Raw genomic sequence first — 46,264 nt, forward strand, 5'->3', positions numbered from 1 at the left:
GCAGATCGTCGGCGACAGCCACGGCAATCTGGTCTCGCTGTTCGAGCGCGAATGCACCCTGCAGCGCCGGCACCAGAAGGTGGTCGAGGAGGCGCCGTCGCCGACGTTGACGCCGGCGCAGCGGGACACGGTGTGCGCTGCGGCGCGTCGCGCGGCGGGCGCGGTGAACTATGTCGGCGCCGGCACCATCGAGTTCGTCTCCGACGGCCGCGACGTGTTCTTCATCGAGATGAACACGCGCCTGCAGGTCGAGCATCCCGTCACCGAGCTGATCACCGGCGTCGATCTCGTCGAATGGCAGTTGCGCGTCGCCTTCGGCGAAGAGCTGCCGCTGACGCAGGACCAGATCCGGTTGCATGGCCATGCCATCGAGGCGCGCGTCTACGCGGAGAATCCCGCCAAGAATTTCATGCCCTCAGTCGGCACGATCAAGACCTGGCGGCTTCCCGCTGAAACCGGCGGCCTGCGCATCGATGCCGGCTATCGCGAGAGCGATGTGGTCTCGCCCTATTACGACGCGATGCTCGCCAAGATGATCGCCTGGGCGCCGACCCGCGAGGTCGCGATCGAGCGGCTCAACCGCGGCCTTGAGGACACCGACGTCCGAGGCATCGTCAGCAACATCCCGTTCCTCTCGTCGCTGCTAACGCATCCCGACGTCGTGGCGAACGCGATCGACACCGGTTTCATCGAGCGCCATCTGACGCATCTGACCCAGTCGGGGACGGTGGCCGGCGACCTCGAGCTCTGTGCCGCCGTCGCGGCCATTCTCATCGGCGAGCAGACCGCGGCCAAGGAGCAAGGCTCGCCGTGGCGCGCATCCGGCTGGATGCCGGTGGGACTGCGGCAGCGCGTGTTCTCGTTCCGCCAAAGCGCGGCGAATGAACCGCGGACCGCCACGCTGGCCTATGGTCCCAGCGTGCAGCGCCTGTCGATCGAGGGCCGTGAGACCTCGTTCTCGGCACTTCCGACTGATGACGGCGGCTTCGACCTTGTGTGCGACGGCGTCAAATCCCATGTGGTGGCCGTCATCGAGGGCCATGAGCTGTACCTGCGGACCCGCAACGGCCGTTTCGATCTGCATTGGATCGATCCGTTCGGCGGTGACGACGAGGAGCAGGCCGGCGAGGACAAGATCGTGGCGCCGTTGCCGGGGACCGTCGTGGCGCTGCTTGCGCAGGAAGGCGCCGTCCTGGAGAAGGGTGCGGCGATCCTGACGCTCGAAGTCATGAAGATGGAGCAGACCCTGCGGGCGCCGTTCGCAGGCCGGCTCAAGGCGATCAAGTGCAAGGTCGGCGACATCGTGCAGGAAGGCGTCGAACTGGCGGACCTCGAACCGTCCGCCTGATCCTCGAACCGAAGAGGTCGGCATGAGCGAGAGCGTGCGCATCATCGAAATGGGCCCGCGGGACGGCCTGCAGAACGAGAAGATGTCGATCAGCGTCGCCGATCGAATCGCCTTCATCCGCGCGCTGGTCGCGGCGGGCCTGACCACGGTCGAGGTCGGCGCCTTCGTCTCGCCCAAGGCGATCCCGCAGATGGTGGGCTCGGACGAGGTCATGCGCAGCGTGGCTGCGCTGCCCGGCGAATTCCATGTGCTGGTGCCCAATGTGAAGGGCTATGAGGCCGCGCGCGCTGCGGGCGCCAGGGTAATTTCCGTGTTCACTGCGGCCTCTGAGAGCTTCTCCCGCGCCAACATCAACTGTTCGATCGCGGAGTCGCTGGAGCGCTTCAAGCCGGTGATCGCCCACGCCAGGACCGACGGCATCAAGGTGCGCGGCTACGTCTCCTGCGCGCTTGGCTGTCCCTATGAAGGTGAGATCAAGCCGCAGGCAGTAGCCGGCGTGGCCAAGGCGCTGCGGGATCTGGGCTGCTACGAGGTCTCGCTGGGTGACACGATCGGTGTCGGCACCCCGCTCAAGGCCAAGCAGATGCTGCGCGCTGTCTGCGACGACGTGCCGGTGACGCATCTGGCGATGCATTTCCACGATACCTACGGCCAGGCGCTGGCCAATCTCTATGCGGGCATGGAGGAGGGCGTCCGCGTCATCGATGCCGCGGCCGGGGGCCTCGGCGGCTGCCCGTTCGCGCCGGGCGCGACCGGCAACGTCGCGACCGAGGACGTCGTCTACATGCTCGAAGGCATGGGCATCCGCACCGGCGTCGACATGACGAAACTGCTGGCCGCCACCAACGAAATCAGCCGGCTGCTCGGCCGGCCCCCGGTCAGCCGCGTTGCCGGCGCGCTGAATGCGAAGAACAGGCGAGCAGCGAATGGCGAATAGCGAACGGGGGCTGAACCTATCGCCAATCCCTATTCGCTACGTCCTAGTCGCCATTCGTCGCTGCGTCAGCGGCTGAGATCCGGCCCCATCACGAGATCCGGCAGCGCCGTCGAGATCTGCGGCACGAAGCAGAGCAGCAGCACGGCGGCCATCATCAGCAGGACGAACGGCAGCGTGCCCCAGATCACCTCGCGCAGCGGGATGTCCGGCGCGACGTTCCTGATGACGAAGATGTTGAGACCCACCGGCGGGTGAATCAGGCCCATCTCCATCACGATCGTCATCACCACGCCGAACCAGATGATGTCGAAGTTTGCTGCCCGCAACGGCGGCAGGATGATCGGCGCCGTCATCAGGATGATCGATACCGGCGGCAGGAAGAAGCCGAGCACGACCACCATCAGCAGGATCGCGAACAACAGTTCCCAGCGCGGCAGGTGCATCGCCACGATGGACTCCGCCACCGACTGCGAGATGTGCAGGTAGCTCATCACGTAGGAGTACAGCAGCGACATGCCGATGATCAGCATCAGCATGGTCGATTCGCGCAGCGTCGCCTTCATGATGGGCGCGAGATCGGCCGGGCTCCAGACGCGGTAGATGATCGCGATCAGCACGAGCGCGAGGATGCCGCCGAGACCGGCTGTTTCCGATGGCGTGGCGAGGCCGCCATAGAGCGCGACCATGACGCCGGTCAGGAGCAGCACGAACGGAATCACGCGTGGCAGCACGGAGAAGCGCTGCGCCATCGTAAAATCGTCCTTGGTCAGGATGTCCGACCACGCGCCCGACTTCTCATAGACGGCTTTCGCGCGCGCATATTCCTGCCGGAAGCGCACCACCGAATAGACGCCGAACAGGGTCACCAGCAGCAGCCCGGGGCCGATACCGGCCAGGAACAGCCGTCCCAGCGATTTCTCCGCCGCGATCGCGAACAGGATCATCGTAATCGAGGGCGGAAGCAGAATGCCGAGCGTGCCGCCGGCGGCGATGATGCCTGCGGCGAAGCCGCCGGAATAGCCGCGCTTGCGCATCTCGGGAATTCCGGCCGAGCCGATCGCCGAGCAGGTCGCGGGGGACGATCCCGCCATCGCCGCGAACAGCGCGCAGGCGAACACGTTGGCGACGCCCAATCCGCCGGGCACGCGATGCAGCCACGCGTGCAGCGCCGAGTAGAGATCCTGGCCTGCGCGGGAGCGGCCGATCGCCGCGCCCTTGAGGATGAACAGCGGGATCGACAGCAGCGTGATCGACGCCATTTCCTCGTAGACGTTCTGCGTCACCGTATCGAGCGACGCGGTCGGCATGTAGATGGCCATGAACACGACGGCGACGGCGCCGAGCGCGAACGCGATCGGCATGCCCGCGAACATCGCAAACAGAGTCGAGAGTCCGTAGGCAACCCCAATTCCGAACACGCTCATCGACGCGCTCCGGTCAGCGGAGCCACGATCTGCAGCAGCATCTGCAGGCACAGCAGGGTCATTCCCGCGGCCATCAGGCCGTAGGGAATCGCCAGCGGCGGCGACCACATCGAATTCGAGACCTGACCATCGACCCAGGCCTCATGTGTCAGGGTCCAGGATTTCCAGGTGAAGAAGGCACAAAACAAAAAGCTCGCGACGTCGACCAGCCAGAGCCTGATCTTGTTGGCGAGCGGCGACATCAGCCCAACGAAGGCTTCGATGCTGACGTGGCCGCGATGCTCCTGCACATAGGCCGCAGTCATGAAGGTGGCGCCGACGAGCAGGAACACGGCGGCTTCGTCCTGCCAGTAGTTGGCGGCCTTGAACAGTGCACGGCCCGCCACGCTGTAGCTCAGGATGAGGCAGGCAGCGACCAGTGCGAACGCAGCCAGAACGACGATGATGCGATTGAGCAGCGAGACAACACGCTGGAGCGGCGCCAGCGGACCGCTGGCGCCGATGGCTGTCGTGGCCTCGGTATCGAGAACGGGCGCGTGCATCAATCAGGCCGCGACGTCGGAGGCGAGTTTGAGGAGCTTGGCGCAGTTCGCGGACCTGCCGCCATAGTCCTTCCAGGCCGTGTCACGGGCAATGTCGCGCCATTTGTTGACGGTCTCGACATCGAGCTCCGTAACCTTGGCGCCGGCCTTTTCGTAGACCTTGGCAACTTCGACGTCGTCGTCCTGCGCGCCCTTGCGCCCGAACGCCTCCATCTCCGCGCCGACCGCGAGGATGATGTCCTGTTGGTTCTTCGGCAGCTTGTCGAACGAGGCCTTGGACATCATCAGCGGCTCGAGCATGAACCAGTACGACGCCTTGGCTCCGGAGGTGAGGGCCTTCGACACCTCTTCCAGCCGGAACGAGATCAGGCTGGTCGACGAGGTAATGCCGGCATCGCAGGCACCGGTCTGCATCGCGGTGTAGATTTCATTCGACGGAACCGACAGCACCGAGGCGCCGGCGGTCTGCAGCACCATGTCCATCTCGCGCGAGCCGCCGCGCACCTTCATGCCCTTGGCATCCTCGGGCGCCACCAGCGGCCGTGATCGGCTGGCGACCCCGCCCGCCTGCCAGACCCAGGTGAGCAGGATGATGCCCTTGTCGGCCAGAAAATCGCTCAGCGTCTTGCCGACCGGCTCGTTCTTCCAGCGCATCCCCTGGTCGTAGGTCGTGACCAGACCCGGCATCAGCCCGATGTTGGTCTCGGGCACCTCGCCGCCGGCGTAAGGCATCGGATAAAGGCTGATGTCGAGCGCGCCCTTCCGCATGGCCGAGAATTGCGCGACGGTCTTGATGAGCGAGGAGTTCGGATAGATCTCGGTCGCGATCTCGCCGCCGGAGCGCTTCGCAACCTCCTCGGAGAACACCCGGCAGAGCCGGTCGCGGAAATCGCCCTTGTCGATGGTGCCGCCGGGAAACTGGTGAGAGATCTTCAGCGTCGTTGCTGCATGGGCCGTGCCGGTTCCAAAACGCAGAATGGCCGGCGCAGCGAGCGCGGATGCGATGACATGACGGCGTGTGAGCATGAGATTTCCCCTGGACAACTTCTGGTTGGGTTCCCGACCCGGGTTCGTTGGCGTGAGTTATACCAACCAATCTACCGGACTTACCTCTAGCCGAACTAGGCAGTTCGTTCGAGGCCAAATGCATGGGAAGCGACATATTGCTGCGGCGCACGTACCGGCCTGTGAATCCCTTGCCCGGGTTGTACTAACATGATCTTGCCGGGCAAAATTGTGTCCTCGATTCCGGAACGGGACGCATTCGAGTCAAATTTGATCGAACAAAAATTCTCGCCCGCGCTCGTAACAATCGCCTTCATCGGAACGTCGATATCCAGGAACGGCGCGTCCGTCGCCGTCGAACCCCGTCATACGAAGGAGCGATCATCATGACCAATCGTAGCCGCCTCATCCTCGGAATCTCCGCCGCCGCCCTCGCGTTCAACATGGCCGCCGCGCCGGCGGCCTTCGCGGAGGACAAGATGAGCAAGGACGATGGGATGAAGAAGGGCGCGATGTCCCACGACGGCATGAAGAAGGACTCGATGGCGAAGGACTCCATGAAGAAGGACGACGCCATGTCCAAGGACGGGATGAAGAAGGACGACGGCATGATGAAGAAATAAGTCGTCTCGCCCGGCATCGTGCGATGGGACGACCGTATCAGTCCCATCGCCGATGAAGTGAGGAGTCGCGCGATGCCGGCCGCGACGGCACGTAGGGCTCGTGGCGGCGTCGCTGCTTACTTCTTCTTTCCGCGGGCCTTGCGCGCGGCGTAGCGCGCATCGCGCTTCGCCTTCTGCTCGGCCTCCATCTCGGCCAGGCGAGCGGCTTCGTCTTCCGCCTCGCGCGCGAGCCGGGCAATCTCGGCAGCTTTGGCCTCTTCTTCGAGGCGCTTCTGCTCCGCCTTGGCGGCCTCGCGCTCCAATCGCTGCTGCTCGCGGCGGGCGGCGGCAGCTTCGCGCTCCTGCCGTCGCTTCACGACTTCGGGATCGTCCGGTCCCGGCTGCGATTTGAACTTCTGCACGATGCTCTGGCGGGCCTGCTGCGCGGCCTTCTGCCGATCGGCAAATCCAGGTTCCTTGAATCCTCTCATGGAGACGTCGTCACTTCGCTATTTGGGTGTTCGATCAGGGTGTGGTCGGTCAGGGGCTGCACGCGCCGCCAGGCAATTCTTCCACGAGATCGTGAACACGAGCGGAGGCCGACGCGAGCCCGTGTGTATAGGATCGCATGCGTCGATGACAAATGCTTTATCGCCGCTCCTCCACATCCGACCTGCCTGGCGCTTGCATGGCGCTCGCCGTAGGCTATGTAAGCACCCCCGTCGCTGACGCAGGTCGGCCGGCTGTGAGTCGCTTCACGCCTCGCGGGCACCAGCGCACCGCCTGGGTGCGACGTCCAACGGAGTTGACCGGCATGATCTCTGTTCGCCGCGGGCGCATGGCGCTCGGCCTCGCGCTCGTCGCTCTCGTGGTCAGCGCATGCGTGATGACCGCGGTCCTCGCCCGCCCGCGGCCCGTTTCGGCCGGTGTGCTGGGTTCCGAATGGGAATGCGGGCAGCTGTTCTGGGTGACGAGCTGCACCCGTATCGAATCGATCTCGCCGGCATCGCGCCAGCAGCAGCAACCGCACGGTGAGGCCGCTGGCCTGCGTGCCGCCTAGGCGCACCGGCGATGAGTACGCAGGGGCCGGATAGACGCGGTGCCATGGCGGCACTGGTGTTCGCGGCGCTCGTCGTGGCCTTCGGCGTGTGGCTGGCTCGCAGCCTGACCTCGGCAAGCCGGATGCAGGATTGCGTGATGTCGGGACGAACCAACTGCAATGTGATCGTGCCCGACCGGTGACCGCCGACCAGCTCGTACCGGATCAGCAAGACCGCGCCAGCAAGGTTGCATGATCGGAGCGGCGAATCAGCCGGCATCTCGGTTAACCTGACGGCAGCAGGTCGACCTGGCCGCAAAATAGTCGGGATTTTACCCGTTTGTCGCGCAAACTATGGTGCGCCCGGACCATACGCGCCAAAGCCGGCGATCCGGGATCATCAATCCGCATCACACCTCGCGTGCGCGGCAACCGGCGGGCGATCAAGGGTAGGAGAGAATGACGTTGTCCAACCAGAGCACACGGTGGCTGCCCGCGATCGCAATCCTGACCGCAGTCGTGATCCCCGCCCAAGCCTGGGCGCAAACCCAGGACCAGGCTGGTCCCGGCGCCGGGCATTCGCCCCAGGCCCGCCCGCCCGGTGTCATTCGCCAGGCGCCGGCCCAGGGTGGGCAGCCGGGCGGCCAGCCCCATGTCCAGATTCCGCGGCAAGCCGGTCCCATGGCCGGCCAGCCGCAGGGAGCACAGCCGGGCGCACCGCCGCGGGCTGCCATTGTCCCTCAGGGACGTCAGCCTGCGCCGGTGGCGCAGCAGGGACGTCCGCCGGGAGCCGGTCAGGGCTATGCAGCGGGCCACGGCCCGGGCCCTGGTCCGGCGATGGCCGGGCGGGGACCGGATGCGCGTTATGCGCACGGCCGGGTCGCGGTGCGCGACTATGGTGGGCAGTCTTATCGCGGCCGGGTCGGCTGGGAGGGCGGCCGATGGCGGCACGAGGTTCACAATGGCCGTCCGGGCTGGTGGTGGGACGTCGGTGGCGTCTGGTACTATTATCCCGAGCCCATGGAAGGACCGCCGACCTACGTGTCGGAGGACTATGCTGACGATGTGGTCTATGCGCCGTCGGCGGCCTACGAGGCGCCCCCGCCGGTCGCCTACGAGCCGGCGCCGCCTCCGGCCGAAGTCGATCCGGGTGCCAGCGCGCTCGGGGGCGCGATCATCGGCGGGGTGCTCGGCGGTATCCTCACCGGCAAGGCGGGCGGTGCCGCGGCGGGCGCCGTGCTTGGTGGTGCCACCGGGGCGATCGCCGGCGCTACGGCTGCGGCGCGACCGGGCTATTATCTGTCGCAGGGCAATTGCTACTATCGATATCCGTCGGGAGAGTATGTCGCGGTCGATCCGCGCTCCTGTTACTGAGCCGCCGCCGGCGGTCGGAGCGCTGCGCTGAGCTTGGTTGGCCGCTGCGGAGTTGTGGCCGAATCTCCGCAAAGCTCCGGAGCAGGAGTGGGAGCGAATCTTGATAGACTCCGCTTCATCGTTCGAGAGGTGAGAGCTCCTGGGCCATGACCAAGGCGTCCAAGCTGGTTGCCGCCAAGGGCGGAAGGGTTCTCCTGGTCCGGCGCCGGGCCGACGGGCGCTGGATGTTTCCGGGTGGCCGCAAACGCGCGCAGGAGACGGCGAAGGACTGCCTGAAGCGCGAGATCAAGGAGGAGCTTCCCAAGCTCAAGCTCGGCCGGCTGCGGCTATGGAAGGAAGTCACCGCCAAGAACAAGCGCTCGGGTCGCAAGATGAGCGATGCCATCTTCATCGCCAAGCATGCCAAAGGGCGCCTGGAGATCGGAGACAAGAAGGAGATCGACCGCGCGGTGTGGCAAAAGCCCTACGGACTCAGCCTGACGCCGACGTCGCGCTACATCCGCGACCAGTTGTTTCCACGAAAGCCGGACTGAACCGTCGCGGGCTGGGAACATCCCGGCCGCCTGGGCGTTATCTGCCCATGCCTTACGATAACACAGACAGACAGCCTCGCGTTCTCACGCCGGAAGAGCGTCGAGCGCGTGACGCCAGCCGCAGGGCTGATGCCGAACAAGCCATGCGCGAGCATGAGGCGGCCCAGCGCGCCTTTTACGCCAACCGCGAGCGGCTCCGGGCCGAGCGTCTGGCCCGGGAGGCCGCCGCCAAGTCGGGCTGACGGGAGTTCCTGTCAGCTCGCCTTGCGGCTCCGGAATGCGTTCGCCATCCGCAGAAACGCTTGATCCAGCAACGCATACATGTCGCCCGTGATGTCGCAATCGAACATCGCGCGGCGCATGCACGTCATCCATTCGTCGCGCTCGGCGTCGCCGATCGGATACGGACGGTGCGCGGACATGATGCAGCGATGTTCGGCCCGCTCGAAATAAAGCGCCGGCCCGCCCAACCAGCCACTGAGAAATTCGAACAGCAACTGCTTGATCGGACCAAGATCGGCGTCGTGCATCGCGCGGATGCGGCTGGCGCCGGGCTCCTGGTCCATGATGGTGTAAAAGCGCTCCGCCAGACGGCGCACGCCGGCCTCGCCGCCGACGAGCTCATAGGGCGTCGCCTCGTTCACAACTGCTTCTGCTTCGTTAGCCGAATTCGCTGCCGTCATCGCATCTCGTTTCCGCTCGCCCCTCTGCAGCCAACAAGCGGCAGAGGTATGGCGCCTTGATCTGGATCAAGCGGGAAAACGCGCGTGCGTTCGGGCTAGCGGATGCTGGCTTTGACGAGGCGCTGCCGGTCGGTGTCGGCGGCGATCTGGCGCAGCGTCTGTCGGAGCAGAGCGAGATCGACCGGCTTGGAGAACGGCGGATAGACGTTCAGGCCGAGGATCTTGCCGGCGCGGACCGTGACGTCGCGGGTCTGATCGTCGGAGCCGCTGATGATCAGCACCGGCGTGCGGGACTTGATGTCCGCCAACAGCTGCAACACCTCGGTGCCGGAGCGCTCACCGAGATTGAGGTCGAGCGTGATGCATTCGAAGTTGCGCCGGCGCAGCACGTTCATCGCGCCGTCGACCGAGTTCACGCCGGTCGTCGCAAAGCCCGCCTGCACGGCGATCTTGCGCAGGATCGACAGATGAACGTCGGCATCTTCGATCACGAGAAGTTCGTTCAGCATGGTCCCCGCGCGGCTGGTGTGTCGGCTACAGATGGACCTGCGGAACTTAAGAGGGGGTTTCTGATTTCCTCGTAAACATCGGGTCCCGTAGAACAACGGAAAATCTGCACGCTATCCGCCATTGCCGGCGCCCGCGCGGAACAGCTCAGAACGGCCGACGGCTCGGCATGGCTTTGGAGGAGCCCCGCAGATCGGTCATCTCTGCCGAATCGGCCGGAGGCAGGCGCCCGCCCGGCCGGCGCCAGTGCTCGACGTGCAGAAGGATGCCGGCCACCAGCAGCGGCGCGACGGCGGCCACCGCGAGCAGCGGCGACAGCGGCTTGGGCGTGATCATCTCCATCGTCATCTCGCAGACCATCCAGATGGCTGCGGACGCCAGCACGAAGTCGCGGGAGGGGATGCGGAGCCAGTACAGGAAGCCGGCGATGATCGCGGCCGGCGCAATGATCGGGCCGATCATGTAGAAGTTCAGCTCGGGCGGCGTCACGGCGTCGAGGACCATCGATGCCAGCAGCCACAGGCTGAGGAACATCACTACGCCGTCGACGTATCTCATGGCCAACCTCCGCCGCGACATTTTGGCGCAATCTTTGTCCGGTTTATGGCTGTTCCGTCAAGGGCCATGGTGTCCAGGGCCGATTTGCAGCCCGATCCGGCGGATTTTCGCCTATGGCCCGGATCCCGGCGAGTTCCTGGTTCCACGGCCATCCGCTGCTCAATCCGCCGAAAACCCGAACGGAACCGACGACGTCCTGAAATCGTCCGGCAGGATCTCGCGCCCGATCGGCGGCGCCGAGCGTGCGGCGCATTTCGGCCGGTGGCAGACCCGGCAGGCGACCCCGATCGGGGTCGGATCGTTGGCATCGGGCCCGTGGCCGTCGCGGGTGTAGATCAGCTGCCCCGCATGCTCGGCAGCGCAGCCGACCGCGATCGCCCGCTCGACGCGCACCGCGCCATAGGAGCCGCCACCGGCGGTGACCGTGCGGGCGATCGAGAAGAACCGGCGGCCGTCGGGCAGCTCCAGCCATTGCGTCACGATCTGGCGCGGCGTCTTGAAGATGCCGTGCACCGACCACAGCGGGCAGGCGCCGCCATGGCGCGCGAACGGGAAGCCGGCGCCGTCGAGCAGCTTTGACACGTTGCCGGCGGGATCGACCCGGATCAGGAAGAACGGGATCCGCTCCGCGCCCGGCTTCTGCAGGGTGGTGACGCGATGCGCGGTCTGCTCGAAGCTGGTGCCGAACTGGCGCGCCAGTGCCTCCAGATCATACGCCCGCGCATCGACCGCTTTCGCAAAGATCGAATAGGGCATGATGATCGCCGCCGCCGCGTAGGCCGCGAGCGCGCGGCGCGCCAGCAGCTCGGCGGTCTTGCTGGCGAACTTGCCGTCCTCCAAGGCCGCGCCGATCTCGGTGTCGAGCTCGAGATAGGCGAGCTGCCGGGCGAGCTCGAATTTCAGGCTCGCGCTGTCCAGTGAATCCTCGATCAGCAGCTGCCGGCGGTGCAGGTCGAGCCGCCTCAGCGAGCCGAGCATCACGTTCGGCGGCATGTAGCGGACCTGCAGATTGTGCCGCGCGCGGAACCGCTCGATAAAGCCGGCCGGTCCGGCGGAGACCTGCGGAGCCCCCGTCGGCGCCCCCTGGAAGATCGCCTGCGCCAGCCGCTCGGCGGCATCGTCGAGCTGGGCAAAGTTGTTGCGGCGGGCGGCGAGGAAGCGGCGGACGTCGGCGACGGGATCGTTGGCGTCGAAGCCGTCATTGCCGACGCGCGGCGCGCTGCCGGCCGGCGCTGGCGCGCGCTGCTCGGCCAGCGCGAGCTGCTCCTCACGATACGCCGTGTAGAGGCGCAGGAACGCCTCGGCCATGCCGGGATAGCTGACGGCGAGGTCGGAGATCTCCAGCGCGGGAATGTCGATGTCCGAGAACATCGGGTCCTTGAGCACCGACTGCATCCGCGCGGTATGGTCGGCGCCGCCGTCGCCGGCGAGATCGGCCAGGTCGATCTTGTAGGTCCGCGCCAGCCGCAGCAGCATGTCGGCGGTGACCGGCCTCTGGTTCCGCTCCAGGAGCGCGACGTAAGGCGCTGAGATTTCGAGGTCCGCGGCCATGTCGGCCTGGGTCAGGCCCAGCTCGCGCCGCAGGCGGCGCAGGCGCGGGCCCATGAAGATCGATCGTGCCGTGGCGGTGGTCATGGCCATATCCCGGTCTTGTAATCTCCTTACAGCTATACACGAGAAGTTTGTAAAGTGTGACAAGTTTTCCGCGCAATGTCTGGTCCGCCGCCCCAGGCTGCTTACAACAGGTCCCAGGTTGTCCTTAACCAAGGGATCACGGACATGAACTTCCAACCGCGTGGACTGAACGACCAGGCCCTCCAGGGCCCCGCGTCCTACCAGGCCGAGGTCGAGGCGGCGCGCGCGCTGCTCGAGACCCAGCCGACCTGGAACGGCGTCACCGCCGAGGCCGTGGCGCGCATGCGCCTGCAGAACCGCTTCAAGACCGGTCTCGACGTTGCCCGCTACACCGCGGCCGTGATGCGCGCCGACATGGCCGCCTATGACGAGGACAGCACCAAGTACACCCAGTCGCTCGGCTGCTGGCACGGCTTCATCGCGCAGCAGAAGCTGATCTCGATCAAGAAGCACTTCGGCAAGACCGACCGCCGCTACCTCTATCTCTCCGGCTGGATGATCGCGGCGCTGCGCTCGGAGTTCGGCCCGCTGCCTGACCAGTCGATGCACGAGAAGACCTCGGTGCCCGCGCTGATCGAGGAGCTCTACACCTTCCTGCGCCAGGCCGACTCGCGTGAGCTCAACGATCTCTTCCGCACGCTCGACGCGGCCCGCAAGGCCGGCGACAAGGCGAAGGAAGCTGAGATCATCGGCAAGATCGACGGCTTCCAGACCCACGTCGTCCCTGTGATCGCCGACATCGACGCCGGCTTCGGCAATGCCGAGGCGACCTATCTGCTCGCCAAGAAGATGATCGAGGCGGGCGCCTGCGCGCTGCAGATCGAAAACCAAGTCTCGGACGAGAAGCAGTGCGGCCATCAGGACGGCAAGGTCACCGTGCCGCATGACGTCTTCCTGGCCAAGATCCGCGCCTGCCGCCACGCCTTCCTGGAGCTCGGCGTCGAGGACGGCATCATCGTCACCCGCACCGACTCGCTCGGCGCCGGCCTGACGCAGCAGATCGCCTTCTCCAGCCAGCCCGGCGATCTCGGCGACCAGTACAACAGCTTCCTCGATTGCGAGGAAGTGACGCCCGCGACCGCGCGCAGCGGCGATGTCATCATCACCCAGAACGGCAAGATGATGCGGCCGAAGCGGCTGCCCTCGAACCTCTACCAGTTCCGTCCCGGCACCGGCGAGGACCGCTGCGTGCTCGACTGCATCACCTCGCTGCAGAACGGTGCTGATCTCCTCTGGATCGAGACCGAGAAGCCGCATATCGAGCAGATCGCCAAGATGGTCGACCGCATCCGCAAGGTGATCCCGAACGCCAAGCTCGCCTACAACAACTCGCCGTCGTTCAACTGGACCCTCAACTTCCGTTGGCAGGTCTATGATGCGATGAAGGAGGCGGGCCAGGACGTCAGCAAGTACAACCGCGCCGAGCTGATGAAGGCGGAGTACGACGACACCCCGCTGGCGAAGGAAGCCGACGAGCGCATCCGCACCTTCCAGGCGGATTCGGCCAAGCGCGCCGGCATCTTCCACCACCTGATCACCTTGCCGACCTACCACACGGCGGCGCTGTCGACCGACAATCTGGCCCGCGAGTACTTTGGCGAGCAGGGCATGCTGGGCTACGTCAAGAACGTCCAGCGCGCCGAGATCCGCCAGGGCATCGCCTGCGTCAAGCACCAGAACATGGCCGGCTCCGACATCGGCGACGACCACAAGGAGTACTTCGCCGGCGAGAAGGCGCTGAAGGCCGGCGGCGCGCACAACACGATGAACCAGTTCGGCTGATCTCTGCCGGGTGAATCGCTGGACTGACAGGACCCGTCTGGAGCTGACAGCTTCAGGCGGGTCTCGCTTTTTGGGGACGCGCCTTGTAGCTGTCGCCGATCGTGAGCCTGGAAGCTTGAGGTCGCCTCTCTCCACGCCGTCATGGCCGGGCTTGACCCACGGCTGTCCGGTTCAGCTTCCGCATATTGCGAGGCTCAACTGTTGTGGGTTTTTGGCAAGTTGGGGTGGCCCCGTGAGCAATTGATCGATGGGGCGGCGATGCATGAGGTTGGTGCGGACCAATCTGGCAAAGACCAAGGGGCTTTGGATTGCCTTCTGAAGGTCTTGCGCGAGGCGAAGCAAGAGGAAGGCGATCAGGGCAACGGCGATCTGGATACGAACGGCGTTCTCAGAAGTCCCGAGGAACCTGGTGATCTTGAGGGTCTGCTTGACCCAACGAAAGAACAACTCGATGGCCCAGCGGCGACGATAGAGGTCGGCGATCTCTTGAGCGCTGGCATCGAGGTCGTTCGACAGGATGCGCAGGATCTTTCCCGTTTCCAAGGTGACGCGCACTTCGCGCACCGCAGTCTGCATTGGATTGCGGCGGCTGTAGGCTTGGCGTTGTGGAAGGAAGCCGATGCGGTCGGAGAGGATGTTGCCATCCGCGATGACAGGCAACTCCTCCACGACCCGCAGCGGCGTATTGGATTTGAACCGGGTCACGATTCGACAACCGGCGGCGTCCAGTTGAGCCCACCAAGCATATTCATAATAGCCGAGATCGAAGACGTAGGTTGCTCCCGGCTCGATGGGCATCTGATGCGCTGCAGTATTGTCGTTGACGTTGGCTCCGCTGATTGCCGCATAAATCGGCCGGTCGGCGTCGGCATCATAGATCACATGCACCTTGGCACCGCAGACACCGGTAGAGAACCGTGCCCAGCCAGCGCTGGCTTCTGTCAGCCGTACGCTGGTCGAATCAATCAAATACGTCGTCTCGGCAAGCTTGCGGCGTAACCGGCGATGGGCCTGCTTCATCATGATGGCCAACAGGGCGGCAAACATCTCCGCAGGCCGATTCATATTGGCGTCCGCGAAAGTCGAGCGGCGGACAGGGCCCCCACCCAGGTGATAAAGCCGCGCGGTGTGGCTCGACAGCCCGGTGACAATCTCACGCAGACTGGAAGCCCCCGAAAGCTGACCGTACAGCAGCGCCACAAATTGGTCTTTGGTGGAAAGCCGTCGAATCCGCGCGTCCGTGCCATGCTCGTCCACAAGCGCCTCGAAGCGATGCCAGGGGACCAACTTCAGAATGTCTCGGAATACTGTATTCTGATGCGGCATGGCGGGACCTTCCTGGTGTGTCTCGAACATTTGGCGATGCTCAAGACCGCAGAAGAATCCACGCCATGCACCATGTCCAGTCTGTCTGAACCGGACAGCCGTGGGCTTGTCCCGGCCATCCACGTCGTTCGGCGGACGTGGATCGACGTGGATGCCCGGGCCTTCGCCGCGCCGAAGCGGCTTCGGCCGCGCAGGCGGGACAAGCCCGGGCATGACGAGCAACAAATTGGTGCCGGACCGCCTGGCTGAGGACGTCATTCTCCTACGCGACCCTCTCGCCCCGTCGCGCGGTGCCCTCAGCGCTCCGCCAGCGCCAGCCGCGCACCAAGCAACGCAAAGCCGCCGGCAAAGGCGCGGCGCAGCCAGGCCATGACGCGGGGGCGGCTGACGACGCGGTCGCGCACGGCGGCGGCGAACAGGCCGTAGAGCACGAACACCGCGAAAGTCATCGCCATGAACGCGGCCGACAGCTCCAGCATCAGCGCCAGCGGATGGGCGGCATCGCCGGCGATGAACTGCGGCAGGAAGGCGAGGAAGAAGATCGACAGCTTCGGATTGAGGATGTTGATCAGGAAGCCGGTCAGCACCACGCGCCCGGCCGAGCGCGCATCCGCATCGTCCTTCGTCTCCACCGCCAACGCGCCGCGTTCGCCGAGCGTCTGCCAGGCCATGTACAGCAGGTAGGCGACGCCGCAATATTTCAGCGCCGCAAATGCCAGCGCGCTGGTGTGCAGGACAGCCGCGAGCCCGACGATCGCGGCCAGCATCGCCGGCAGGATGCCGAGCGTACAGCCAAACGCCGCCGCGATGCTCATCCGCGATCCCTTGGTCAGCGCCACCGCCAGCGTATACAGCACGCCGGTGCCGGGCGAGACGACCACGATCAGCGAGGTCAGTAGGAAGGCGGTGGACATTGGCGGTCTCCCAGGTTCGCGGCCTTCCAGGCAAAAGGCGATCGGCGCGCTTCACGTCGGCTCCATCATTCCACGGCATAGCGGCGGACGATAGCCAAGCGCGGGACACGGCTCGGTGACGAAACGATCGGCGGGCAGGGGGCGTGCACATCCATCGTCGCGACGCGGTCCGCGTCCGAGCTTTGCGAGATCGTTCGCCCTCATCAAACAGAGGGTGCGGGGAATGCCGGGCTGCTGGCCGCAACCCATGGCCCGCCTGCAGAAGAAAAGCAGGCGGCAGTCACCACAGGTTCAGCCGGATCAACCCGGCATTCCCCGCGCGATGGTCTTCACGCTTATACGCGATCTCCCCGGTGTCCGGCTTGGTAGCCACCGTCGCCCGTGGGGGTCATCATCCCCCAGGACTTGGCGCCAGCGTCGGGGCGCCAGGACCACGCGATTTCACGTCCGCAAGGAGCCGTTCGTCCGCGCACCATCCAAGCACGCTGCGACCCGCCTGCGGCCACCGCATCCCGCGCCCAACGTCCGTGACGATCGCGATCCGCCCCTCTCGAGGAGCACGGGATGGGGACAGTCAATCATGGAATTCGGAAAAAGTGAAGTCGAAAATTTTTGGCGGAGGGACTGGACAGGGGTGATCGCCTTGAGGGACCTGATGAAATGAGTTTTTCCGCGCAGCCTCACGGCAACGCTGCTGGAAAGCGCAGCGCCGTCGCGCCATCATCCGGTGGCTGTCCCAAGAAGCTGCGCCATGAAGGCCCAACGATAACTGCAACTCATGCGAGCGTTGCGCGCCGGGACGACAGCGAATGTGGCCAGCCCGCAACGAAGTCGGCTTTTTGTTAGTTGTTTCTATTCCCCCTGAGGTTGCGGCTATTGTTCCCCAGGTCGGCCCCTGCTACCCCTGGGATCAACGACAGTAGGGGTGCTGTGGGGGCTCAAATGAACGGTTTGCGTCGGATGGCCGGCTGGCTGGCCATCGTCGGAGGGGCGTGTCTTGGCGGCTGTGCTGCGCCGCTTGCGGTCAACAATGTGACCGACATCAGGTCGACGACGGGCAGCCGGGGGATCGACGTCTACGAGCCGAAGCGCCGAACCGACGCCAGCGTGCCCGAGTTTGCGGGTGACCAGCTCGTGGAAGTGCGGACCTTTCACAATCCCGAGGGGGGAGGCGAGGTCGAGATGGCCGGGGCCACCTGCTCGCTGGAGGCCTCCGGCTTCACGGCAACCATGACGAGCCCCGCGAAGGTGCGCGTGCCGCTGTATCGCGGACAGTCGAGCACGCTCGCCGTGACCTGCCAGAAGCCCGGCTATCAGAAGCGGATGATCACGGTCGCGCCGATCGATGCAACGCGCCAGGCTCGCTTGGCCAGCGGCATGAACGGCGGGATCCTTGGTGCGGTGATCGTGGCAGGCATCGACGCCGCCGCCGACAATACGAAGAACGATTGGCGCTATCCCGTCGCGAAGGTCGTGCTGGAGGCCGATACCGCCGGGAGATGATGGACGGAGCTTTCGTTACTGGGCGGTCACGGTGCACACAGCTCGTTCGATCGCCTCCCGAAGCCGAGCAGATTAGGAGATTGTCTTCAAAACCTTGTCTGCCCCGTCAAGTAGATCTGTAACTTGTTCCTTAGTTGGCTCCACAGCTTTGCTGTGGTCGCACAGGTTACGAATGTCGCCGAGCAAAGTAATGTGCCGCCACTGAGGGACTGTAATAACGCCGCCGTCTTTCAAATATTGATTTAGGTCGTTTATGCCCGGGTGCTTTTTTGTCACTGTAATCTTGTGGTCGGAACACACCTGAGCCAAATGCTTTTCAAGAACTACACCCGCAATAGCCCCAGCTGCGCGTGAAAAGCCGTGCTTGAGGAGTTCGCGGGCGGAGTCGATTTCCGAGTCGAATAGGTCGGCTTGAACAAGCTGCTTCATCTCAAAAAGCGTGCTTTCAAACCGTGCAGAACAGGCTTTGAGTATCCCAAGCTGCCGGGAAAATTTTTGGCTGGCCGCGCTCGTAGTTACAGTCCCGTCGCCTCGCCGAAGGCCGTCCATATAATCTTGAATTGTGTAGTTATCGTATTGTAGAATTTTGCGGTTCTTCGGCCGCTCGTAAAGCCGTATAAAGTCGGCCAACCTGTCTGGAAGAAGTTGGCGGATCACTGATAAAGATTCTGAGTACCACAGCTCATAATTCGAATTAAAGGGAAGAAGTGACGAAATCCACTCGTCGATCTGCTCTTTGCTTGCGCCACTCTCCTTGAGTTGAGCTCTTACTTTCGCCGGCGCTATAGCAAAACTCATGGAATTTTGAAGCTCTTCCCCGAGCCTAACCAGCTTTCTAATATCAGCTTTGTATCGATCGAAGTTCGCTCCCAAATGAACGCCTCCAAAAAATCGACAAAAGAGATCGGGGTTGCGGGGATACGGTGAAAGCGCACAAAACAAGCTTATTCTGCGATTATGCCCCCCGCCGGTGCCTGCGACACCTCGACCACATGCCGGTCAGTCCCAACCGTGATCACGATCGTATACGTCTTCGCCGCCCCCGCCTGATCCGTCGGTGGAGCCAGGTGGAGTTGTCCACCGTACGATTCGCTCGGCATCAAGGTGCTGTCTTTGATCGCCGCCTGTTCCAGCATCGCCATGTTGCCCTCGCCGGTCTCGATGGTCGCAGAGATCATCGCCTCGTTCTGGATTGCGGCGTTGTTCTGCGCGATAACTGCTGCGGTCGGGCTGTAGAAGGTCCCGGTACGGCCGCTCGGCGTTGTGTAGGTGCCGCGCTCAGTCTGTGACGCGCTCATTGCGTTGGCGCTAGCAGCCAGGCCGATCAGCACGGCGGCGGCGACTTGCCGGTTGCGCTCCTCCTGGACCAGCATCTCTTGGGTCACGACCTCATCTCGAAGTCGGAGCCTGCGCCGTGCTGCACGGCCTCGATCTGGGCGACACGAAAATCGACCGGATGGCGGCTGAGATTGTTGATGGCGACGACGAATACGGGTCGACCATTGCGCTGGAGCTGGCGTGAGGCTGGCCGTACGAGCACTAGCGAGGTCTTTTGGCGCGACACGAGCGCAGGCTGGCCGTCGCGCATCAGCGACTGCTGCTGTGGGTTCGAGGCCCGAAACGAGATCGTCTCGCCAGAGCTGACACATCCCGCGAGCAGGCTGCACAGTAGCAGCAGAGATCCCCAATGTCGCATTTTGGCCCCCAAGTCAAAACATCCAATTGCAACTGATGCGGGAACTCAAGAGGCGTCCCTCTATTTTGGTGGCATATCCAACGGTTGTGCACATTGAGGGGGCGCATCTGCTCGGAAGAGAGGTGCAGCTGATTACCTCTGGTCGTCGGCGAGTTGCCGGTTCAGAATTAGTTCGTGGCGCGTCTGATTCAGTTCTCTCCCTTCGGACCGAATGACTATGCGCTACAGTTTCGACGTACGACGCTAGTGAGACCATCATTGGGGGACGGAAATGCCGATCTACGATCGTCCGACCAAAACACTTATGACCGAGTGGGCGAGCCAACATCTCAAGCCGGGCCAGGAGTTTTCGAAGTCCGACGTGCTGCCGTGGTTCGTGCAGCATTATCCCAAGATCAAGCGCAACACGGTTGTGATGCACATCGATGGCATGTCGATTAACAATCCCAATCGTAAGCACCATCAGAACATTAAGCCAGGGAGCGGGCATGATCTTTTCTACAAGCTTGGTCCTGATCGATATCGACTCTGGAATGCCGAGACGGACGGACGGCCCACGTATCTGAGCGACCCTAAACCGGACGCCCTCTCGACGCTCACGGAAGAAGTCGTCGATGAGCAGGACGAGGCCGGTGGATCAGAGTTCGCCTACGAGCGCGACCTGCAGAACTATCTGGCCAAGAATCTTCAGCGAATTGAGCCGGGTCTACGTCTCTACGAAGAGGAGGAGATAGACGGCTTGGAATTTGCGGCGGGAGGCCGATACATCGATATACTCGCTGTCGACGCAGAAGGCGGCTTTGTGGTCATCGAGCTGAAGGTGTCTCGTGGGTACGATCGTGTGATCGGTCAGCTCCTTCGCTACATCGCCTGGGTGGAAAAGAACATGGAGACGTCCCGCCCGGTCCGCGGGATCATCGTGGCCAAGGAGATAACTGAGGATCTAAAGCTCGCAGCATCTCGGATCGCGGGCGTCCGGCTCATCGAATACGAGATCGAGTTCAGATTGAGGCCGATCTAGGCGGGCCACTCGTGCCGGCCATATCTGCCGCCATGGCTCACTAGCTGAAGATTTGATCCGCTGATGATTCCTGGTGAGCGCGCCGGGACTCGAACCCGGGACCCCATGATTAAAAGTCACGTGCTCTACCGGCTGAGCTACGCGCTCGCTCCCAAGGAAGCGGTGTGACGGCTCGACCGTCACTGTCCGGATCGTCGGCAAGACACCATGAGAACGCGGGAGGCGTCGCCGTGGTTCACCGCGGCGCAGAACGAAGTTTGAGACCTCCGGTCATCGCCGCGCTGCTTGCGCCCGCGCTGTGTAGGGGTCTCGCCGGTATCGGTCAATAGCGCTCGCGCCAACCCACAGGGCGTCCGACGGGATTTGTTCGGCTTTGAAGGTGGTTAGCCGGCCGGCCCAGCATGCTCGCGCGCCCGGTCGGGACCCGCCTCCGGCGCGGGCGCGGCGCTCGCGGCCGTCGGCGGCGTGCCGCCACCGCGTCCGAGACCTCGCCATGTGGCCGGCGCGCTACAGCGGGGTCAAAACAGGGCCGGGCGCCGTGAAACGGTGGGATCGCCGATCATGCTACCGTTGGTGCATATGTTTCCAAAGGTTACTGTGTGTTGCCGCGGCCCGTGAACCGGCGCCAGTTGCGCCCGGCCGGCGGCAGAGGAAACGACATGAACGTGCCGCATCGCGGATTCTGGCCTGTGCTCGGGGTCCTGAGGTTCCTGCTGGCGATGTGGGTGCTGTTCGATCACACCTACAATTTCGGACCGGCCGAGCGCGCGATTCCCGTGCTGACGCGGAGCGGCCTGATGGCCGTGATGTGCTTCTTCGTCATCTCCGGCTTCAGCATCCATCATTCGATCGCGACCCGGCCCGCCGGCTACTTCCGCCGGCGCCTCCTGCGGATCTTTCCGCTGAACGCGCTGGCGGTGCTGATCGGGTGGTTCGGCTGGTCCGTGCTCGGCCTGTCCGGCGGCTATGGCACGCCGGCGGTGCCGCCGAGCGCGTGGCAGTTCATCGGCTGCATCTTCCTGCTCGAGGCGTTCTTTCCGATCATGATCGGGTTTCTCTATCCCGCCTGGTCGCTCTCGATCGAGGCGGTGTACTATCTGCTCGCGCCGCTGTTCCGGAAGCTCGAGGGGCGGCCGCACATTCCGGCCCTCATGATCGTGTCCGGCCTGCTGTTCGTGGCCTGGCCGCTGCTCCGCAACGAATATGTCGCGGGCCGCAACTCCTACTGGCTGACGGGCATCGTGATGCTCTGGTGCTGGCTGGCAGGCTGGGTCGCCTATGCCAACGCCGGCAACCGCCGCTATCTCGCCTGGCTCGGCATCGCCGGCCTGGCCTCGATCGCGACCCAGGCCCGGTTCTTCGACGTGACCAATGTCAGCTCCGCGGCTGTGAACGGCGTCGCCTGGATCGGGACCTTGATGCTGGTGTTCTACCGCATCGGCGACGTCGGCGGCCGCGTCGCCGCCGTGCTCGACTATCTCGGCGAGATCAGCTTCCCGCTGTACATCCTGCACTACCCCGTGCTGTTCGTGGTCAGCAGCTCGCTGTTCAAGGCGCATCCGAACCTGAACTACGGCATCACCCAGGTCGCCATCTCGCTGGTCGCGGCCATCCTGGCTTATCATCTGGTCGACCGGCCGCTGCGCCAGCCCAAGGCGACCCTGGCTCAGGCTGCGCGCGCGTGGCGCGGTCGGTTCGCCGGCCGCCGTGGCGAGCTCTCCGAGGCCGCGCCGCGGCTCGGAACGACGTCCTGATCCGTCGGCGCCGCCGTCGCGACGCCCGCGCGGTTCAGACCTTCTCCGCCACCTTCGTCGCCGCCGCGCTCAGCGGCGCCGGCTGCATCCCCGGGCCTGCCAGCTCCGGCACCCACACCGGGCGGAGGCCGATCAGCTCGGCGGTGCGGACGGTGGCGTGGCGCCAGAACTCGAAGGAGTTGATGCGGGACATCTCCAGGAGCGCGATCGCGACCGCGGACAGGAACGGCAGGCTCTCCAGGATCAGGACGGCGGCGAAGATGTAGAGCTCGGTGATCTGCAACGTGTTGGTCACGATCAGGATGGTGGCGCCGATCAGGAGCAGGGCGCCGATCACGGCCTCCCAGAACGCCTGAAACTCGATCGACATCCGCGACAGCCCGCCCTTGGAGGTGCGGGCGAACGCCAGGTGCTCGGTGATCAGGCCCTGCGCCACCGCGCGGCTGACGGTCCACTGCACCGACATCGCCGCGATCATCGCGCCCAGCATCTGCCAGGGCCTCACCGCGACGCGCAGCCGGTAGAGGATCAGGAAGTGGGCGAGCGAGACCACGAAGGCGGCGAGGATCGGGATGGTCAGGATCTTGTCGGGGATGGCGATGCCGGCGAAGGCCACGATCGGCGTCCAGATCAGGTTGAGGATCGCGACGACGACGCCGAGGCTCTCGGCGCCCAGCCAGTTGAGCCAGCCGAGCGAGAACTCGCGCTTCTGGTCCGCCGTCAGCCGGCTCCTGCCGGGCAGGAAGCGCTGCCAGTGCTTCTTGACGATCTGGAAGCCGCCATAGGCCCAGCGATGGCGCTGCTTCTTGAACGCCTCGTAGGTGTCGGGCAGGAGGCCCTGGCCGTAGCGGGTGTTGGTGTAGTGGGTCTGCCAGCCGAGCTCCTGGATCGCGAGGCCGAGATCGGTGTCCTCGCAGATCGTGTCGCTCGACCACCCCCCGGCCATGTCCATGGCGGCGCGGCGGATCAGGCACATCGTGCCGTGCACGATGATCGCGTTCTCCTCGTTGCGCTGGACCATGCCGATGTCGAAGAAGCCGGCATACTCGCCGTTCATGATGTAGTGCATCAGCGAGAGGTCCTCGTCGCGATGCTCCTGCGGCGCCTGCACCAGGCCGACGGTGGGGTCGGCGAAGGCCGGCACGAGGTCGGAGAGCCAGTCCGGCGTCACGACGTAGTCGGCGTCGATGATGCCGATGATCTCGGCATCGACGGCGGTGCGCTCCATCGCGATGCGCAAGGCGCCGGCCTTGAAGCCCTTGACCTTCTCGGCATTGATGAACTTGAAACGCTCGCCGAGCATGCGGCAGTGATCCTGGATCGGCTGCCAGAACGCCGGATCGGGCGTGTTGTTGATGATGCAGACGACCTCGTAGTTCGGGTAGTCGAGCCGCGCCAGCGCATCCAAGGTCTGCTTCATCATCTCGACCGGCTCGAAATAGGCCGGCACGTGGATCGAGACCTTCGGGCAATAGCCTTGGGGCATGGCGGCGCGGTCGCGCGCGACCTTGTCGCGGGTCAGGAGACGGCGCGGCTCGCGGCCGAAGGCGATCGCGGCGATCTCCTCGATGCGGGCCATCGCGATCAGGATCAGGGGAACCAGCAGGATCAGGCCCAAGGTCAGCGCGAAGGTCGAGCCCCAGACGAAATAGTGCACGTTCCAATAGGCGAAGACGGTGGAGACCCAGGCGCCGACGCCGTGCGCCGTGATCGCGAGCATCATCGCCTGCAGCATGGTCGGCTGGCGCAGCCGCACGATCGGCAAGGACAGGAGCACGCCGACCAGCAGCGCGATGGTCGCGAGCTTCCAATAGTCGGGATTCACGATCGGGCCGGTCCAGGCGAATTTCGCCTCGCGCGCGGCGTTGAGCACGCCCCAATACGGGCCGACGCCGCCTTCGAAATATTTCCAGGGCTGATCGATCGCCTCGACGATGTTGTATTCCATGCCGATCGAGGCGGCCTGGGCGAGGAAATTGCGCAACACCTTGGCCTGCCGGAGCGGGCCCGGCACGGCTGGGCCGCGGCCGTCGCCGCTGCGGCTGTAGCCCTGGCTCGGCCAGCCGAACTCGGCAATCATGATGCGCTTGCCGGTGAACTGCTTCTTCAGGAGCTGATAGCGATCCACCGCCTGATCGACGGCCTGGTCGTCGGTGAAGAACTCCCAATAGGGCAGCACGTGCGCGGCGATGAAGTCGACATTGGCCGCGAGCTCGGGGTTGTCGCGCCAGGTGTTCCAGACGTCGCCGGTGGTGACGGGCACGTTGACCGACTTCTTCACGCGCTTGATCTTCTCGATCAGCTCATCGACCTTCTGGGTCGCCGTGAGGATGGTCTCGTTGCCGACCACGATGCCGATGACGTTGCTGTTGCGGCGGGCGAGGGTGATGGCCGACTGGATCTCGCGCTCGTTGCGGTCCGGATCCTTGTCGATCCAGGCGCCGAGCATCACCTTCAACCCCGCCTCCGCCGCCAGCGGCGGTACGATCTCGAGGCCGCCGGTCGACGAGTAGAGCCGGATGGCCCGCGTCATGGTGGCGAGCTTCTTCATGTCAGCGCGGATGCGTTCCGGCGAGGCCACGGTGTTGGCGCCGGGGGCCCCGGTACCTTCATGCGGATCGTAGGAGACGCTCTGCAGCAGGCCGGTGAAACTGGGGGCCTCCTGCTTGTCCTGCAGCAGTCCCCAGAGGGCGGCGTGCACGGCGGTGACGAGGAGCAGGACGGCGACGACGGCACGCATGGGAGGGGCAACCATTCCTAGGATCAAGTCAGCGGTGAAGCGGAGCGGTCGATCGCCGTTCCATCTCGGGTATGCGATGCTACCGGGATCGTGTTCACGCGTGCGTTCGACGGCGAACGGCGAAGGCGATCAGTCTCACGCCGTCACAGCCGAAGGCCGCGACGTCATACGTCATCCCAACAGAGCCCAATCCTGCTGAACGCTGCCTGAACCGGGGCGAGGCTCAGGCGCGCGTCGACGGCCTCGATCGTATCACGGCCGTATCCTGCCACGTGATCGGAGCGCTGTCATGCCGCAGCCGCGCATGGCGCCCGGTCGTCGGGATCGTGCGTCCTGCCTGCCTTCAGGCGCCGGTCACTTCGCCGGAGGCTGCGCGGGCGAGGGCGAGGCCTGGGGAGCGGGCGGCTGCGTCGGTGCTGGCGAAGCCGGCGCGGCCGGGGTCGAGGCCGGGCCCGGCGCAGGCGCCGCAGCCACCTGCGGCTTGGCGTCCGGATTGATCCAGCAGCCATGGACGTGGTTGTTCAGCGAGTTCGGCACCTTCGGATCGATCTGCGGGATGAAGCGCGTCAGGCAGCGGAAGGCGGCCTGGACGTGGCCACCGGGGCAGCCGAAGCGGTCATAGAGATCGAGGTGGCGGAAGGCGGTATCGAGGTCGTCATTGTACATCAGCTGGACGACGCGGCGGCCGAGCCAGACGCATTCGGGATTGCCGGCCGGGCCGCCAGAGAGCGCCTGGGACGCTTCGGTGAATTCGTCGGCCTTGCGCTGGTTCTCCTTCGACACGTCGGCCGGATTGGCCGCCTGCGGCTTTTGGTCCTGGGGATGGTCGCTGCCGCTCTGGGCGAGCGCGCCGGGGGCGCCGATGAGGAGCACGAGGCCCAGAGCCGCCGACAGGCGCGAAACCGAAAACTTGGAGTGGAGCACGCGTCGACCCATAAATTCCCCGATTGTTGCCTTCGTGCCGTCCCCTGACGGACGCAGTGTTGATGCCGATCAAATCAGCCCCGATTGCGGCGGGAGATTGATTCCGACTGTCGCAGAGCGTTCCTAACGGGTGCTTGCGCAGGGGCCCAGAACCTGGGTTGCAACGGCCGGGGTCAACCGGGATTCCCAATGACCGGAATCTCGGATTTTGTCCAGCAACGTACCAACTTTCTCGCGTCATCGTAAAAGGGTGATTTGGAGCGGGTACGCCCGGTGCGCCGGCGGGCCCGATCGCCTACTTGGCAGATCGCCGCCGACCGGGTAATCGACACCACCCTGCCTGGAGAACGGAACTGAAATCCCTCCCTACGCCGCTGGCGCTTCTGCTCATATCCTTGGGTGTCATCGCCGCCGCGTGGTGGTGGCTGGCCAAGCCGATCACGCTCGCGCGCGCGCCGATCGAGCCGGCCTCGAAGCTGCAGTGCGTATCCTATGCGCCGTTCCGCGGCCAGCAGAGCCCGCTCGATCCGACCACGCATATCGACGCCGAGCAGATCGAGCAGGACCTGGTGCAGCTCGCCAAGATCTCCGAATGCGTGCGCACCTATTCGATCGAGAACGGCCTCGACCAGGTGCCGGGAATCGCCGCCCGGGTCGGCATCAAGGTGATCCAGGGCATCTGGCTCGGCTCAAACAAGCTGAAGAACCAGCAGCAGATCGGCATCGCGGTCGACCTGATCAAGCGCTATCCCGGCGTCATCACGGCGGTCGTGGTCGGCAACGAGGTGCTGCTGCGCGGCGAGATGACGACCGCCGACCTCGCCGCCACCATCCGCAGCGTCAAGGCGCAGGTCACGGTTCCCGTGACCTATGCCGACGTCTGGGAGTTCTGGCTGCGCAACCGCGAGCTCTACGACATCGTCGACTTCGTCACGGTTCATATCCTCCCGTATTGGGAGGACATCCCGGTGCGCGCGAAATTCGCCGCCTCCCATGTCGACGCCATCCGCCAGCAGGTCGGCGTCGCCTTTCCGGGCAAGGAGATCCTGATCGGCGAGACCGGCTGGCCGAGCGAGGGGCGCATGCGCGAGGGCGCGCTGCCGTCGCGCGCCAACCAGGCCCGCGTGGTGTCGGAGATCCTCTCGCTCGCCAAGCGCGAGAATTTCCGCGTCAACCTGATCGAGGCCTATGACCAGCCCTGGAAGCGCAAGCTCGAAGGCACCGTCGGCGGCTATTGGGGCCTGATCAGCGACGACACGCGCACGCTGAAATATCCGCCGGGCCAGCCCGTCAGCAACTATCCGCTGTGGAAGCTGCAGATGGGCGGCGGCATGATCCTGTCCTTCGCGGTGTTCCTCGCCGGCTGGCTGACGGTGCGGCGCCGGCCCTGGCCGCCGCACATCTCGGCCTGGATCGGCGTCGGCATTTCCGCGACCACGGCCGGCGTGCTGTTCGGCATGGCCGCCGACAAGATGTTCTACGAGAGCCTCGGTGTCGGCGGCTGGCTGCAATGGGGCGCGCTGCTCGCCGCCGGCGTGCTGGCGCCGATCCTGGCCGCCAATGCGGCGATGGCCGGGCGGCCACTGCCGACCTTCCTCGACCTGCTCGGACCGAATGACGGCCGCAAGCAGCTGAAGATCACCTACCTGCTGGCCCTGGTCCTGGTCGTGACCGTGCTGATCGCGGCCGAGACGGCGCTCGGCTTCGTGTTCGACCCGCGCTACCGCGATTTCCCGTTCGCCAGCCTGACCATGGCGGTGGTGCCATTCGCGATGCTGCTCGGCAACCGTCCGACGCAGGGCCCGCGGCCGATCGCCGAGGCATGCTTCGCCGGACTGCTGGCGATCTCCTCGGTCTACGTGATCTACAACGAGGGCCGCGACAACTGGCAGGCGATGTGGACCTGCGCGATGTATCTGCTGCTGGCGTTCACGCTGTGGCGGGCGCGGGCCGCGCAAAGCCGAGGATGAGCAGGCCGATCGCCAGCCCCGACAGCACGATGTTGTAGAGCACGATGCCGAGGCCGGCGGCGATCAGCCCGCCGGTCAAGAGCACGATCGACGGCCGCATCACGTGCAGCACCGCGATCACCAGCGCGGTGGCGCCGAACACAGAATTCTTGAACAGCGGGGTCGCCACCGCCCGGCTCTTGCAGGCCAGCGTCTGCAGGCCGGCGTCGCAGGCGAGCGCGACGCTCGACAGCTCGATCGCCAGATAGCGCAGATAGAGGGCATAGCCGACGGTGACGAAGCCGACGATCAGGAGCCATTGCACCTGATAGGGCGAGAGGCGGAACGGGGTCTTTTTCATGCGCCGGACTATGCTGCGGAAAGGACGTGCGGACAAGCCGCAAAGCCGGTTCGCGGACTGCTTTCACAATCCGTCCCAACCGGCTTTGACCGCTCGCTGATTTGAGACTCAGGAGCGGCGGAAGAACGACGACAGCGCCGACGGCTGCTCGGGCTTGGGCGCCTCGGCCGGCGGCGGCGACGGCGCGGCTGCCGTGGGCGGCGGCTCCTCGCGCTTGCCGTGGCGCTGCTGCTGGGCCTGCGGCTGATAGGTGCGCCGGCGCTGCACCGGCTTCGGGGCGGCGGCCGCGGGAGCGCCCGGCTTGGCCGCCTCCGGCTCCTCGCGGACCGCGAGGCGCTGGCCGTCATAGACGGTGGTCTCGCAGGCGCGCTGGCTCTCGGCGAGCACCGCGCAGATCTTCGCCGCCGTCGCCGCGTCACTCAACGGACCGGCGCCGAGCCGCAGCTGCATGCCCGGACCGCCTCGGCCTTCCTTGAGAATGACGATCGGCCTGAGCGAGGCGAGGTCGGCATGGGTTCTTACGAGGTCCCGCCACAGCGCCCGCAAGCCGCCGAGCGAGTTGGCCGCGCCGAGATCGACGGCAAATTCGGTCTTCTGGACCGCCGTGACCGCGGCGTCGGTGCTGTCACTGCCCTTGGCGCCGGCGGCCTCGGCGGGTTCAGCTCTTGCGAGCTTGTCGGTCTCGGCCGGCTTGCCGGCCGGGTCCGGTGCGCCAGCGGGCAGCGGCTTGGAACCAGCTGCTGCGACCGCAGGGGCGGGCGAGGCAGATGGTGTCGGGGACGGGGCCGCAGACACAGGCGATGACGAAGCTCCCGAGGCCGGCTCCTGCTTCGTCTTGTCGGCGCTCGCGGCAGCCGACGGAGCCACCGGCTGAGCCGGATTGGGTCCGGCCGCTCCGCTGGGAATCGGCATGAACGGGGACGCGTTCGCGAATGCCGGCAGGGGGCTGGGCGCCACGGAACTCGACGGAACCGCAGCCGGGGCGAGGGATTCCACGGCTGCGATCTGCGGCGCGGGCCCGGCCCTGCTGGCGGGATTCGGGGACGCCTGGGCGCTCTGCTTGGCCAGCGCGCCGGTCACCGAGTCCAATCCCTGCTCGAGCACGGTCACGCGCGCGTACAGCCGGTCCCGGTCGGTGTTGAGCGTCTCGATGGCCGCGCCGAGCTGGCGCGCCTCGCCCTGGGTCTCACGGGCCAGCGACTGCAGCAGTTGCGCCTGGCGCGACAGGTCGGCCGCAGAAACACGGTCCTGCCGCCATCCCTGTGCGGCCTGATTGGTGAAAACGGCCAGGCCGACGGCGCCGACGGCGCCAGCCCCCCACCAGCCGAGCCGCCACAGCGCGCGGCGATCGAACTCGTTCTCGTCGGCAAACAGTCCAGACAGAGTCGTGCCCGTCTTCTCAGCTGCATTTGCGCCGGCGGATTTGCGGGAGTCCTTAGCCATGAACCTGCCTTAATCGAATCACGAAGCGAACATTAACAGGAAAACCACCAGGGGCTTCAGCCGGTGCGGTTTGCCCCGCGCAGAAAACGCATTATGACAGCGCGACCTATGCGCTCCCTTCATCCCAGGTGTTTCATGACCGCTCGATCCAGTCTGACCATCGTGCTTGCGGCAGGCGAGGGCACCCGGATGCGCACGAGCGTGCCCAAGGTGTTGCATCCCGTCGCCGGCGAATCACTGCTGGCGCACGTCCTGGCGGCGGCGCCGCATGGGGATGGCGCCCGCGTCGCGGTGGTGGTGGGGCCGGGGCACGAGGCGGTCGAGAAGGAAGCCCGGCGCCTGCGCCCGGATGCGGATATCTTCGTCCAGCGCGACCGGCTGGGGACGGCGCATGCGGTGCTGGCGGCGCGGCAGGCGATCGCGCGCGGCGCCGACGATCTGCTGGTCGCGTTCGGCGACACGCCGCTGATCACGGCCGAGACGTTCGCGCGGCTGCGGGCGGCGCTCGCCGAAGGCGCGGCACTCGCCGTGCTCGGCTTCCGCGCCGCCGATCCGACCGGCTATGGACGCCTGCTGCTCGACGGATCGAAGCTGGTCGCGATCCGCGAGCAGGCCGATGCGAGCGAAGCGGAGCGGGCGATCACGCTGTGCAATGCCGGGGTGATGGCGATGGACGGCCGTCGCGCGCTGGGGATCCTCGACAGGATCGGCAATGCCAACAGCAAGGGCGAGTACTATCTGGTCGATGCGGTGGCGATCGCGCGCGAGCAGGGGCTCGATGCGGTCGTGATCGAAACCTCCGAGGACGAGGTGCGCGGCATCAACACCAAGGCGCAACTCGCCGAGGCCGAGGCGGTGATGCAGACCCGGCTGCGCCGCGCGGCGATGGATGCGGGCGTGACGCTGATCGCGCCGGAGACCGTCTATCTCGCCGCGGATACGACGTTCGGCAAGGACGTGACCATCGAGCCGTTCGTCGTGATCGGCCCCGGCGTGTCGATCGGCGACGGCGCGGTGGTGCATTCATTTTCGCACATCGTGCAGTCCAAGCTCGGCCGCAACAGCCTGCTCGGGCCGTTCGCGCGGCTGCGGCCCGGAACGTCGCTCGGCGACGGCGCCAAGATCGGCAATTTCGTCGAGGCCAAGGCTGCGGTGCTGGAGCCGGGCGTGAAGGTCAATCACCTGTCCTATATTGGCGACGCCCACGTCGGCGCCAATACCAACATCGGCGCCGGCACCATCACCTGCAATTATGACGGCTTCAACAAGCACAAGACGAACATCGGCGAGGGCGCCTTCATCGGCACCAACACCTCGCTGGTGGCGCCGATCAACATCGGCGCGCGCGCCTATATCGGCTCGGGCTCGGTGATCACGCGCGACGTGCCCGACGATGCGCTGGCGCTGGAGCGCAGTCCGCAGACGACGCGCGAAGGCGCCGCGGCGCGATTCCGGAATGCCAAGCAACGCCACAAAAAATAGGCGCGAGCCGGGGCAGGGCAGCTTGGATTTCGGTCAACTGCTGTTCGATCTCGTCGGTGCGATTCTGACTGCGATCGTACGGCTAGCCATGTTTTCTGGCCGCGTCGTTTACGCCACGCTTGGTACAACTCCCCCTTTGGAGATCATGTTGCTGACCGGGCTCGGCATATGGGCCCTGATCGGTGCGATCGCCGCTTGGGTCTTTCTATAGGCGCCACGCGCTTGTTCACTCTTCGTCGTCCTGGAACTCGGCGAACATCGCGCGCGTCAGGCGCCAGCCGCGGCGGGTGGCGTGCTTGACCGGCTCGTTCTTGCTCTGATGCTTGATCGGCATCGGCTTCAGCTCGTGACTCAGCGTCGGCGGCGGCCAGTGCGCCAGATGGCTCCCGGACGCCGGATGTGACAGGCTGAGCGAGCTGGTTCCCTTTGGATCAGTTGGGCGGCGGTAAAAGGCCATGGGTCATCTCCGACGCGATAGTCTTGTGCGAAAGCGTTGACCGCACGTTAAGCCCGCTCCGAACCGACCTCCGTGTCGAACCGGAGCTGCCGGCCTGCCGCGTGGTTAAGCCTTGCGTGAAGTCTTGCACTTAACCCTGTCGCAATCCGCAATAATTATTGAATCCTGAAAGCGCGCGGTTTTCGTTAAGACAATGCCACGCTTTTGAATCTCTCTCGACGATTTGGGGACTAGCGCTGATGTGCGGAATCATCGGGATCCTGGGACGCGGGCCGGTTGCCGAGCATCTCGTCGATTCCCTGAAACGTCTCGAATATCGTGGCTACGATTCCGCGGGTGTCGCCACGCTCGAGGGCGATCATCTGGACCGGCGGCGCGCCGAGGGCAAGCTGAAGAACCTCGAGAAGCGGCTCGAGCAGCAGCCGCTGAAGGGGCACGCCGGCATCGGTCATACCCGCTGGGCCACCCACGGCAAGCCGACCGAGAGCAACGCGCATCCGCACGCAACTGACAATGTTGCCGTGGTGCATAACGGCATCATCGAGAATTTTCGCGAACTACGCGCCGAGCTCGAAAAGCAGGGCGCCAGGTTCGCATCCGAGACCGACACCGAGACCGTCGTCCATCTGGTCAATTCCTATCTGCTGAAGGGCCACACGCCGCAGCAGGCGGTCGCTGCGTCGCTGCCGCAGTTGAAGGGCGCCTTCGCGCTGGCCTTCCTGTTCAAGGGCCACGGCAATCTCCTGATCGGCGCCCGCAAGGGCTCGCCGCTGGCGCTCGGCTATGGCGACGGCGAGATGTTCCTGGGCTCGGACGCGATCGCGCTGGCGCCGTTCACCGACACGATCAGCTATCTCGACGACGGCGACTGGGTCGAGATCACCCGCGATTCCGGCATCATTCACGACGCCTCGGGCGCGGTGGTGAAGCGCGAGGTGCTGAAATCCGGCGCGTCGTCGTTCCTGGTCGACAAGGCCAATTATCGCCACTTCATGGCCAAGGAGATCCACGAGCAGCCGGAGGTCGTCGGCCACACCCTGGCGCGCTACGTCGACATGGGCACCGAGCGCGTGATGCTGCCGGCGCGGCTGCCGTTCGACTTCAAGGACATCCAGCGCATCTCGATCACCGCCTGCGGCACCGCGAGCTACGCCGGATTCGTCGCCAAATACTGGTTCGAGCGCTTCGCGCGGGTGCCGGTCGAGCTCGACGTCGCCTCCGAGTTCCGCTACCGCGAGGCGCCGCTTCGCAAGGGCGATCTCGCCATCTTCATCTCGCAGTCCGGCGAGACCGCCGACACCCTGGCCGCGCTGCGCTACGCCAAATCGCAGGGCGTGCATACGCTCTCCGTCGTCAACGTGCCGACCTCGACGATCGCGCGCGAGAGCGAGATCGTGATGCCGACGCTGGCCGGTCCCGAGATCGGCGTCGCCTCGACCAAGGCCTTCACCTGCCAGTTGATGGTGCTGGCGGCGCTCGCCATCGCCGCCGGCCGCGGCCGCGGCGAGCTGTCCGAGGCCGACGAGACCAAGCTGGTCCACGGCCTGGTCGAGGTGCCGCGTCTGATCGCGGCGGCGCTGACCACCGAGCCGCAGATCGAGAAGCTCGCCCGCGAGATCGCCAAGTCAAAGGACGTGCTCTATCTCGGCCGCGGCACCTCCTATCCGCTGGCGCTGGAAGGCGCGCTGAAGCTGAAGGAGATCTCCTACATCCATGCCGAGGGCTACGCCGCCGGCGAGCTCAAGCATGGGCCGATCGCGCTGATCGACGAGACCATGCCGGTCGTCGTCATCGCGCCGTATGACCGCGTGTTCGAAAAGACCGTGTCGAACATGCAGGAGGTCGCCGCGCGCGGTGGCAACATCATCCTGATGACCGATGCCAAGGGCGCCGAGGAGGCGACGGTGGACTCGCTGGTCACGATCACCATGCCGGACATGGCCGCGACCTTCACGCCGATCGTCTACGCCATCCCGGTCCAGCTGCTGGCCTATCACACCGCCGTGGTGATGGGCACCGACGTCGACCAGCCGCGCAACTTGGCGAAGTCGGTCACGGTGGAGTAGATACGCCGCCGCTTGCCGCGTCCAAGCGATGCTCTCGCGTCGCCTTGAGAACCAGTTGGGCGTGAGTTGCGACGCGGCCTCTGCACATTCGCTGTCATCCCGGCGAACGCCGGGATCCATAACCACCTCACTTCGTGGCTGGCAGCTCCAGCGAGGCCCAAACTACCTCCCGGGACGACGGCCGAGTTTGCCTGTGCTGTGGCGCAACTGATTGACAGGGATTCCGATGGCACTCGACACTTGGCTGCTGTTCCTGCTCACGAGCATCGGAATCTCCCTGACGCCCGGACCCAACGGCCTGCTTGCCCTGACGCACGGCGCGCTGCATGGCGGTCGCAGGACATTGTTCACGATCGCCGGCGGCCTGATCGGCTTCATCCTCGTCATCGCGCTGTGCATGTTCGGCATCGGCGCGCTGGTGCAAGCGTCGATCACCTGGCTCGTGGTCCTGAAGTGGGTCGGCGGACTCTATCTCGCCTGGCTCGGGATCAAGCTCTGGTTCGCGCCGCCGGTCGGCGTCGATCTGGCCGGCCAGACCGTGGCGGCCCGCCCGCACGCGCTGTTCCGCCAGGGCTTCCTGACCGCGGCCACCAACCCGAAATGCCTGCTGTTCTTCAGCGCCCTGCTGCCACAGTTCATCGACCCCGATCGCAGCCTGGCGGTGCAGTTCGCCGTCGTGGCCGTCACCTATACGGTGACCGAGTTCGTCACCGAATACGCCATTGCCAGCGCGGCGGCCCAGGTTCGTCCGTGGCTCGCCCGGGTCGGGCGGCGCTTCAACCAGGTCTGCGGCGGCATCTTCGTGGCGGTCGGCCTGGCCCTGCCGCTGCGAAGCGCCTAGGGCGGCGCGTTTGCCCTTTTGAGTGGCTCCCCGCCGCCGCAGGGATTGAAATCGACGCCTTGCACGCTGACTTGGTGCCCGGCTGCCGGGCCACAGGTCAGCGGCAAAGCGCGCCTGTGTCGGAAAGAGGGCCTTTGCCCTTCAAAAATCTGCTAAGACCCTTAGCTGAGATTTGATCCGACCCGGAAGTTCGCATGAGTTCCCGCGACGACCTGCCGCCTGAGACCGATCCCTTGGCCGATGTTCCGGCCGAGACGCCCCACCATGGGCTGATGTTCCGGTTTCGCAATTATTTCCTGACCGGCCTCGTCGTCGCCGGACCCGTTGCCATCACGCTCTACATCACCTGGTGGTTCGTGACCTGGGTGGACGGGCTGGTTCGGCCGTTCGTGCCGCTGGTCTATCGTCCGGAAACCTATCTGCCGTTCGGCGTGCCCGGCTCCGGCCTGATCGTGGCCGTGATCGGACTGACGCTGCTCGGCTTCCTGACGGCCAACCTCATCGGCCGCACCCTGGTCGACCTCGGCGAGCGGCTGCTCGGCCGCATCCCGGCGGTGCGGGCGATCTATCGCGGCCTCAAGCAGGTTTTCGAGACGCTGTTCTCGGGCAAGGGTTCGAGCCTGCGCCGTGTCGGCCTGGTCGAGTTTCCGTCGCCCGGCATGTGGTCGATCGTGCTGATCTCGCAGCCGCCGAGCGCGGAGATTTCGAGCCGGCTGCCCGGTGACGACGAGCAGATCTCGGTGTTCTTGCCGTGCGCGCCGAACCCCACCACCGGCTTTTTCTTCTATCTGCCGCGGAGCAAGATCATCGAGGTGGACATGAGCGCCGAGGACGCGGCGACGCTGATCATGTCCTGCGGCGTGGTGCAGCCGGGATCGGACCAGCAGAAAAAAGTCGCGGCGCTGGCCAACATGGCCAACGCCGCGCGCCTCGCCAACGCACCCGCGCAGCCATCGCCGCACCGCGAGCCCGAGCCGGCCAAGGCCGACTAGGCTGAAGGGCCGACTGGCGCGAAAGGCCAGCCACTGCGGAAGAGCTAGGCCGCATCCTGCGGAACGAACACGCGCAGGCGATGTCCATCCGGATCGAGCGCGACGAACGTCGTTCCGAAATCCATCCGCGTCGGCGCCTGCGCGATCGAAAGTCCGCGCGCCTTCCAGTCGTCGTGCAGCCTTTGGACCTCGCCGGCATCGCCGACCGCGAACGCGACCTCGCCGAAGCCTGCTGCGCCGGCCGCTGGCGGCTCGACCGTGTGCCGCGACCACAGGCCCAGCATGACGCCCTCGCGCAGCGGCAGCATGGCGAACGTCGGCGATTGTTCGATCACGGGCCGGCCAAGCAGATCCGCATAGAAGGCCGCGCTGCTCGGCGGGTTGTCGACGTAGAGGATCAGGAAATTGAACTCGGGCATCGTCTTTTCTCCGGTGGCGGCGCCGGCTGCGGCGCGTCAGCCACACGACTAGCCGAGCTCCCTGCCAGATTCTGTCAGCAGCCTTCGCGAGCACGTTCGGCGGCAGTCCGGTCCGCCCAGCGGGCAAACGTGCGCATCGCGGCACTTTGCACTGCATGATGATGCGAGGAAGGCACAGCCACGGATGTCGTCGTTCCTACAACCAGCGGGCGGTGGTGTTTCGAATGGTCACCATGGAAACATCGGGCAAACAAAAGTATGACGTTGGGGAAGCGCGTATGAGGCCTGTGAGTAGAACGACGTTGTTGTGCGTGGTCGCGCTGTCCGTAGCGTCGCTGCAACTGACCGGGCCGGCGGCAGCCCAGACCACCTATACGCGCATTCAGGCCTTTGGCGACAGCTACGCCGATACGGGCAATCTCTGGACCTTCACCGGCGGGGCCGGCAAGCTGCCGCTCTATCCCACCGGCCGCTTCAGCGGCGGCACCAATTTCGTCGACACGACCTCGGCGCTGCTCGGCATTCCCCAGCTCAACTACGCGATCGGCGGCGCCATGGCCGGCAACACCAACGTAGTGGCGCCCGGCATTCCCGGCTTCTTCCAGGAGTGGAGCGGACTGACCGGCTTCTCCGGCAGGGTCTCATCGACCGACCTCGTCGAAATTTCCGTCGGCGGCAATGACGCACGAGCCTACTACCGCGCCGGCGGCTCGCTCGCTGGAGCGCCGACGGCCGCGGCCGTCACGGCTCAGCAGGCCATGGCCGGCATCAACGCGCTGGTCGGGGACGGCGCGCGCAGCATCGTGTTCACGGCCGGCGATGTCAGCACCTTGCCGGAGGCCGTCGGCAACGCCAATGCTCCAGCCGGCAAGGCCTACAGCACGACCTACAACAGCCTGATGCAGCAGTCGCTCGCCGGCGTCGCGCGTTCGGGCGTACGTGTCGAGTATGTCGACACCGGACTGGTGGGGACGCTGATCCAGGCCAATCCGTCGCGCTATGGCTTCACCAATGTCGGCGCCTGTCCGATCGCCTGCATCGGCAATCCTGCGCTGCAGAACCAATACCTGTTCTATGTCGATGGCGTGCACCTGACGTCACACGGCTTCGAGGTGCTGGGCCAATATATCGTCAACCGCCTCAACGCGCCGCTGACCTTCGCGCCGCAAGGCGAGGTGGGGTCGATCACGGCGATGGGCTTCGCCTCGACCCTGTTCGGCAAGCTCGACATGTTCCGCGAGACCGCGGGCTTTGCTCCATCGACGATGAACGCCTATGGGGCAATGGGCCGCCCGCCCCACACCAAGGCGCCGCCGCTCGCGTCGGTCAGTCCATGGTCGTTCTACATGCAGGGCAATGGCGGCGTCAGCGACCGCCAGGGCAGCGCCGCCTCGAACGGCTTCAATCTCGACAGCATCGGCGGCACGATTGGCGTCGAGTACCGGCTGTCGGCGAACGCCATGATCGGCACCGCCTTCGACTACTCCAACCCGAAGGCGAGGCTGTTCAACAGCGCCGGCACCACGGATGCCAACTCCTATCAGTTCGGCCTCTACGGCGCCTGGGCCAGCAGCAACCTGTTTGCGGAAGCGCTCGCGACGATCGGCCATCAGGACTATCGCAACACGCGGCCGGGCGTCGTCGACACCATCACCTCCAATCCCGGCGGCACGACCTTCGTCGCGGCCGGCAAGGCCGGTTACCTGTTCGATGCCGGCACGGCAAAGCTCGGCCCGATCGGCGGGCTGACCTATGCCCGCGCCCGTGTCGACGGCTTCACCGAGACCGGCGATCCTGCGCTCACGCTCGCGGTCGGCTCGCAGACCGCCGAGACCCTGATCGGCAGCGTCGGCGTGCAGCTGCGCAACCCGTTCCAGGTGCAGGGCAACGTCATCAATCCGTACCTGAACCTGACGCTCGATGACGACCTCATCGGCAACGGCCGCCTGATTCAGTACAGCGCGACGTCGGCGCCCGTCATCGTCAACAACTGGACCGTTCCGAACGGCACCTCGCACGACGTCTACGGCCGGGTGAGCGCCGGCGTCGTGGCGCCGTTCTGGAGCAATGTGGCGCTGACGGCGACCGTGTCGCGCACCATCGGACGCACGGGTGGCGACGATTTCTTCGGCAGCGGAGGATTGAAGATCGCGTTCTGAGGTCTGCCGCGGCGGCCAGCGTTCTCGGGGGCTCTGAGGGGAGCGTTGAAGTTGCGGCCAAGGCGAGGGCAGCCCGGAAGGGCTGCCCTTCGTTTTCGTGCCTTCAATTTTGTCACGGGGTGCGCATAGTCTTCGAGACCATCGTTGGAACCGGAGCCGTCCTCATGCCCCCCAGCATTGCCGTCATCGCACCGGGCGCAATGGGCGGCGCGATCGCTGCCCGTCTCGTGGAGCACGGCTGCAACGTCCTGACGTCGCTCGAGGGGCGCAGCGCGGCGACGCGGGCGAGAGCGGCCGCATCCGGCATGATCGGCGCCAGCGATGCCGAGATCGCCAATGCGGACATCATCCTGTCGATCGTGCCGCCGGGCGAGGCCGTGGCGCTGGCGGAGCAGCTCGCGACGGTCATCAACCGGAATTCGAGGAAGCCCATCATCGTCGACTGCAATGCCGTCAACGTCGAGACCATCCGGACGATCGAGGACATCGTGCTGTCGTCGGGCGCGCGCCTGGTGGATGCCGCCATCATCGGCCTGCCGCCGAAGCCCGGCACGAAGGGACCGGCCTTCTATGTGAGCGGCGAGGCGTCCGCCGATGTCTCCGTGCTGGGCCAACTCGGGCTCGATCTGCGACGGATCGAAGGACCCATCGGCGCGGCTTCGGCGCTGAAGATGTCCTATGCCGGCATCAACAAGGGGCTGACCGGGCTCGGCGCCGCGATGGTGCTGGCCGCCACCCGCGCCGGCGCAGCGGACGCGCTGCGCGATGAGCTGGCTCTGAGCCAGCCGCACGTGCAGGCGCGGCTCGGCAATGCGCTGCCGGACATGCTGCCGAAGGCCTATCGCTGGGTTGCCGAAATGCGCGAGATCGCGGGCTTCCTCGGAGAGGATCATCCGGCGGCGCTGATCTACGAAGGTTTCGCGCGGCTGTTCGAGCACATCGCTGCGGACGTGCAGGGGGAGGGGGCAGAGGCGGCGCAACTGGTGGCCTTCGCCGAGAGCTGCAAGGCGAAGACGTAGCCGGAACCTCTCCCCGCGTCATTGCGAGCGCAGCGAAGCAATCAAGAATCCCGCGACGACTCTGGATTGCTTCGCTGCGCTCGCAATCACGGCGTTGGTCTATCCCGCGGTCAACAGCGGGATCGCTTCATCCCGTTCGTACAGATACAACAAACAGCGCAGCGCGTCGCTGCGCGGACCCTTCAGCTTCGGATCCTCTTTCAGGATGCGCAGCGCCTCGTCGCGCGCCTGGGTGATCAACTGGGCGTGCACCTCGGGCCGCGCGATGCGATAGCCGGGCAGGCCGCTCTGGCGGATGCCGAGCACGTCGCCTTCGCCGCGCAGCTTGAGATCCTCCTCGGCGATGCGGAAGCCGTCGGTGGTCTCGCGGATCACCGCGAGCCGCGCCTTCGACATCGGCCCGAGCGGCTCGTGATAGAGCAGGATGCAGGTCGAGGCCTCGGAGCCGCGGCCGATGCGGCCGCGCAGCTGGTGCAATTGTGCGAGGCCGAAGCGCTCGGCATTCTCGATCACCATGATGCTGGCGGCCGGCACGTCGACGCCGACCTCGACCACCGTGGTCGCGACCAGCAGGCGCAGCTCATGCGCCGCAAACCGCCCCATGACGTCGTCCTTCTCGCTGCCCTTCATCTTGCCGTGGACGAGGCCGACCTTGTCGCCGAAGCGCTCGCGCAGGCTCTCGTAGCGATCCGTCGCGTTGGTGAGATGGTCGATGCCCTCGGCCTCGGATTCCTCGACCAGCGGGCAGATCCAGTACACCAGCTTGCCGGCATCGAGCGCGCGGCCGACGGCGTCGATGACCTCGCCGAGCCTGGTATCGGCGACCGCGCGGGTGTCGATCGGCTGCCGGCCGGCCGGCTTCTCGCGCAGCTCGGAAATGTCCATGTCGCCGAAATAGGTCAGCACCAGCGTGCGCGGGATCGGCGTCGCCGACAGCACGAGCACGTCGACGGCCTCGCCCTTCGAGGTCAGCGCCAGCCGCTCGCGCACGCCGAAGCGGTGCTGCTCGTCGACGATGGCGAGCGCCAGCGACTTGAAGACCACGTCGTCCTGGATCAGCGCGTGGGTGCCGATCAGGATGTCGATCTCGCCGGCTTCGAGCCGGGCGAGGATGTCGCGGCGCTCCTTGCCCTTCTCGCGTCCGGTGAGGATGACCACGTTCATGCCGGCGCGCGCGGCGAGCGGGGCGATGGTCTTGGCATGCTGGCGCGCCAGGATCTCGGTCGGCGCCATCAGCGCCGCCTGCTTGCCGGCCTCGGCGACGGCGGCTGCGGCCAGCAGCGCCACCACCGTCTTGCCGGAGCCGACGTCTCCCTGCAGCAGCCGCAGCATCCGCACCGGTTTTTCGAGATCGGCGGCAATCGCGGCCATCGCCTCGGCCTGCGAGTTCGTCAGCGCATAAGGCAGGGCGTCGATGATCCTGCGGCGCAGGCGGCCGTCGCCGGCGTGGCGGTTGCCGGCGGGCCGGCGCAGCTGCGCCCGCACCAGCGCCAGCGCCAATTGCCCGGCGAGCAGCTCGTCGAAGGCGAGGCGCGACCAGAACGGGTTCTCCGGCAGGATGTCGGTCAATTCCTGCGGGACGTGCACCCGCGTCAGCGCCTCCCTCAAGGACGGGAAGTTGCAGCGGCGGAGCACCTCCGGGCTGATCCACTCCGGCAGGTCCGGCAGTTTGGTCAGCGCGGCGGCGATCGCCCGCCGCAGCGAGCCCAGCGCGAGGCCCTCGGTCAGCGGATAGACCGGGTCGATTCCTGACAGTTTTGCAAACCCCGCCTCATCGAGGATGCGGTCGGGATGCACGATCTGCGGCACGCCGTCGTACATCTGCACCGTGCCGGAGACGTAGCGCTTGGCGCCGACCGGCAGGATCTTCTCGATGTAGTCGCCCTTGGGGCGGAAGAACGTCAGCACGACGTCGCCGGTCTCGTCGCTGGCGTAAACGAGGTATGGCGCGCGCGCGTTGCGCGAGGGACGGTGGCGGTCGACCGTGACCTCCAGCGTCACGACCGTGCCGACCTCGACGTCGCGGACCTTCGGCCGGTTACGGCGGTCGATCACGCTGGCCGGCAGATGCAGCAGCAGGTCGACCAGCCGCGGCGTCTCGCTGCAGCCGAGCAGGTAGCGCAGCAGCTTGTCCTGCTTCGGCCCGACCCCTGAGAGGGCGGTGACCGGCGCAAACAGGGGATTGAGGATGCTGGGGCGCATGGAGCGAACACTTAAAGCGGTTTGGGAGCCGGGATAGCCGCGAATGCCGAGACATCCACGTCTTTTTCTCAGTTTTCAGGTGCCGGGCATGCCGGTTCTGCAGTCCCGAGGGCTGACAGGGACGCCGCGCACCGCTATATCAACCGCGCCCGGCACCGTCCGGGCTTTTGGCGTTGTACTGCAGGATGTCGCGATGACTGGAACGACCCGATCGAGCCAAGGCCTTGACGACCGCCGCAAGCGGCTCCTGTTCCGCTGCTGGCATCGCGGCACCCGCGAGATGGATCTGATCCTCGGCCGCTTTGCCGACGCCGAGATCGGCAGCCTCAGCGAGAGCGAGCTGGCCGAGCTCGAGCAACTGCTCGAAGTCCCCGACCCGGACTTTTATGCCGCGGTCACCGGCGCCCGGCCGCTGCCGCCGGAGCAGACCCCGGCGCTGTTCGCTCGCATCAAGGCGTTCCGCGCGGTGGACGCCGACTGATGAAGAGCCCGGTCAAGTCGCCTGCCGAGCATCTCGCGCCGGGGCGCGCGCTGACGCTCGCCAACGTCGCCGAGGGCGCCGAAGGCCTCGTCGTCTCCGACCTCGCGCGTGCCATCGCCGCCAGGCCGAAGCCGCCGGCGGTGAGCCTTGCCGTGGTCTGCCGCGACGGCGCACGCATGCAGCAGCTGGCGCGGGCGCTCGACTTCTTCGCGCCCGATCTTCCTGTCATGCAGTTCCCGGCCTGGGACTGCCAGCCCTATGACCGCGTCTCGCCGCATGGCGGCATCCTGGCGCAGCGCGTCACGACGCTGGCGCGGCTGTCGCGCCTGGCCGGCAGCGACAAGCCGCTGATCGTGCTGACCACGGTCAACGCCATCGTCCAGCGCGTCCCGGCGCGCGACACCATGGCCGGGCAGGCGCTGTCGGTGGCGCCTGGCCATGTCGTGCCGATGGACTCGGTCGTCGCTTGGCTCGAGCACAACGGCTACAACCGCTCGTCCACCGTGCGCGAGAGCGGCGAATATGCGGTGCGCGGCGGCATCCTCGACCTGTTTCCCGCCGGCCTCGACCAGCCGGTGCGCTTCGACTTTTTTGGCGACAGCCTGGAATCGATCCGCACCTTTGACGCAGAGACCCAGCGCACCCTGCTCGACATGCGCTCGCTCGATCTGGTGCCCGTCTCCGAATTCCAACTGGTCACCGACACCATCCGCCGCTTCCGCATGGGCTATGTCGCCGAGTTCGGCGCGCCCGAGCGCGACGATGCGCTGTACGAGGCCGTCAGCGAGGGCCGGCGCTATCCCGGCATGGAGCACTGGCTGCCGCTGTTCCACGACAAGATGGAGACGCTGTTCGACTACCTGCCGAACACGCCGGTCGTGATCGAGCCGCAGGGCGAGGACGCCGCGCGCGAGCGCTTCAAGCAGATCATCGATTATTACGACGCGCGTCGCGAGGCCATGGAGCATCCCGGCGGCGGCGCGATCTACAAGCCGCTGACGGTCGACCGCCTGTATCTGACGTCGTCCGAATGGGCTGAGCGGCTCGCAGCCGTTCCGCTGGCGCGGATCACGCCCTTCGCCGTGCCCGAAGCGGCAAACGTCGTCGACATCGGGGCACGGCAGGGCCGCAACTTCGCGCCGGAGCGCAACGACGCCGCGGTCAACGTGTTCGAGGCCGTGGTGGCGCATGTGCAGGCGCTGCAGTCGGTGCGCAAGAAGGTCGTCATCGCGCTGTGGAGCGAAGGCTCGCGCGACCGCATGGCCAGCATGTTGAAGGACCACAAACTGATCCACGTCACCAGCGTCAATACCTGGCGCGTGGTGCAGGCGACGCCACGCAACGAGACCATGCTGGCGCTGCTCGGGCTGGAGTCCGGCTTCGAGACCGATCAGATCGCGGTCATCTCCGAGCAGGACATTCTCGGCGATCGCCTGGTGCGGCCGCGCCGGGCGAGCCGCAAGCTCGACAATTTCATCTCCGAGGTCACGAGCCTCGGCGTTGGCGACATCGTTGTGCACGTCGATCACGGCATCGGCCGCTTCGTCGGTCTGCAGACGCTCGAAGTCGCCGGCGCGCCGCATGACTGTCTCGAGCTGCGCTACGCCGGCGAGACCAAGCTGTACCTGCCGGTCGAGAACATCGAGCTGTTGTCGCGCTACGGCTCCGACCAGACCAATGTCGAGCTCGACAAGCTCGGCGGTTCCGGCTGGCAGACCCGCAAAGCCAAGCTCAAGAATCGCATCCGCGAGATGGCGGGCGAGCTGATCAAGATCGCCGCCGAGCGTATGCTGCACGAGGCGCCGAAGCTGCCGGTGCAGGCGGGCCTCTACGACGAGTTCTGCGCGCGCTTCCCCTATGACGAAACCGAGGACCAGCTCGCCGCGATCCAGGCGACGCTCGCCGATCTCGAAGCAGGACGTCCTATGGACCGCTTGGTCTGCGGCGACGTCGGCTTCGGCAAGACCGAGGTGGCGTTGCGCGCGGCGTTCGCGGTCGCGCTGGATGGCAAGCAGGTCGCCGTCGTCGTGCCGACCACGCTGCTGGCGCGCCAGCACGCGAAAACCTTCACCGAGCGCTTCAAGGGTTTCCCGGTCAACGTCGCGCAGGCCTCGCGCCTCGTCTCGACCAAGGAGCTCAACCAGGTCAAGAAGGGGCTCGCCGACGGCTCGGTCGACATCGTCGTCGGCACCCACGCGCTGCTCGGCAAGTCGATCAAGTTCCGCGACCTCGGCCTCGTCATCGTGGACGAGGAACAGCATTTCGGCGTCAGCCACAAGGAACGGCTGAAGCAGTTGCGCGCGGAAGTCCACGTGCTGACCCTCTCGGCCACGCCGATTCCGCGCACCTTGCAGCTTGCTTTGACCGGCGTGCGCGAGCTGTCGATCATCGCCTCGCCACCGGTCGATCGCCTTGCCGTGCGCACCTTCGTCGCGCCGCATGATCCCGTGATGATCCGCGAGGCGCTGCTGCGCGAGCGTTATCGCGGCGGCCAGGCGTTCTACGTGGTGCCGCGCATCGACGACCTCGCCGAGGTCAAGGAGTTCCTCGACAAGACCGTGCCGGAGATGAAGGTCGCGGTCGCCCATGGCCAGATGGCGCCGACCGTCATCGAGGACATCATGTCGGCGTTCTACGACGGCAAGTTCGACATCCTCTTGTCGACCACGATCGTCGAATCCGGCCTCGACATTCCCCGCGCCAACACACTGATCGTGCACCGCGCCGACATGTTCGGCCTCGCCCAGCTCTATCAGCTGCGCGGCCGCGTCGGCCGCTCCAAGCTGCGCGCCTATGCGCTGTTCACCCTGCCGTCGACGCACAAGATCAGCCCGCAGGCCGAGAAGCGCCTGGGTGTGCTGCAGTCGCTGGAGACGCTCGGCGCCGGCTTCCAGCTCGCCAGCCACGACCTCGACATCCGCGGCGCCGGCAATCTCCTCGGCGACGAGCAGTCCGGCCACATCAGGGAGGTCGGCTTCGAGCTCTATCAGTCGATGCTGGAGGAGGCGATCGAGAACCTCAAGGCGGGCATCACCGAGCCGACCGTCGACCGCTGGTCGCCGCAGATCACCATCGGCATGCCCGTGCTGATCCCGGAGGACTACGTCTCCGACCTCTCGGTGCGGCTGTCGCTGTACCGAAGGCTCGCCGATCTCGAGACCGACGAGGAGATCGAGAATTTTGCCGCCGAGCTGCGCGACCGCTTCGGCAAGCTGCCGGACGAGACGCGCTATCTGTTCAAGGTCGCGGCGATCAAGAACTACTGCCGCCGGGCCAATGTCGAGAAGGTCGATGCCGGTCCGAAGGGCGCCGTCGTCGCCTTCCGCGACAACAGTTTTGCCTATCCCGAGCGCCTGGTCGCCTTCATCAAGCGCCACGGCCAGGCCGCCAAGGTACGTCCCGACATGAAGGTCGTGTTCCTGCAGATATGGGAGACCCCGGAGGAGCGGCTGGCGGGGACGACGGATATCCTCAAGGAGCTGGCCGAGCTCGCGGAGAAGAAGAAGGCGGCGTAGGAGTGGAGCGCCACGTATCAGATTCAGATGACACGATATCCAAACCAAATCGACTGTGTGTGGACTGCCTCTGATGGAGACGGTCATGTCGGCGCCTTCATGACCGCAGGCGCAGGACCAATCCCCGCGACCGCACTCAATGTGAATCATACCCCCATCGAGGATATCGAACAGCATTTGTTGCGGTTGCCGATTGTGTCATCGGCTCGTTTGCTTGTCAGAGTGCCGCGGCCGGACAGCTTCATCGATTTGGCCGAAAGAGGGCTTTTCGTCTACGATTGGACCGACGTCCATCGCTCAATCGCTAACGCAAAACGAATGTACGAGCTGGTCGCCGTACCGGCGTCAGCGCTTCTCCCCGATCGGCTCTCCGGTGAATTGCACATCCTTGCCGACCCGGTGCAACTACCAGATATACGATTCGGCAACGCCGCGTGGTTGGACATTCAATCGATGATGACCTGCGTCGTAGCGGACTGATCACCGAAGCTGCCAGCCGAAATGCAGGGCCAAGCTGGCGATCAGGAACACCGAGACGATCGCCACGACGCTGACCCAATCGGTCTCCTCGCGAGATTGCCGATTTTGCATGATCCATGCTCCGCTTCGTTGGATGGCCCCGATTCCATCAGGGTGATTGCACCAAACGAGTAAGGCGGATGCGCGATCTCAACATGCACGTATTGGGCTGAGATTGTGATCAGGAAGCATGGACCGTAGGGTGGGCAAAGCGGCCGCCGCCAGGCGGCTGCGTGCCCACCGTCGCGCGGCGCGCTGTGCCGGAAGATGGTGGGCACGGCGCATCTGCACCGCCCCTGTGGCGAGACCTGCATGCGCCTTTGCCCACCCTACGGTCCGGCGCTCTTTGATTGGACACGAGCTGTTAGTTCATTGCATCATTGGAGTGCAGCGAAGCAATCCAGAGTCCCATTGACGCCCTGGATTGCTTCGCTGCTGTTCAGCCCGGGGACATGGCTGACAGGTGTTCGGAGACATGGTTGACACCTCAAAATTGGCTCGATTCGTCAAGC

At 65.6% G+C, this 46,264-nt stretch carries 42 protein-coding genes and 1 tRNA gene (1 of these 43 cut by a window edge); 23 read left to right on the plus strand and 20 right to left on the minus strand.

The window, feature by feature from the left end; genetic code table 11:
* Positions 1–1,348, plus strand: partial view of an acetyl/propionyl/methylcrotonyl-CoA carboxylase subunit alpha gene (locus ACQR2C_RS09150; protein WP_434880941.1) — the 3' portion only. It extends 656 nt beyond the left edge of the window; only the last 1,348 of its 2,004 coding nucleotides appear in the window; the start codon falls outside the window, past its left edge; the stop codon is at positions 1,346–1,348.
* Positions 1,349–1,370: 22 nt separating this feature from the next.
* Entirely contained in the window at positions 1,371–2,285 is a 915-nt protein-coding gene (locus tag ACQR2C_RS09155; protein WP_434880942.1) for a hydroxymethylglutaryl-CoA lyase, read from the plus strand.
* Between the two features lie 65 nt (positions 2,286–2,350).
* On the opposite strand, the gene ACQR2C_RS09160 is transcribed toward ACQR2C_RS09155, so the two are convergent.
* From ACQR2C_RS09160 to ACQR2C_RS09170, 3 genes are read right to left on the minus strand one after another with little or no spacing between them, the layout of a single operon-like run.
* The gene (locus ACQR2C_RS09160; protein WP_315800061.1) at positions 2,351–3,709 is read right to left on the minus strand and encodes a TRAP transporter large permease; all 1,359 of its coding nucleotides are present in this window, start codon (positions 3,707–3,709) and stop codon (positions 2,351–2,353) included.
* Positions 3,706–4,251 carry a TRAP transporter small permease gene (locus ACQR2C_RS09165; RefSeq protein WP_315800060.1) on the minus strand — a complete coding sequence of 182 codons (546 nt, stop codon included), beginning with the start codon at positions 4,249–4,251 and terminating at the stop codon, positions 3,706–3,708. Before ACQR2C_RS09165 ends, ACQR2C_RS09160 begins: the two co-directional genes overlap by 4 nt.
* 3 nt (positions 4,252–4,254) lie before the next feature.
* A complete protein-coding gene (locus ACQR2C_RS09170) occupies positions 4,255–5,277 on the minus strand; it encodes a TRAP transporter substrate-binding protein (protein WP_434880943.1) in 1,023 nt (340 codons plus the stop codon).
* Between the two features lie 365 nt (positions 5,278–5,642).
* On the opposite strand from ACQR2C_RS09170, the gene ACQR2C_RS09175 reads away from it, so the two are divergent.
* The gene (locus tag ACQR2C_RS09175) at positions 5,643–5,879 is read left to right on the plus strand and encodes a pentapeptide MXKDX repeat protein (protein WP_315800058.1); all 237 of its coding nucleotides are present in this window, start codon (positions 5,643–5,645) and stop codon (positions 5,877–5,879) included.
* A 116-nt stretch (positions 5,880–5,995) separates the two neighbouring features.
* Here ACQR2C_RS09175 and ACQR2C_RS09180 read toward each other — a convergent pair whose 3' ends face one another.
* On the minus strand, positions 5,996–6,349 hold the full coding sequence (locus tag ACQR2C_RS09180; RefSeq protein WP_315800057.1) for a DUF6481 family protein: 354 nt from the start codon (positions 6,347–6,349) through the stop codon (positions 5,996–5,998).
* A gap of 323 nt (positions 6,350–6,672) precedes the next feature.
* On the opposite strand from ACQR2C_RS09180, the gene ACQR2C_RS09185 reads away from it, so the two are divergent.
* The 5 genes from ACQR2C_RS09185 to ACQR2C_RS09205 all read left to right on the plus strand — a co-directional run bounded on the left by ACQR2C_RS09185 (position 6,673) and on the right by ACQR2C_RS09205 (position 9,046).
* Positions 6,673–6,918, plus strand: coding sequence for a hypothetical protein (locus ACQR2C_RS09185; RefSeq protein WP_315800056.1), 246 nt, complete (start codon positions 6,673–6,675; stop codon positions 6,916–6,918).
* A 44-nt stretch (positions 6,919–6,962) separates the two neighbouring features.
* Positions 6,963–7,100, plus strand: a complete 138-nt coding sequence (locus tag ACQR2C_RS09190) for a hypothetical protein (RefSeq protein WP_434880944.1) — start codon at positions 6,963–6,965, stop codon at positions 7,098–7,100.
* Between the two features lie 256 nt (positions 7,101–7,356).
* On the plus strand, positions 7,357–8,271 hold the full coding sequence (locus ACQR2C_RS09195) for a hypothetical protein (protein ID WP_315800054.1): 915 nt from the start codon (positions 7,357–7,359) through the stop codon (positions 8,269–8,271).
* Positions 8,272–8,417: 146 nt separating this feature from the next.
* Complete coding sequence (locus ACQR2C_RS09200; RefSeq protein ID WP_315800053.1) at positions 8,418–8,804, plus strand: NUDIX hydrolase; 387 nt, start codon at positions 8,418–8,420, stop codon at positions 8,802–8,804.
* 47 nt (positions 8,805–8,851) lie between these two features.
* Entirely contained in the window at positions 8,852–9,046 is a 195-nt protein-coding gene (locus ACQR2C_RS09205; RefSeq protein ID WP_315800052.1) for a hypothetical protein, read from the plus strand.
* A 12-nt stretch (positions 9,047–9,058) separates the two neighbouring features.
* Here the strand turns inward: ACQR2C_RS09205 and ACQR2C_RS09210 are convergent, their stop codons facing one another.
* The 4 genes from ACQR2C_RS09210 to ACQR2C_RS09225 form a co-directional block, all read right to left on the minus strand.
* Entirely contained in the window at positions 9,059–9,487 is a 429-nt protein-coding gene (locus ACQR2C_RS09210; RefSeq protein ID WP_316164804.1) for a group II truncated hemoglobin, read from the minus strand.
* Between the two features lie 95 nt (positions 9,488–9,582).
* Positions 9,583–9,996: a response regulator gene (locus ACQR2C_RS09215; protein WP_315800050.1), complete on the minus strand. Its 414-nt coding sequence runs from the start codon at positions 9,994–9,996 to the stop codon at positions 9,583–9,585.
* Between the two features lie 145 nt (positions 9,997–10,141).
* Complete coding sequence (locus tag ACQR2C_RS09220; RefSeq protein WP_316236532.1) at positions 10,142–10,552, minus strand: hypothetical protein; 411 nt, start codon at positions 10,550–10,552, stop codon at positions 10,142–10,144.
* A gap of 159 nt (positions 10,553–10,711) precedes the next feature.
* Complete coding sequence (locus ACQR2C_RS09225) at positions 10,712–12,187, minus strand: helix-turn-helix domain-containing protein (protein WP_434839521.1); 1,476 nt, start codon at positions 12,185–12,187, stop codon at positions 10,712–10,714.
* Positions 12,188–12,331: 144 nt separating this feature from the next.
* On the opposite strand from ACQR2C_RS09225, the gene ACQR2C_RS09230 reads away from it, so the two are divergent.
* Entirely contained in the window at positions 12,332–13,969 is a 1,638-nt protein-coding gene (locus tag ACQR2C_RS09230) for an isocitrate lyase (protein ID WP_315800047.1), read from the plus strand.
* Positions 13,970–14,140: 171 nt separating this feature from the next.
* Here the strand turns inward: ACQR2C_RS09230 and ACQR2C_RS09235 are convergent, their stop codons facing one another.
* Both ACQR2C_RS09235 and ACQR2C_RS09240 read right to left on the minus strand, forming a co-directional pair.
* Complete coding sequence (locus ACQR2C_RS09235; RefSeq protein ID WP_315800429.1) at positions 14,141–15,295, minus strand: IS4 family transposase; 1,155 nt, start codon at positions 15,293–15,295, stop codon at positions 14,141–14,143.
* Between the two features lie 296 nt (positions 15,296–15,591).
* Positions 15,592–16,209, minus strand: coding sequence for a LysE family translocator (locus tag ACQR2C_RS09240; protein WP_434880945.1), 618 nt, complete (start codon positions 16,207–16,209; stop codon positions 15,592–15,594).
* Between the two features lie 960 nt (positions 16,210–17,169).
* On the opposite strand from ACQR2C_RS09240, the gene ACQR2C_RS09245 reads away from it, so the two are divergent.
* A complete protein-coding gene (locus tag ACQR2C_RS09245; RefSeq protein ID WP_434880946.1) occupies positions 17,170–17,712 on the plus strand; it encodes a hypothetical protein in 543 nt (180 codons plus the stop codon).
* Between the two features lie 72 nt (positions 17,713–17,784).
* On the opposite strand, the gene ACQR2C_RS09250 is transcribed toward ACQR2C_RS09245, so the two are convergent.
* Both ACQR2C_RS09250 and ACQR2C_RS09255 read right to left on the minus strand, forming a co-directional pair.
* Positions 17,785–18,585 (minus strand): hypothetical protein, encoded by an 801-nt coding sequence (locus ACQR2C_RS09250; RefSeq protein ID WP_434880947.1) that lies wholly within the window; start codon positions 18,583–18,585, stop codon positions 17,785–17,787.
* Positions 18,586–18,656: 71 nt separating this feature from the next.
* Positions 18,657–19,097: a hypothetical protein gene (locus tag ACQR2C_RS09255; RefSeq protein ID WP_434880948.1), complete on the minus strand. Its 441-nt coding sequence runs from the start codon at positions 19,095–19,097 to the stop codon at positions 18,657–18,659.
* Positions 19,098–19,679: 582 nt separating this feature from the next.
* On the opposite strand from ACQR2C_RS09255, the gene ACQR2C_RS09260 reads away from it, so the two are divergent.
* Positions 19,680–20,429, plus strand: a complete 750-nt coding sequence (locus tag ACQR2C_RS09260; protein ID WP_434880949.1) for an endonuclease NucS domain-containing protein — start codon at positions 19,680–19,682, stop codon at positions 20,427–20,429.
* Between the two features lie 71 nt (positions 20,430–20,500).
* Here the strand turns inward: ACQR2C_RS09260 and ACQR2C_RS09265 are convergent.
* Positions 20,501–20,576 (minus strand) — tRNA-Lys (locus tag ACQR2C_RS09265).
* Positions 20,577–21,088: 512 nt separating this feature from the next.
* Here ACQR2C_RS09265 and ACQR2C_RS09270 point away from each other — a divergent pair.
* Positions 21,089–22,183, plus strand: coding sequence for an acyltransferase family protein (locus ACQR2C_RS09270; RefSeq protein ID WP_434880950.1), 1,095 nt, complete (start codon positions 21,089–21,091; stop codon positions 22,181–22,183).
* Positions 22,184–22,217: 34 nt separating this feature from the next.
* Here ACQR2C_RS09270 and ACQR2C_RS09275 read toward each other — a convergent pair whose 3' ends face one another.
* Entirely contained in the window at positions 22,218–24,923 is a 2,706-nt protein-coding gene (locus ACQR2C_RS09275; protein WP_434880951.1) for a glycosyltransferase, read from the minus strand.
* A 354-nt stretch (positions 24,924–25,277) separates the two neighbouring features.
* Positions 25,278–25,859, minus strand: a complete 582-nt coding sequence (locus tag ACQR2C_RS09280; RefSeq protein WP_434880952.1) for a beta-1-3, beta-1-6-glucan biosynthesis protein — start codon at positions 25,857–25,859, stop codon at positions 25,278–25,280.
* 377 nt (positions 25,860–26,236) lie between these two features.
* Here ACQR2C_RS09280 and ACQR2C_RS09285 point away from each other — a divergent pair, with 377 nt between their 5' ends.
* Positions 26,237–27,817 carry a beta-(1-6) glucans synthase gene (locus tag ACQR2C_RS09285; protein ID WP_316178956.1) on the plus strand — a complete coding sequence of 527 codons (1,581 nt, stop codon included), beginning with the start codon at positions 26,237–26,239 and terminating at the stop codon, positions 27,815–27,817.
* Here ACQR2C_RS09285 and ACQR2C_RS09290 read toward each other — a convergent pair.
* Positions 27,777–28,157: a hypothetical protein gene (locus tag ACQR2C_RS09290; RefSeq protein WP_315800038.1), complete on the minus strand. Its 381-nt coding sequence runs from the start codon at positions 28,155–28,157 to the stop codon at positions 27,777–27,779. The two genes, ACQR2C_RS09285 and ACQR2C_RS09290, sit on opposite strands and share 41 nt — an antisense overlap.
* 108 nt (positions 28,158–28,265) lie before the next feature.
* Positions 28,266–29,600 carry a hypothetical protein gene (locus ACQR2C_RS09295; RefSeq protein ID WP_316178825.1) on the minus strand — a complete coding sequence of 445 codons (1,335 nt, stop codon included), beginning with the start codon at positions 29,598–29,600 and terminating at the stop codon, positions 28,266–28,268.
* Between the two features lie 135 nt (positions 29,601–29,735).
* Here ACQR2C_RS09295 and glmU point away from each other — a divergent pair, with 135 nt between their 5' ends.
* Both glmU and ACQR2C_RS09305 read left to right on the plus strand, forming a co-directional pair.
* Entirely contained in the window at positions 29,736–31,082 is a 1,347-nt protein-coding gene (gene glmU, locus ACQR2C_RS09300) for a bifunctional UDP-N-acetylglucosamine diphosphorylase/glucosamine-1-phosphate N-acetyltransferase GlmU (RefSeq protein ID WP_315800036.1), read from the plus strand.
* Positions 31,057–31,293, plus strand: a complete 237-nt coding sequence (locus tag ACQR2C_RS09305; protein WP_434848625.1) for a hypothetical protein — start codon at positions 31,057–31,059, stop codon at positions 31,291–31,293. Before glmU ends, ACQR2C_RS09305 begins: the two co-directional genes overlap by 26 nt.
* Before the next feature lie 15 nt (positions 31,294–31,308).
* On the opposite strand, the gene ACQR2C_RS09310 is transcribed toward ACQR2C_RS09305, so the two are convergent.
* A complete protein-coding gene (locus ACQR2C_RS09310) occupies positions 31,309–31,539 on the minus strand; it encodes a hypothetical protein (RefSeq protein ID WP_315800034.1) in 231 nt (76 codons plus the stop codon).
* Between the two features lie 239 nt (positions 31,540–31,778).
* Here ACQR2C_RS09310 and glmS point away from each other — a divergent pair, with 239 nt between their 5' ends.
* The 3 genes from glmS to ACQR2C_RS09325 all read left to right on the plus strand — a co-directional run bounded on the left by glmS (position 31,779) and on the right by ACQR2C_RS09325 (position 35,438).
* Positions 31,779–33,605: a glutamine--fructose-6-phosphate transaminase (isomerizing) gene (gene glmS, locus ACQR2C_RS09315; protein ID WP_316215776.1), complete on the plus strand. Its 1,827-nt coding sequence runs from the start codon at positions 31,779–31,781 to the stop codon at positions 33,603–33,605.
* Positions 33,606–33,831: 226 nt separating this feature from the next.
* Entirely contained in the window at positions 33,832–34,446 is a 615-nt protein-coding gene (locus ACQR2C_RS09320; RefSeq protein WP_315800032.1) for a LysE family translocator, read from the plus strand.
* Between the two features lie 194 nt (positions 34,447–34,640).
* Positions 34,641–35,438: a DUF502 domain-containing protein gene (locus ACQR2C_RS09325; protein ID WP_316178817.1), complete on the plus strand. Its 798-nt coding sequence runs from the start codon at positions 34,641–34,643 to the stop codon at positions 35,436–35,438.
* Positions 35,439–35,482: 44 nt separating this feature from the next.
* On the opposite strand, the gene ACQR2C_RS09330 is transcribed toward ACQR2C_RS09325, so the two are convergent.
* Positions 35,483–35,857: a VOC family protein gene (locus ACQR2C_RS09330; protein WP_315800031.1), complete on the minus strand. Its 375-nt coding sequence runs from the start codon at positions 35,855–35,857 to the stop codon at positions 35,483–35,485.
* A 278-nt stretch (positions 35,858–36,135) separates the two neighbouring features.
* Here ACQR2C_RS09330 and ACQR2C_RS09335 point away from each other — a divergent pair, with 278 nt between their 5' ends.
* Both ACQR2C_RS09335 and ACQR2C_RS09340 read left to right on the plus strand, forming a co-directional pair.
* Positions 36,136–38,016: an autotransporter domain-containing protein gene (locus tag ACQR2C_RS09335; RefSeq protein WP_434880953.1), complete on the plus strand. Its 1,881-nt coding sequence runs from the start codon at positions 36,136–36,138 to the stop codon at positions 38,014–38,016.
* Positions 38,017–38,180: 164 nt separating this feature from the next.
* Positions 38,181–39,035, plus strand: a complete 855-nt coding sequence (locus tag ACQR2C_RS09340; RefSeq protein ID WP_316178814.1) for an NAD(P)-dependent oxidoreductase — start codon at positions 38,181–38,183, stop codon at positions 39,033–39,035.
* Positions 39,036–39,134: 99 nt separating this feature from the next.
* Here the strand turns inward: ACQR2C_RS09340 and recG are convergent, their stop codons facing one another.
* Entirely contained in the window at positions 39,135–41,237 is a 2,103-nt protein-coding gene (recG, locus tag ACQR2C_RS09345; RefSeq protein WP_434880954.1) for an ATP-dependent DNA helicase RecG, read from the minus strand.
* A 193-nt stretch (positions 41,238–41,430) separates the two neighbouring features.
* Here recG and ACQR2C_RS09350 point away from each other — a divergent pair, with 193 nt between their 5' ends.
* The 3 genes from ACQR2C_RS09350 (at position 41,431) to ACQR2C_RS09360 (ending at position 45,713) form a co-directional block, all read left to right on the plus strand.
* Positions 41,431–41,718, plus strand: a complete 288-nt coding sequence (locus tag ACQR2C_RS09350; RefSeq protein ID WP_315800027.1) for a succinate dehydrogenase assembly factor 2 — start codon at positions 41,431–41,433, stop codon at positions 41,716–41,718.
* Positions 41,718–45,233 carry a transcription-repair coupling factor gene (gene mfd, locus ACQR2C_RS09355; protein ID WP_434880955.1) on the plus strand — a complete coding sequence of 1,172 codons (3,516 nt, stop codon included), beginning with the start codon at positions 41,718–41,720 and terminating at the stop codon, positions 45,231–45,233. Before ACQR2C_RS09350 ends, mfd begins: the two co-directional genes overlap by 1 nt.
* Positions 45,234–45,332: 99 nt before the next feature.
* On the plus strand, positions 45,333–45,713 hold the full coding sequence (locus ACQR2C_RS09360) for a hypothetical protein (protein WP_434880956.1): 381 nt from the start codon (positions 45,333–45,335) through the stop codon (positions 45,711–45,713).
* The last annotated feature ends 551 nt before the right edge of the window (positions 45,714–46,264 follow it).

The organism is Bradyrhizobium sp. HKCCYLRH3061, from assembly GCF_051168015.1.
Classification (GTDB): Bacteria; Pseudomonadota; Alphaproteobacteria; order Rhizobiales; family Xanthobacteraceae; genus Bradyrhizobium.

Excerpts from the sequence above, each read along its gene's own strand:
- ACQR2C_RS09155 (WP_434880942.1), top strand. The coding sequence starts at position 1,371 with ATGAGCGAGAGCGTGCGCATCATCGAAATGGGCCCGCGGGACGGCCTG.
- ACQR2C_RS09160 (WP_315800061.1), bottom strand. The coding sequence starts at position 3,709 with ATGAGCGTGTTCGGAATTGGGGTTGCCTACGGACTCTCGACTCTGTTT.
- ACQR2C_RS09165 (WP_315800060.1), bottom strand. The coding sequence starts at position 4,251 with ATGCACGCGCCCGTTCTCGATACCGAGGCCACGACAGCCATCGGCGCC.
- ACQR2C_RS09170 (WP_434880943.1), bottom strand. The coding sequence starts at position 5,277 with ATGCTCACACGCCGTCATGTCATCGCATCCGCGCTCGCTGCGCCGGCC.
- ACQR2C_RS09175 (WP_315800058.1), top strand. The coding sequence starts at position 5,643 with ATGACCAATCGTAGCCGCCTCATCCTCGGAATCTCCGCCGCCGCCCTC.
- ACQR2C_RS09180 (WP_315800057.1), bottom strand. The coding sequence starts at position 6,349 with ATGAGAGGATTCAAGGAACCTGGATTTGCCGATCGGCAGAAGGCCGCG.
- ACQR2C_RS09185 (WP_315800056.1), top strand. The coding sequence starts at position 6,673 with ATGATCTCTGTTCGCCGCGGGCGCATGGCGCTCGGCCTCGCGCTCGTC.
- ACQR2C_RS09190 (WP_434880944.1), top strand. The coding sequence starts at position 6,963 with ATGGCGGCACTGGTGTTCGCGGCGCTCGTCGTGGCCTTCGGCGTGTGG.
- ACQR2C_RS09195 (WP_315800054.1), top strand. The coding sequence starts at position 7,357 with ATGACGTTGTCCAACCAGAGCACACGGTGGCTGCCCGCGATCGCAATC.
- ACQR2C_RS09200 (WP_315800053.1), top strand. The coding sequence starts at position 8,418 with ATGACCAAGGCGTCCAAGCTGGTTGCCGCCAAGGGCGGAAGGGTTCTC.
- ACQR2C_RS09205 (WP_315800052.1), top strand. The coding sequence starts at position 8,852 with ATGCCTTACGATAACACAGACAGACAGCCTCGCGTTCTCACGCCGGAA.
- ACQR2C_RS09210 (WP_316164804.1), bottom strand. The coding sequence starts at position 9,487 with ATGACGGCAGCGAATTCGGCTAACGAAGCAGAAGCAGTTGTGAACGAG.
- ACQR2C_RS09215 (WP_315800050.1), bottom strand. The coding sequence starts at position 9,996 with ATGCTGAACGAACTTCTCGTGATCGAAGATGCCGACGTTCATCTGTCG.
- ACQR2C_RS09220 (WP_316236532.1), bottom strand. The coding sequence starts at position 10,552 with ATGAGATACGTCGACGGCGTAGTGATGTTCCTCAGCCTGTGGCTGCTG.
- ACQR2C_RS09225 (WP_434839521.1), bottom strand. The coding sequence starts at position 12,187 with ATGACCACCGCCACGGCACGATCGATCTTCATGGGCCCGCGCCTGCGC.
- ACQR2C_RS09230 (WP_315800047.1), top strand. The coding sequence starts at position 12,332 with ATGAACTTCCAACCGCGTGGACTGAACGACCAGGCCCTCCAGGGCCCC.
- ACQR2C_RS09235 (WP_315800429.1), bottom strand. The coding sequence starts at position 15,295 with ATGCCGCATCAGAATACAGTATTCCGAGACATTCTGAAGTTGGTCCCC.
- ACQR2C_RS09240 (WP_434880945.1), bottom strand. The coding sequence starts at position 16,209 with ATGTCCACCGCCTTCCTACTGACCTCGCTGATCGTGGTCGTCTCGCCC.
- ACQR2C_RS09245 (WP_434880946.1), top strand. The coding sequence starts at position 17,170 with ATGGCCGGCTGGCTGGCCATCGTCGGAGGGGCGTGTCTTGGCGGCTGT.
- ACQR2C_RS09260 (WP_434880949.1), top strand. The coding sequence starts at position 19,680 with ATGCCGATCTACGATCGTCCGACCAAAACACTTATGACCGAGTGGGCG.
- ACQR2C_RS09270 (WP_434880950.1), top strand. The coding sequence starts at position 21,089 with ATGAACGTGCCGCATCGCGGATTCTGGCCTGTGCTCGGGGTCCTGAGG.
- ACQR2C_RS09275 (WP_434880951.1), bottom strand. The coding sequence starts at position 24,923 with ATGCGTGCCGTCGTCGCCGTCCTGCTCCTCGTCACCGCCGTGCACGCC.
- ACQR2C_RS09280 (WP_434880952.1), bottom strand. The coding sequence starts at position 25,859 with ATGGGTCGACGCGTGCTCCACTCCAAGTTTTCGGTTTCGCGCCTGTCG.
- ACQR2C_RS09290 (WP_315800038.1), bottom strand. The coding sequence starts at position 28,157 with ATGAAAAAGACCCCGTTCCGCCTCTCGCCCTATCAGGTGCAATGGCTC.
- ACQR2C_RS09295 (WP_316178825.1), bottom strand. The coding sequence starts at position 29,600 with ATGGCTAAGGACTCCCGCAAATCCGCCGGCGCAAATGCAGCTGAGAAG.
- glmU (WP_315800036.1), top strand. The coding sequence starts at position 29,736 with ATGACCGCTCGATCCAGTCTGACCATCGTGCTTGCGGCAGGCGAGGGC.
- ACQR2C_RS09305 (WP_434848625.1), top strand. The coding sequence starts at position 31,057 with ATGCCAAGCAACGCCACAAAAAATAGGCGCGAGCCGGGGCAGGGCAGC.
- ACQR2C_RS09310 (WP_315800034.1), bottom strand. The coding sequence starts at position 31,539 with ATGGCCTTTTACCGCCGCCCAACTGATCCAAAGGGAACCAGCTCGCTC.
- glmS (WP_316215776.1), top strand. The coding sequence starts at position 31,779 with ATGTGCGGAATCATCGGGATCCTGGGACGCGGGCCGGTTGCCGAGCAT.
- ACQR2C_RS09320 (WP_315800032.1), top strand. The coding sequence starts at position 33,832 with ATGGCACTCGACACTTGGCTGCTGTTCCTGCTCACGAGCATCGGAATC.
- ACQR2C_RS09325 (WP_316178817.1), top strand. The coding sequence starts at position 34,641 with ATGAGTTCCCGCGACGACCTGCCGCCTGAGACCGATCCCTTGGCCGAT.
- ACQR2C_RS09330 (WP_315800031.1), bottom strand. The coding sequence starts at position 35,857 with ATGCCCGAGTTCAATTTCCTGATCCTCTACGTCGACAACCCGCCGAGC.
- ACQR2C_RS09335 (WP_434880953.1), top strand. The coding sequence starts at position 36,136 with ATGAGGCCTGTGAGTAGAACGACGTTGTTGTGCGTGGTCGCGCTGTCC.
- ACQR2C_RS09340 (WP_316178814.1), top strand. The coding sequence starts at position 38,181 with ATGCCCCCCAGCATTGCCGTCATCGCACCGGGCGCAATGGGCGGCGCG.
- recG (WP_434880954.1), bottom strand. The coding sequence starts at position 41,237 with ATGCGCCCCAGCATCCTCAATCCCCTGTTTGCGCCGGTCACCGCCCTC.
- ACQR2C_RS09350 (WP_315800027.1), top strand. The coding sequence starts at position 41,431 with ATGACTGGAACGACCCGATCGAGCCAAGGCCTTGACGACCGCCGCAAG.
- mfd (WP_434880955.1), top strand. The coding sequence starts at position 41,718 with ATGAAGAGCCCGGTCAAGTCGCCTGCCGAGCATCTCGCGCCGGGGCGC.
- ACQR2C_RS09360 (WP_434880956.1), top strand. The coding sequence starts at position 45,333 with ATGACCGCAGGCGCAGGACCAATCCCCGCGACCGCACTCAATGTGAAT.